Below are 57431 nucleotides of genomic sequence, written 5' to 3'. Positions count from 1 at the left end.
GGCCGTGGTGGCCGATACATGGTGGCGGGCCAAGACCGCGCTCGATGCGTTGCCGATCGAATGGGACAAGGGGCCGAACGCGAACCTGTCCAGCAAGGACGTGGCGGCCACGCTGAAGGCCGGACTGGATGCGCCCGAGGCAGCCGTGGGCAATGAGAACGGCGATGCGAAGGCCGCGCTGGCCGGCGCGGCGCGGCGCATCGAGGCCGTCTATTCGTACCCGCACCAGAACCACGCAACGATGGAGACGATGAACGCAACCGCGCGGTGGACGCCGGAGCGCTGCGAGGTGTGGACGCCCACGCAGAACGGCGAAGCGGCGCTGGCCGCCGCATCCGAAGCAGCCGGCCTGCCGCAGGAGCGCTGCGACGTCTACAAGATCCACCTGGGCGGCGGCTTCGGCCGGCGCGGCGCCGTGCATGACTGGGTGCGCCAGACGGTGCAGATCGCCAAGGAAATGCCGGGCACGCCGATCAAGCTGATCTGGACCCGCGAGGAAGACATGCTGCATGGCCGCTACCACCCGGTCACGCAGTGCAAGCTGACGGCCGGGCTGGACAAGGCCGGCAACCTGACGGCGCTGCACATGCGCATTTCCGGCCAGTCGATCGTGGCGGCGCTGTTCCCCGGCAATGTCAAGAACGGCAAGGATGGCGCCGTGTTCCAGGGCCTGAATGCGCCGGGCACGGATGCCTCGATCGGCTACACGGTGCCGAACCTGCTGGTCGACCATGCGATGCGCAACCCGCCCGTGCCGCCGGGCTTCTGGCGCGGCGTGAACCTGAACCAGAACGCCATCTACCTGGAATGCTTCATCGACGAAATCGCCCATGCGACGAAGCAGGATCCGCTGGCGCTGCGCCGCAAGCTGATGAAGGACAGCCCGAAGCACCTGGCCGTGCTGAACGCGGTGGCCGAGCGGATCGGCTGGCAGAAGAAACCGAAGAAAGGCATCTATCGCGGTCTCGCGCAGACGATGGGCTTCGGCAGCTACGTGGCGGCGTGCGCCGAAGTCTCGGTGGACAAGGAAGGCAAGCTGAAGATCCACCGCATCGTCGCCGCCACCGATCCGGGCCACGCCGTGAACCCGCAGCAGATCGAGGCGCAGGTGGAAGGCTCGTTCGTCTACGGCCTGTCCGCCGCGCTGTACGGCGAGTGCACGGTGAAGGACGGGCAGATGGAACAGGCCAATTTCGACTCTTACCCGGTGATGAAGATGGACGAGATGCCGGCGGTGGAGACGATCATCGTTCCGTCCGGCGGCTTCTGGGGCGGCGTGGGCGAGCCGACGATCGCCGTGGCGGCACCGGCCGTGCTGAACGCGATCTTCGCCGCCACCGGCAAGCGCATCCGCGACCTGCCGCTGAAGAACCACAGTCTCAAGAAAGCTTGAGCAGTCATGACCGGCCGCGAGGGATCCGGCATGGCGGCGGTGGCCGAGCGGGCTGACCCCGCCACCATTGCCGCATCCCCGTGGCTGGTAACGCTGGCCAGGGGGCTGTCCCCGGTAGTGCTGGCCTGTGCCTCGTCTGTTGCCACTGCCGATGGCATCCCGTCGCCGCTGCCCGGCGCCACGGAAGGCAACCCGCAGCGCGGCCGCGCCATCGTGGCCGACCGCCATGTGGGTCTCTGCCTGCTGTGCCACTCGGCGCCGATCCCCGAGGAACGCTTCCAGGGCGACCTGGCGCCGAACCTGGCCGGCGCCGGCGCGCGCTGGACCGTCCCGCAACTGCGCCTGCGCATCGCCGACTCCGCCCGGCTGAACCCGGCCACCATCATGCCCTCGTACTTTCGCACCGAAGGTCTGGTGCGCGTGGCACCCGCCCATGCCGGCAGGACGATCCTGAGCGCCCAGCAAATCGAGGATGTCGTAGCCTACCTGGCCACGCTGAAGGATGCACCCGGCATCAAAACCGGTGACATCAAAACCGGTGACATCAAAACCGGTGACAGACACCAGTTTTTTTGGAACATTTCCCAAAAACCGGTGACAGACACCAATTATTTTACAGACACCAATTATTTTGAAACATTTCCTGGGAATGCGCCATGACCGACCGCCGCCGCCGCCAACTGCTTGCCGCCGGCACGCTGCTGGCGCTGGTGCGCCCGGCTGCCGCCACGCCGCAGCAGATGGCATCCGCGATCTCGGCTTATACCGGCAACAAATTGCCACAGGCCGGCCGCGTGACCTTCGAGATCGCCCAGCTGATCGACAACGGTAATGCGGTGCCGGTGACGATCCGCGTCGACAGCCCGGTGACTGCCCAGGATCACGTGACCGGCATCGCCATCTTCAACGAAAAGAATCCGGAAACCGACGTGGTGAAATTCTCGCTGGGCCCGCGCGCCGGCAAGGCGCAGGTCTCGACCCGCATCCGCCTGGCCACGTCGCAAAAGCTGGTGGCGGTGGCGAAGATGAGCGACGGCAGCTGCTGGCAGCAGACGGTGGATGTGATCGTCACGCTGGCCGCCTGCATCGAAGGGGAGGCGATGTAATGGCGCGCGCCCTGATCCACATGCCGAAGACCGCGAAGGCCGGCGAGGCGATCGAGATCCGCGCGCTGGTCGCGCATCCGATGGAATCGGGCTATCGGCCGGGCGCCGATGGCAAGGCGGTAGCGCAGGACATCATCCGCCGGTTCACCTGCACGTACGACGGCGAGCAGGTGTTCGCCGCCGAGCTGCATCCGGCGATTGCCGCCAATCCGTACATCGCGTTTTTTACGGTGGCGACGGTGAGCGGCACGCTGGAATTCACGTGGAGCGGCGACAACGGGTTTTCGCAGGTGGAGCGCATGGCGCTCACCGTCACGCCATGAGGGAATCGCCTGCATCGCTTGCGTGCCTGGCGCTGGCATTCGTTGCGCTGGCCGCGTCGGCGCAGGATGCGCGCAAGTCCGGTTCCCAATTCATGGGCGAATCCACCCGTGCGATGCAGCGCGACGACACGCAGAATCCCGGGATGCTATGGGTAGCGAACGGGGAGGCTGCCTGGAACGCGGGTGCGAAAAACAGCTGTGCCTCGTGCCATGGCGATGCGAAGACAAGCATGCGCGGCGTGGCGGCCCGCTTCCCGGCATTCGACAAGGGTGCCGGCCGCGTGATCACGCTGGGCCAGCGCATCGAGCAATGCCGCGTCGGCAAGCAGGGCAGGCCGGCATCGAAGCCGGACACGGACGAACTGCTGGCGCTGCAGTCGTACATCGCGCTGCAGTCGCGCGGCATGCCCGTTGCGCCGCCGCGCGATGCCGGTACCCGCGCGGCGGCGGAACGGGGCAGGCAGTTGTTCGGCCAGCGCATCGGCCAGTTGAACATGTCCTGTGCCCAGTGCCACGACGCCAACTGGGGCCGCAAGCTGGCCGGTGCCACGATCCCGCAGGGCCACGCCAACGCGTACCCGATCTACCGCCTCGAATGGCAGGGCATGGGCAGCCTGCAGCGGCGGCTGCGCAATTGCATGACCGGCGTGCGCGCCGCCGTGCCGCCGCCCGATGCGCGAGAGCTGGTCGACCTGGAAGCGTGGCTGGCCCTGCGCGCGGAAGGCATGCCGATGGAATCCCCGGGAGTACGTCCATGAAGATGATGACGCTGTTGATGCCGGTACTGCTGTCCGCGCCGGCGCTTGCCGCAGAACCCGTGAGCGCCGGCGAGCGGCTGGCCGCCACATGCACCGCCTGCCATGGCACGCGCAGTAACATCGCGGGCTCGGCGCTGCCGCCACTGGCCGGCCAGCCGAAGGAAACGCTGCTGGGCAGCCTGAAGGCATTCAAGGATGGCAGCCGCCCCGCCACGATCATGACGCAGCTTGCCAAAGGGTATACGGACGAACAGCTGGCGCAGATCGCCGACTGGTTCGCGGCGCAGAAGGGAGACCGGCCATGAAGCGCCGCGACCTGTTGCAGGCGGCCGGCGCGGCAGCGATGCTGGCCGGCTGCGCCGCAGTGGGCTCGCGCGCCAAGCCGCACGTGGTCGTCATCGGCGGCGGCTATGGCGGCGCGGCCGCGGCGCGCTACGTGCGGCTGTGGAGCGGCGGAGAAGTAAATGTGACGCTGGTGGAGCCGAATCCGGGATTCATCTCATGCCCGCTGTCGAACCTGGTGCTGGGCGGCTCGCGCACCATCGGCGACCTGACCCACGGCTACGATGCGCTGGCTTCCCGCCACGGAATCCGCATCGTGCGGGACAGCGCGGCCGGCATCGATACCGGAAAACGCACGGTGGCGCTGGCCAGCGGCAACCGGCTGGCCTACGACCGGCTGATCCTTTCTCCCGGCATCGAATTCCTGTTCGGCGAACTGCCTGGCATGACGGCCGACGGCCCGATCCTGCATGCGTGGAAGGCCGGTCCGCAGACCGTCGCGCTGCGCGCCCAACTGGAAGCGATGCCGGACGGCGGCGTGTATGCGCTGACGGTGCCGCCCGCGCCATACCGCTGCCCGCCCGGTCCCTACGAGCGGGCCTGCCAGGTGGCGCACTACTTCAGCCGTCACAAGCCGCGTGCCAAGGTGCTGCTTCTCGACGCGAACGACGACGTGGTCTCCAAGAGCGCCCTGTTCAAGAGGATATGGAAAGAGCGTTATGGCGGCATCGTCGACTACCGGCCCGGCTTCCGCACGGTGGAAATCGATGCCGCCGGCCGCACCGCCATCTCCGAACTGGGCGAGAAAGTGAAGGCCGATGTGCTGAACGTGATTCCGCCGCACCGGGCCGGCGCGATCGCTTCCTCTGCCGGCCTGGCCAATGTCAACGGGCGCTGGTGCGAAGTCGATTTCCTCACGTTCGAATCGGCGCGGGCGCCGCACGTGCACGTGATCGGAGACGCGATCCAGACCGCGCCGCTGATGCCCAAGTCCGCCCACATGGCGAACCAGCACGCCAAGGTGTGCGCCGCGGCGGTGGTCGACCTGCTGGCCGGCCGCGCGCCGAATCCCGCGCCGGTGCTGACCAACACCTGCTACAGCTTCGTGTCGGACCGCGACGTCATCCACGTCGCTTCCGTGCACGCGTATGACGCCGCGAAGAAGACGCTGCTGGTGGTGCCGGGATCCGGCGGCCTGTCGAAAGAGCCGAATGCGCTGGAAGGGGCGTACGCCGAGAACTGGGCAGCCAATATCTGGGCCGACACGCTAGGGTAACGGGCCGGCCCAGGGCGGAACCTTACATCAAGCAGCCTTCTGCTGGCGCGCCAGCGCCGCCTGGTATGGGCCGGCGTCGATCCAGCCGCGCACGTCGACCGCGGCGGGCAGGAAATTCCAGCGGAGCAGGAAATCCGCGAAGTCCTGCAGGCCGGCAATGTTCTGTTCCGACAGCGTGGTATCGAGCCGCAGATGGGCATCTTCTCCATACGCGACCGTGACCCAGTATTCGCTGGTGTTCGACTCACGCGCCAGGAAGCGGCGCGTGTCGTCGGGGTTGGCCCGGGCCCAGGCTTCCGCCCGCAACACCTGCTCGACGATATCCGCCGCCACTTCCGGGTGTTCGTCGGCCAGGTGCGCGTCCACCGTCAGCGTGCGCGGCGTGCCGTTGTTGGCGCGCACCAGCGGGTCCGGATGGACGCCCGTATCGATCACCGTGTGCAGGCCGAACAGCTGGGCGATGTGCGCGGCGCTGGCACCCTTCAGGAAGATCGCATCCACTTCGCCGCGCAGCAGCGCCGTCAGTTCGGCCGACTGGCCGCCGCGGCGCTGGCCGCCGAACACGTTGGTGCCCGCCACCCGCTCGGCCGGCGCGTCGCTCTGGCCCTGCTCGATCACGTAGTCGACCAGTTCCACGTCGGCCACTTCCAGCCCTTCCAGCCGCAGCGCGTTTTCCAGCCCGCGCAGCGCCTGCGCCCGGGCGAAGTCGATCTGCGCGTTGACCCACTTCGGCAGGCCGAAGCGGCGGCCCTTCAGGTCGCGCACCGTGCGGATGCCGCTGCCGGGCAATGACAGGATGCGCTGCGTCTCGTCGGACCAGGAAAGGCCCAGCAGCCGGGTCTCGCGCCCCGCCGCGCGTGCCCACACGGCGGGGATGTTGCCGCCATGGCGCACCGAGTCGCGCAGCGTATGGTCGAAATGCGATTCCCGCACCGCGCGGTCTTCCGATTCGCGCAGCGAGCGGAAGGTGGTGCCGCGCGCGGCCACGGCCGTTTCCAGCCAGCCCTTCTGGACGGCGATGCCCAGGCCTGTCGGCACCGGGCAGCGGGTGTACCACAGCGTGTCGAGTTGCTGGTTCGTCTTGTCGGTCATGATGCTTTTCCTTGTCGTTTGGTAGGGAATAAATGAGATACATGGAACACCAGCCAGGCCGCCGCCCACGGCAGCAGCCAGGCCAGGAAGACATTGCGCAGGCCGATGCCGTCAGCCAGCCGGCCCGCGGCCAGCGCGCCGATGCTGCCGCCGCCCATGGCGAACAGCGTCAGGTGCGCCGACACGCGGGCCTTGTCGACCGGCGCGCGGGCGATCCGGTCGGTATTGACCAAATTGTTGACGCCCAGCCCCGCCCCCAGCAGCACTGCCGCCGCGAGATAGGCCGCGCTGGTCGGCACGGTGCCCAGCAGCAGCAGCGCCAGCATCACGGCCAGGTGGGCGGCACCGTAGATGCGGTCGCGGGCCGGGCTGCGCAGCACGGCACCGCCCAGCAACAGCAGCACCACCACGAATGACAGGCCCTGCACGGCCATCAGCCACACGGCGTGCTCGCGTGGCCAGTGCAGCTCGCGGATCGCCAGCAGCAGCGAGAACACGGCCACGCTCGAAGCGGTGAAGCTGGCCAGGATCTCGAAGCAGTACGTGGTGCGCACCGCCGGGATCCGCCACAGTGCCCGCCAGGACTGCGCTTCGCCGGCAGCCGCCCGGCGGCGCACCGGTTCGGCCGGCAGCACCTGCCAGCCCAGCACCGCCAGCAGCGCGAACGCGGCGGCCGATACCAGGAAACCGGCGTGCAGGCCCAGGTGGGCGATCAGGTAATTACCCGCCAGCGGCCCGAGGAACTGGATGCCCAAGGTCAGCGTGCCCTTGTACCAGCCGGCCTTGCCCTGGCCCAGTTCCGGCAGGCGCTTCAGGAACACGGTGCTCATCGCCACGATGCGCAGCGAGATGCAGAGGCCCACGGCGAACATCGCCACGGCCACCCATTGCCAGCCGGGCAGCCAGGGCAGCACGCAGAACAGCCCGGCCAGCGCCAGGCTCACGCCGCCATACCAGAAGCGCGGATCGCCGCGGCCCAGGAGGCGGCCGGCCGGCAGCGTGCCGAGCGCCATGGCGATCGTTTCCGCGCTGCTGATCATGGCCAGCTCCAGGTTGCTCACATGCAGGTGCAAGCCGAGCAGCGTGCCCAGTACCTTGTTCATGCCGATCGTCAGGCCGGACAGCAGCGTCAGGCCCACGAAGCCCAGCAGGAAGCGGCGCAGTTCGTGCGCGTCCGTCCCGGCAGTTGGCAGCGGCGCGGTATCCCGCGTCCGCGCTGCCGCGCTGTCCGTCGTCACTTATCGATCGCTGGCCGGCAACAGCGACAGCTGGCGCGCCGTGTCGATCAGCTTGCTCATCTTCCATTGCTGCAGCAGCACGCCCGGACCGAAATCGCGCGAACCGCCGATCGCCTCGGCGGCGATCTGGATCTTCGCGCCTTCTTCCAGGATCAGGATGAATTCGGCCAGTTGCTGCAGGCCCTGGCGGCCCCACACGGTGGAACCGCCGTTCGCTTCCAGGATCGCGCTGGCGTGCGGGTTGCGGGCGATCTCGCCGAGGATGAAATCGACTTCCGGCTGGCGGCGGTCGATGTACACGGGGATCTCGCGCACCAGCTGGTAACGCTGCGTGGGCACGTAGCGGATCGGCAGCGTGCGGTGGGTCTGCGCCCAGGCACCCAGCGACGGCGAATGCACGTGCGAGATCGACGTCACGTCCGCATGCTCGCGGAACAGCTTCAGGTAGCGGCTCCCGCCGCCTTCCTTGCCGTGGTACGTGGTGCCGTCCAGGCCCACCACCGCGAATGCCGGGACTTCGCCCTTGCGGAACGGTCCCGGGTCGTTGACCACCACCACCTTGTCCTCGCCGGGCACGCGCTCGACGAAGCCCACGGTGCCCTGCGCCGTCAGGCTGCCCGTTTCGCGCAGCACCGCGAAGGCCTTCTGCGCCAGGTCGCGCACCTGCTGCGCGAACGCCAGTACTTCCGGGCTCAATGCCGCTTGTTCCACCACTTCAGCTTCCGCCATGTCCTTCTCCATTCGTTGTCACTGCTGTTGTCACGATTGATTGCCACGCCGGCGGCGCGGTTCCCTGCAGTTCCGCAAGAGGCGTGCCATGGTTTGAAGGACCTGGACTGCTGTGGCGCTAGCAGCGCATGCTGTTCCGGCAGCAGTGGCGTGGCGTCCGCTGCGGGCTGGCCAGCATTCCTGCGCCGCGAGGGCCGGAACGGTTCCTGCAACCGGTAAGGCAACCGGGAAGTCCCGGCCCATCCCTGAAGGAGAGCATTCGCATGAGTATCGACACGATCTGGTTTACCCGCTGCCCGGTGCCCACCGCCACCGGCCTGGCCTACAAGCTGGGCTGGCTGGAAGAGGAATTCGCCCGCGACGGCATTGCCCTGAAAACGCTGCAGGAAGTGGGCGGCGAGCTGGCGCGCCACCACTACGAGCATGGCCTGCAGTCGCTGATCCGCGAAGGCGGCAACCTGTTCGCGCTGCCGGCGAAGGCCCAGGGCGCCGACACGCGGCTGGTCGGCCTGACATGGATCGACGAAGCGCAGTCGATCCTGGTAAGGCCGGATGCACAGATCCGCCAGCCGGCGGACCTGAAAGGCAAGCGGCTGGCGCTACCGGCCTTGCGCCGCATCGACATCGACGAGAACAAGCGCGGCCGCAGCATCGCCCGCGGCATGAGCCTGGTCGGCTACCACGGTGCGCTGGCGTCGGCCGGCCTGGGCCTGCAGGATGTCTCGCTGGTGGAAGTCGGCGACGGCGTCGCGCAGCCGCCCAATGCCGTGCCGGGTGCCGGCCTGTGGCAGGGGATCGATGCGCTGGTCCGTGGCAGCGTGGACGCCGTGTATGTCAAAGGCGCGGCGGCGGTGGAAGCGGCGCGCGCCGCCGGCGTGGTGGTGGGCATCGACCTGGACGCCCTGCCGGAACGGCGCTTCCGCGTCAACAACGGCACGCCACGGCCGATCACCGTGCACCAGTCCTTCCTCGACAGCCACTTCGACCTGGTGGTGCGCTTCCTGGCGCAGACGCTGCGCGCGGCCGAGTGGGCCGTCACGCACCGCGACGACGTGCTGGCGATCCTGCAGGGCGAAACCCGCGCCGGCGGCGATGCGGTGGCCACCGCCTACAAGGATGGGTTCCATGCCGCGCTGGCGCCGGACCTGTCGGAAGAGCGCCTGGCCCTGTTCGAGCAGCAGAAGAACTTCCAGCTCGCCCATGGCTTCCTTGACCGCGACGTCGACGTGCGCGCCTGGGCCGATCACCGGCCGCTGGCGGCGGCGCATGCGCTGCTTGCCGAAGCCCGCGGCGCGGCGGCATGATGAGGTAGGATCGCTCGGCGATACCGGGCCAGGTGTAGCCCGGTATCGTCAGGTGAGGACGCCGGCTTTCTTCAGGTAGGTGCGCACCACGTTGCGGCTGATATTCAGGTAGCGTGCAGTGCGCAGCTGGTTGCGGCCGCTGCTTTCCCATGCCGTCATCACCAGTTGCAGCTGCAGGGCTTCGAACGTGATCTGCTCGCCCGAATCGAGCAGCGCCTGCCATGCGGCATGGAAGCGTTCCGATTCGCGCACCGGCGTGGCATCGGGCAAGGGCGCCGGTTCGGCGGTCGCAAGGGATGCCTGCACTGAGGATGCATGCATTGACGATGCATGCGTCGCCGGTGGCGGCAGGTACGGCGGCGTACCCGTGTCGCTGGCGGGCAGCGCCGCCGCGGCCGGCTGCGGCAACGGTGCGGCGAGCGGCGACAGGCTGAGGTCAGCCGCCGTCACCACGCCGTCGCGGCAGACCAGCAGTGCCCTGTGGATCACGTTCTCCAGCTCGCGGATATTGCCGGGCCATGGGTAATGGCGCAGCGCCAGCTCGGCGTCCGGCGCCAGCGTCACATGGTCCAGGTGCAGGCGCTCGGAGTAGGTTTGCAGGAAATGGCGCGTCAGCGGCATCACGTCGCCAGGGCGTTCGCGCAGTGGCAGCAGCGGCAGCGACACCACCTGCAGCCGGTAATACAGGTCTTCCCGGAAGCGGCCCGCCCGCACCGCGCTGGCCAGGTCCACGTTGGTGGCGGCCATCAGCCGCACGTCGATGGGTATCGGCCGGCGTGCCCCCAGGCGCACCACCTCGCGTTCCTGCAGCACGCGCAGCAGCTTGACCTGCATCGGCATCGGCAGGTCGCCGATCTCGTCGAGGAACAGCGTGCCGCCGTTGGCCGATTCGAACCAGCCCGGCTTGGTCTGCGACGCGCCGGTGAAGGCGCCCCGCTCGTAGCCGAACAGTTCGCTCTCGATCAGGGTTTCGGAAAACGCGCCGCAGTTGATGGCCACGAACTTGCCTTCGCGGCGCCGGCTCAGCGAGTGCACGTGCCGGGCGATCAGTTCCTTGCCGGTGCCGGTCTCGCCGGTGATCAGTACCGTTGCCTCGCTGGGCGCAATGCGTTCGATCAGCTCATGCAGGGTGCGCGAACGCGGGTCGGCGAAGACAAAGGCCGTGGCGCGCACCAGCAGGCTGGTTTTCGGCGCGTGGGCAAAGGCCACCAGCGGTTCGGCATCGGGATCGCCACCTCTGGCCAGATGCGCACTGCGGGCAAATTCGGCGGGAAAATGTTGGGCAGTCAGGTTCATGAATCGAATATAGACCCCTGCCGCTTCAAGGTGAACGAATAGTCCGACGCATGCTTATCCGCTGAACGTATAAGGGCCGTTCGCATCGCCGGCGCCGGAGCGGCGCTGCGCATTAGCCAGCAGCAGCTGCGCATTAGCCAGCAAAAATGCCCGCCAGGGGCTGGCGCGGGGCTTGCTATCGATAGGTATCTTCCACCCGCGGCATCTTCGGCCCAACCAACCCCACATGACTCCACCCACTCACTCTCCCGTCGAACTCTGGTACAGCCACCGTGGTGGCGCCACCGCAACAGGCCTCGCTGTCCAGAAGGGCTGGCTGCAGGAAGCGTTCGCCGACGGCGGCACGGACCTGCGCGCGCTCGAGGATGCGGCCAGCCGCGACATCCGGCTGGCGCATTATCACCACGGGCAAACGGGCCTGATCCGCGAGGGGGGCAACATCGCGGCGATCTGGGCCCGCTCGGAAGGCCAGAGCGCCGTCGTCATCGGCATTACCTGGGTCGACGAGTACCAGGGCATCCTGGTGCGGCGCGACAGCGGCATCCGCACGCCGGCCGACCTGCGCGGCCGCCGCCTCGGCCTGCCGCTGCGCCGGCGCGCACTGATCGACCTGCAGCGCGCCAGTGCCCAGCGCGGCTTCGTCACGGCGCTGGAGCTGGGCGGCCTCGATCCGCGCATGGCGAAGTGGGTCCACATCGAGCGGCCCGATTTCGAATTTCCGCAGCGCCTGACCGCGCGCGACGTGGAGCTCGACGCGTTGCGCGCCGGCCACGTCGATGCCATCTTCCTGCGCGGTGCGCAGGGCTACGCGGCGGTGCAGGATCCGGCATTGCATGAAGTGATCGACCTGAATTGCCAGGACGATCCGCTCAAGCGCGTCAATCACGGCACGCCGCGCCCGATCACCGTGGACCGCGCCTTCCTCGACCGCCATCCGGAGATCGTGCGGCGCTACCTGGCCGTGCTGGTCAAGGGCGCACGCTGGGCCGCCACGCACGGCGACGAGGTACCCACCCTGGTCGCCGCCGATGTGCCCGGACATACCGCGGCCGAGGTGCTGGGCGCCCATGGCCCGCTACTGCACCGCAGCCTGCTGCCGTCGCTGCGGCCGTCGTACGTGGCCGGCCTGGCCGAGCAGAAGCGCTTCCTGCTGGAGTGGCGCTATATCGACCACGATTTCGATATCGACCAGTGGATCGATCCGGCGCCGCTGGCCGACGTGCTGCGCATCCACCATCCTGATGCCCACGCCGGCACGCCCCACGCGGCGCGCTGGAACATCGCGAAGGAGCAGATTCATGCCCGTTGAATTCGTTGGCGGCCTGTTTCCCCGCAACCAGCTGGCGCCGCGTTCGGCCTACCGTGCACCGATCGACCTGGCTTACCTGCGCGATCTCGCGCGCGCCCACGAGCACGCGGGATTCGACCGGGTGCTGATCGCCAGCGGCGGCGGCGATCCGGCGGTGCTGGCCGGCTTTGCCGCCGCGCAGACGGAACGCCTGGGCTTCATGATCGCGCACCGACCCGGCGTGGCGCCCCCGGTGCAGGCCGCCCGCGCGTTTGCCACGCTGGACCAGGTGACGGGCGGGCGCATCCGCCTGCACACCATCACCGGCTTCGCACCGGAGGCGGAATACGGCGACACGCTGGCCGACAAGGCCGAGCGCTATGCACGGGCCGACGAGTACCTGCAGATCGTGCGCCGGACCTGGACCGAAGACGCGCCGTTCGATTTCGACGGCAAGTACTATTCGCTGCGCAATGCGTTCTCGCCCGTCAAGCCCATCCAGAAGCCCCATATTCCCGTGTCGCTGGGCGGTTCGTCGGACGCCGCCTACCGCGTCGCGGTCCGCCATACCGACCTGTACGCGCTGTGGGCGGAACCGCTGGCCGATACGGCCGAGCGCATCGCCAAGCTGCGCGGCATCGCCGCCGCGGAAAGCAAGCCGGTACCGCGCGTCAGCCTGTCGGTGCGGCTGATCATCGGCCCCACCGAGGATATTGCCTGGGAACGGGCCCGCGCGATCGTGGCGGCACTGGAACGCAACACGGCGCAGGCCGGCGGACTGCCCGGCGGCGACCGTGGCCAGAGCGGCGGCGGCCAGCGGCAACTGGCCCTTGCCGCGCGCGGCGAAGTGTTCGACAAGGCCCTGTTCGTGGGAACTTCCGCAGCGATCGGCGGCGGCACCGACTCCACGTCGCTGGTGGGCACCCCGGAAACCATCGTCGAGGCGCTGCTGGCCTATCACGACATCGGCGTGACCACCTTCCTGACCCGCGGCTACGACCCGCTGCACGATGCGATCGACTACGGGCGCTACATCATCGGTGCGGTGCGCGAGGAGATTGCGCGGCGCGAACTGGCCGCCGCGTAGCAGCAAGAACGGTGACGCCGCGAGCGTCACCGTTCTTGCCTGAAGGCCTACCCGTTCGCCGCCAGCGGCAGCGTGTCTTGGCGTGCGCTGCCAGGTTCGGCCACCGCGGCGGCGGCGCGCTGGGCGCGGAAATGCGGCAGGATGTGTTCACCGATGCGATAGGCTTCCTCCAGGTGGGGGTAGCCGGCCAGGAAGAACAGGTCGATGCCCACGCCGTGGTATTCGCGGATGCGTTCGACCACGTTGGCGTAGCTGCCCACCAGCGCGCAGCCGGGAGGAATGCCGATGTAGCCGAAGCCGGCCCACACGTTCGGGTGGATGAAGAACTCGTCGTAGCTGCGGTCTTTTTCTTCAGTGGCCTCGCCGCGCCGGAATTCGGTCTCGTAACCCAGCTTGCGCGCCGAGCGCAGCCCCGCATGGGCGGCGGCCGCCTTGGCCGCGCCACGCTGTTTCGCCTCGTCGAAGAAGCGGCGCGCCTCGGCATGGGCCGCCTCCTCGGTTTCGCGTGCGATCACGTCGATGGACAGGCCGAAGCGGATCGCATCCTCGCGGCCCCACTGGCGCGCGCGGCGCCGCACGTCGGCGATCAGCTCGGCCACCTCGTGCGGGCGCTCGGCGCGCATCAGGTAGTAATCGGCATGCTTGGCACCGAACTCGCGCGCCGCTTCGGAGGAGCCGGCGGTGCAGATCAGCGGCAGCGCGGCCTTGGCCAGCGGCCCTTTCAGGCCGCCGCCGCTGGCGCGATAGTACTTGCCTTCGTAGTGGAAATCGGCACTGTTCCAGTAGCCGCGCACCACGTCCATGAACTCGGTGGCGCGCGCATAGCGTTCGTCGTGCGGCACGAAGTCGCCGACCTGCTGCTGCACCACTTCCGAACCGCCATTGATGATGTTCCATACCAGGCGGTTGCCGCTGGCGCGCTGGTACGTGGCGGCCATCTGCACGGCCGCCCACGGCGAGAAGTGGAAAGGCTGGAAGGCGGTCACGAAGCGCAGCCGGCGCGTTTCCCTGGCCAGCAGCGAGCACACCGTCCACGGCTCTTCGCCGGTCGGCGCGTTCACCATCAGCACGCCGCCGAAGCCGGCCAGTTCGGCGCCTTTCGCTACCTGCGACAGGTAGTCGATGTAGCCGAAGTCGTCGCCGACCGCGAAGTCGGACACGGCTCCGGTGGTGGCGCCACGGCCCAGGCCATGCCAGTCACCCCGGTTGCGGCTGTCGCCGGGCAGGTATTGCGTTTCGCCGTGCAGCGGCAGGCGCGAGAAGAAGTCGATGCTCATATGCGGTCCGTCGGAAAAGTCAGGGGGAAGGGAATGCATGGATGCTGGGCGAGTCGCCCACCAGCGTGCGGGTGTATTCGTGGCGCGGCTGTTCCAGCACCTGGCCGGTGTCGCCCGCTTCGACCACGCGGCCATGGCGCAGCACGACGATGCGGTCCGCCAGCGAGCGCACTACGCCCAGGTTGTGGGTGACGAACAGGATCGCCAGGCCGCCGGCCTGCAACTGCTGCAGCAGCTCGATGATCGCGGCCTGCACGGAAACGTCCAGCGCGGAGGTGATCTCGTCGCAGATCAGCAGTTTCGGCTTGCACAGCAGCGCGCGTGCGATCGCCACGCGCTGCCGCTCGCCGCCGGACAGGGCGGACGGATAGCTGTGCAGCACCCGCGGCGGCAGTGCGACCTGCCGCAATACTTCCTCGATGCGCGCGTCCGGCTTGCTCTCGCCGGGATAAAGGTGGCGCACGACGTGGCGCAGTATCGTGCCCACGCTTTGGCGCGGGTTCAGCGCCCGGTAGGGGTTCTGGAAAACGTACTGGATGTCGCGCCGCTGCGCCATGCTGCGGTTTTCGACCGTCATCGCCAGCAGCGCGTCGCCGTAGCGCACGTCCGCCTCGGCATGCTCGCCAAGGCCGGCCAGCAGCCGTGCCAATGTGGTCTTGCCGGACCCGGATTCGCCCACCAGTGCCACGCATTCGCCCGGCGCCACGGCCAGCGCGGCGTCGAACAGCACCTGCCGCGCGCCGTACCAGGCGCGCGCATGGCGTACGTCCAGCAGCGGCGCCGTCGCGGGCGCCGGAGGCGGCAGGTCGACGAAGCGGATCGGCGCCACGGCGGCCAGTGCCTCGGGCCGCGCGCATGCCGCGGCGTGCCCCGGGCCTACGCTGGCCAGTGCCGGCACGCTGTCGCACCCGGCGCCGCGCCAGGCGCAACGGGGCGCGAAGGCGCAGCCGCCGCCGTGCTGGCCGGGCGTTGGTGCCTGGCCGGGAATCGGCCGTGGCGAGCTGGCCTTGCGGATGTCGGGAATCGCCGCCAGCAGGCCTTTTGTGTAGGGATGCGCTGGACGGCCGAACAGCCCGGCGGCCGGCGCGCTTTCGACGATGCGGCCCGCATACAGCACCAGCACCCGGTCGGCCAGCTGGCTGACCACGGCCAGGTCGTGCGACACGTAGATCGCCGCCGTGCCGTAGCTGGTGCACAGCTGGCGGATCGTGTCGAGAATGCGTGCCTGGGTGGTCACGTCGAGCGCGGTGGTCGGTTCGTCCAGAACGATCAGCGCGGGGCGGGGCAGGAACGCCAGCGCCAGCAGCACGCGCTGCTGCTGGCCGCCGGAGAGCTGGTGCGGGAAGCGGCGCAGGAACGCGTCGTCGTCCGGCAGGCCCACGTCGTGCAGGGTTTCGCCGATGCGTGCGCGCCGCGCCTGTGCGTCGAGCCCCGCTTCGTGCAGCGCCAGCACTTCATCCAGCGCGCGGCCCAGCCGGTGCAGCGGGTTGAGCGCCGTCGCCGGATCCTGCGCCACGTGGGCCAGCAGCTTGCCGCGCAGGCGGCGCAGCGTGCGCTCGTCCGCACCCAGGATGTCGTGGCCATTTACGGTCACGGTTCCCGAAACGATGCGCGCACCCTTGCGCACGTGTCCCAGCAATGCGGTGGCCAGCGTGGTCTTGCCGGAGCCCGATTCGCCGACCAGGCCCAGCACCTGGCCCGGCGCCAGGTCGAAGGCAATGTCCGCCACGATGGGAGTTCCGCCGTCGAGCGCGACGCGCAGGCTGGCCACGCGGAGCGCAGCGGTGGCAGGCGATACGGTGGCCGGAGCGGCCGATGCCAGTGTGGCAAGGCGTGCCGGTGCGTTCATCGTTCGGTCCTCGCATGGATGCGTGCCAGGCCTTCGGCCAGCAGGTTGGCGCCCAGCGCGAACAGCACGATCATCAGTACCGGCGCCAGCACCGCCAGCGGCTGCGCCTGCAGGCCGGCCCGGTTTTCATTGATCATCAGCCCCCAGTCGGCCGCCGGCGGCGCCACGCCATAGCCCAGGAAGCTCAGGCCGGACAGGATCGTGACGGCCCACGACAGCATGGTGCCGAAGTGCACCAGCAGCGGCGTGAGCAGGTTCGGCAGGATTTCGCGCAGCAGGATCTGCCGGCGCCGGTAGCCCAGCAGCCGCGCCGCTTCCACGAATTCCTGCGCGGCCACGCCCAGCGCCAGGCTGCGCACCAGCCGCAGCACGCCGGGGACGAATGCCAGCGCGGCCGTCAGCACGATCAGCCACGGCTCGCGGCCCAGCAGCGAGACCACCAGCAGCACCAGGATCAGGTTCGGGAAAGCCAGCAGCACATCGGCGCTCCAGCCCAGCGCACGGTCGGTGCGCCCGCCCGCGTAGGCCGCCACCAGGCCCAGCGCGGTGCCGGCCGCCAGCGCGGCAAGGGCGGCGGCACTGGCCATCCACACGACCGACCAGCCGCCCAGCAGAAGGCGCGACAGCACATCGCGGCCCAGGTAGTCGAAGCCCAGCGGGGCGCCCGGCGCGCGGGCGCCATACACGGCGCCGACGAAATCGGCGGCGCCGTGCGGCGCCAGCAAGGGACCGGCGACGGCAGCCAGCAGTGCCAGCAACGTCAGGATCGCCCCGGCACGCAGCTGAGGCTGGCGCAGCCAGCGGGAGGTGGAAGACTGGTCCATCGAAAAAGGTGAGTTCATGCGCCTCCCGCTACCGCGGTACGCAGGCGCGGCGTCAGCAGCACGGTCAGCAGGTCGGCCGCAAGATTGATCAGCACCACGCCGCCCGCGACCAGCAGCACGATGGCCTGGATCACCGGCAGGTCGCGCATCTCGATGGCCGCGTTCAGCGCGCTGCCCAGGCCCGGATAGGTGAACACTACTTCGACCACCAGGGTGCCGCCCAGCAGCACGCTGAGCGTCAGCGCCAGGCCCTGGATCGCCGGGATCAGCGCGTTCGGCAGGGCGTGGGTCCAGATCACCGCGCGTTCCGGCACGCCGCGCAGGCGGGCTGCCTGCACGTAGTCGGCATCCAGCGCCTCGATCATCGCCGAGCGCACCAGCCTTGCCAGGTGCGGCAGGCCGGCCAGCACGAGCGTGACGGCCGGCAGGACGAGGAATTGCGGCTGCAGCCATGGGGAGCGCCCCGGTTCCAGCAGCGACACGGCGGGCAGCACGCGCCACACGGTGGTGGCGAACAGCATCACCAGACCGATGCCCAGCGCGAAATTGGGGATCGCCTTCAGGGCGATCAGCAGCGCCACGGCATGGCGGTCCAGCGCACTGTCGCGCCGCAATGCCAGCGCGACGCCGATGGCGACGGCGGCCGGTGCCAGCACGGCCAGCACGCAGCCCAGCAGCACCAGCGAATTGGCGGCACGGGCCTGCACCAGCGCCGCCACCGGTACGTGCGAATCGAGCGATCGTCCCAGGTCGCCCTGCAGCAGCTGCCCGGCCCATGCCAGGTACTGTACTGGCACCGGGCGGTCCAGCCCCAGCTGGCGCTGCAGCGTGCGCACCGAGGCTTCCGTCGCCTCAGGCCCCAGCACCATGCGCGCCGGATCCGAGGGCAATGCCTGGGTGGCGCCGAATACGATGACGCTGATCGCCAGCACGGCGCCGAGGCCGGCCAGCAGCCGGGTGCCGAGCCAGCGCAGCCACGGCCAGGCCTGGCGTGCGGTTGCGGGTGGCGATGCGGGTGCCGATGTCTCTGCCGGACCTGCGATCGCCGGTGACGAGGCATGTGCCATGGTCAGCTCCTCAGCCACAGGTCGTCGAAGCGCCAGGTGGGGAAGTGCGAGCGCTCGGCCCGCGCGCCGCCCACGTTGGCGGCGATGCCATCGACCACGTCGGTAAAGCCCCAGATCAGCAGGCCGCCCCGGTCGTGCTGGATCTGCTGCGCCTCGTGGACCAGCGCCTGTCGCTTGAGCACATCCGTTTCACCCAGCGCCTGTTCGAACAATTCGGCGAAGCGCGCATCCTTGAAGTGGGTCTTGTTGACGGCCGCCAGTGGCGCATCCGTGATCGACGCCGTATGCAGGAATTCGCCGCCGAGCCGGTAGGTAGTGCTCATCGCCCAGCTGTCGCGCAGCGGGCCGTTGTAGGTGGCGGCATCGACCTGGCGCACGCGCACGTCGACGCCGGCCAGCTTCGCCTGGTTGGCGAACACCTGGGCCGCCGGGGCGCCGCCCGGGCCGGCGGCCAGTTCCAGGCGCAGGTCCGCTTTGCCGGCCGCGCGCAGCAGCGCCCTGGCCTGTTCCACGTCGTGCGGACGCTGGGCAATCGCCTTGTTGAACGTGGGGTCGAGCGGCGAGTACAGGTCGTTGGCGATGCGGCCATGGCCGCCCAGCGCGCGCGCCACCAGTTCCGGGCGGTTGGCCAGCAGCCGGAAGGCCTGCCGCACGCGCACGTCGCGGAACGGTTCGGCGTCGAGGTTCATTTCGAAGCCGTGCCAGCCGTGCGTGCGGCTGACCAGCACCGACGCGCCGCCGTTGGCCCGCAACGGCACCACCTGCTCCGGGCTCAACGCATAGGCGGTATCGATCTGGCCGGCCAGCAGGGCGGCCACGCGCGAGGTCTGGTCCTTGAATTCGATGATTTCCAGCTCGTCCGCATACGGCTGGCCGGGCTTGAAGTAATTGTCGAAGCGGGTGAACAGCGAACGCTGGCCGGGGTTGAACGATTTTAGTTTGTAGGGCCCGGCGCCGACCGGATTGGTGACCGGGTGGTAATCGGTGGGGACGATGCCGCCGAAATTGACCCAGCCGTCCGGCAGCGGCAGGAAGCCGGCGCCATGCTTGATCGGTACGCGGATCGTGCGCTCGTCCAGCTTGACGATGTTGTCGCGGTCGATGCGGCTGACCAGCGCCGCGTACGGCGATGCCAATTCCGGATCGGACAGGCGGCGCGCGGAGAAGATCAGGTCGTCCGCCGTGATGGTTTTACCATGGTGGAATTCGAGGCCTTTGCGCAGCCGGATCGTCCACGCGCTGGCGTTGGCGTTGATGCTCACCTCCTCGGCCAGCGCCAGTTCCGGCGTCATGTGCTCGCTCCACTCCCACAGCTTGCTGTACAGCGCGAAGCCGCGGATGATGCCGCTGCCGACGGGCTTGTGGACATCCAGGTTGCCGCTCTGGCTGCCGTCGACGATGCCGAGCCGCAGCCTGCCGCCGCGGCGCGGCGTGTCGTCCACCGGTGCGGCGGGCGTGGCCGCCTGCTCCCTGCCGCAGCCGGCCAGCAGGGCACTGCCGCCCAGTGCCGCGGCGCCCAGCAGCAGGCCGCCCTGCAGGAAGTGCCTGCGCGAAGTCGGTTCCGTCATGGCCGGCCCCTCAGGCGGCTGCCGGCAGCGCCGGTGCCGCCGCGGGAACACTCCGGCGTTTATGCGGCGACAGCAGCGGCACGTCGAAGCCATGGTCCAGGTCCAGCAGCGGGAACAGCAGGTCCGCCACCCGGTACGCTTCCTCGATCAGCGGCCAGCCCGACAGGATGAAGGTGCCCACGCCCTGTTCCTGGAATTCGCGGATGCGCGCCGCCACGTTCTCGGCGCTGCCGACCAGCGTGGTGCCCTGCGCCGGGCCAAGCACGTTGAAGCCGTGCAGGGCGGGGCCGGTCCAGATGTTCGGATAGATCTCGTAGTCGCGCGCCTTCGGCAGGCGGCCGGCGCGGATCTGCTCGAGGTTGCGGTTCACCTGCGGGTCCGGGCTGACGTACGTGTCGAAGCTCTCGCCGGGCGGAAGCTGCCGCTCGATCGACTGGCGCGCATACTCCACGGAGGTGCGGCTGACCAGGTACTCGGCATACTCCCACGCCTCTTCTTCCGTTTCGCGCACGATGATCTGCAGGCGCGTGCCGTATTCCAGCTGGCGGCCGATCTTCGCCGCCTCGGCGCCGACATTGCGGAACTTGTCGCCCAGTTTTTGCGGCGTGTTGGCGAAGCTCAGGTACACGTCCAGCGACCGCACCGAGTGCGCCACGCCGGCACTCGACGTGCCCGCGCCCCACAATTCGAACGGCTCGTAGCGCGGCGGCGGCGCACCGCGCTGGCTGCCGCCGCCGAAATTGGCGGGCCGCGGCGCGATCTGGATGTACTTGCCGTCGTAGCCTTCGGTACTGCCGGCATACAGGCGCTGGAACGCTTCCCAGTATTCCAGGCTGTATGCGTAGCGTTCGTCGTGCGCCAGGTGGATGCCCTGGGCAGGCAGCATCGCATCGCTGCCGTTGACGGCGTTGTACACCAGCCGGTTGCCGGAAAAGCGGTTGATCGTCTGCGCGATCTGCGCCAGCTTGGCCGGCGCGATCAGGCCGGGGTAGACGGCGGCGACGAATTTCATCCGCGACGTGACCGACAGCACCGATGCCGCCAGCACGTTGACCTCGTCCGCGCCGGTGGCCAGCAGCGCGCCGTAGTAACCCAGCTTGTCGATCGTGCCCGCCAGCTGCTGCAGGTGGCCGAAACCGGTCTGCCAGCGGCCGTCCGCTTCCCACGGCACCTGGCCGTCCGGCGCGGTGAGGTACCACAGGATCCTGACACCGTTGTTCTTGTTGCTCATGCTTGACTCCGTGTTTGCTGTATCCAGATATTTGCAAGAGCCGTGCCATTCGCGGCGGGGCAAAAGGCGGCATGGATGCTGCGCGCGCAACGCGGCACTGCTGATTTTTCAACAGTGCCGTGCTGTCCAGCCAACCGCGCCCCGTCCGCGGGGCCTGGCCGCAGCCTAGAAGCGGTAGGCGAACGTGGCCTGCAGCGCACGTGGAATGCCCGGCTGCAGGAACTCGGTGGTGGGGCCGGTGAGGCCGTTGACGAAGTTGCGCTCGTCCGTCAGGTTCAGCACGCGCAGTGCCACGTCCCACGTCGGCTTGCGGTAGTACAGCGTCAGGTTCACGTTATGCCCGCTCGGCACCCATGCCGTCTGTGTCAGGCTGGTGGCCCACTTGCTGGTCCACCATGCCGATACCTCGGAACCGAAGCCGCCGCCGAACTTCACGTCCACGTAGCCGGTCAGCGAGTGTTTCGGAATGCCGGGTGCCGCCGCGGAGCCGGGGGCGGCACGCTGGTTCAGCGCATTCCCGTCCGCGAACACGGTGGCGTTGTCGGCCACGAAGCCCCACGGCGAGAAGAAACCGGCCGGGTAGCTGACATACGTGTACTTCGCATTGAGCAGCGTGTAGTTCAGGCCGGCCGCCACGTCGCGCGAGGCCTGCCAGCGCAGCGACGCATCCACGCCATGCACTTCCAGCTTTGGGATCGAACCGTCCGTCAGCGGTGCCGTATCGCGTTTCTGGCGATAGGCGGCGATGGTGGCGTGCAGGCGATCCGGGATCAGTTCCGCCTTCGCGCCCACTTCGAGCAGGCGGCTCAAACTGCGGAAGTTCAGCGGGTTGAGCTGGTTGTTCGCGCCCCACGTGAGGACGTCCGCGAAACCGCCCGTGTTGATCGCATACGAGCGGTCGTGCGTGATGTACAGCGTGCTCGATGGCGTGGGCTTGAACAGCAGGCTGACCTGGGCGGCCGGCAGGTAGAAGCGCTTGCCGTCGCGCACTTCCTGCGCCGGCGTGACGAAGACCGGGTTGTGGATGTCCGCATCGACCCGGGTGCCGGACAGGCCGATGTTGATGCCGTAGCGTTCCGCGACCAGGAAATTCTGCTGCGTGAACAGCGCCAGGTTGGTCCAGCGGCCATCCGACGTGTAGACGGCGCCACCGGCGGCCGGCGAGCCGCCGCGCTCTGAATAGAAGTCGCCGCCGGCCGGATACATTGCCGGCAGATTCAGGTAGCCGAACGCGCCGGACAACTGGGGTACGCCGACGGTGCCGATCCACGAGCCGGGACCGGCCGGCGTGGGCAGGCCAAGCAGCGTGGCGGGCGTTTTCAGCTCCAGCGGTGCCGTCAGGTCATAAGGATTGATGGTGAAGCTGTTGTTGGCGGCACGCGTGATGTAGCGCTCGCGCCGGTAGCTGGCGCCGGTATTGCTGTCGTGGCGGACCGGCACGCCGAACAGCGTGGTGCCGGCCTTGCCGCGCAGTTCCAGGCGGTTGTCGAAGATGCGGTCTTCGAACTGGGTGAAGAAGCTGCCGACCGAGTTGCCGGTATCCTTCGAGCGCTGGTACAGCGTGCTGTTGACGATCGACCAGTCGCGGTTCAATTCGTAGGCTACCTTCAGCTGCGAGGTATCGCGCCGCGCCGTGTTCTGGTCCTGCGGCCGCGAATACGCGGAGTCCGACAGTTCGACCAGGCCATTGCCCTGCACCGTGGGATCGTAGACCCAGCCGCGCACCGTGCCCGGCGTGGCGGGATTGGCGAGGAAGCCCGGCCACTGGCTGGCCGGCAGCAGGGACCCGGCCACGAACTGGCGCACCCCGGCGGCATTGGTGACCAGTGTGCGCTGTTGCCAGCCGGTGACGGCGGAGTTGTAGGCGCCCGACGCATACACCGGCGAGTAATAGCGGGTGGCCGCGCCGCTGCCCACGCTGATGATCGGCGTGGCGCGGCCGCCGTAGTACTGGCCGCCGTCCACCAGTTGCTGCGTGACGCGGTTCCAGCCGTGGGTGACGTTGAAGTCGTAGTAATCGTCGACGCTGGCATTCCAGTCGATGCGCAGCCCAGGCAGCGGTTTCCACGCCAGCGCGCCATAGAAGGCGTTGTAGTTGTTGCTGACGCCTTCCGCATAATCCTTGGCGCGCTGCGGCGTGACGCTGACGCGGTAGGCCAGCGTGTCGCTCAGCGGGCCGGTGAGATCGAATGTCAGCGAATGGGCGCCATACGAGCCGCCGCCCGGTACCCAGGTACCGACCTGGCCCGTTACCTGGCCGCGCGTGCGCTCGAAGTCCGGTTTCTTCGACAGGTAGTTGGCATAGCCGCCGCTGCGCGACGAAATGCCGAACACCTGCGGCGCCGGGCCGGCGACGATGTCCACGCCTTCGAAGGCGTTGGTATTGAACGGGTGGCGCACGTTGTAGGTCCGCTGGCCATCCTGGTACAGCTCCGAAGCCTGGCCGCGGATCAGCGGCGCCACCGACACGTTCTGGCCGCCGTTGCGGGTGACGCCCGGTGCATATTTCACCAAGTCGTCCGCGGTGCGGATGCCGTCGCGTGCCAGCTGGTCCGCCGAGATCTGCGACACGGCCCGCGGCGTATCGAGCAGGCTCGTATCGGTTCCATACACCGAGCTGACCGGCCGCGTGGCGATAGCATGGTTGACCTGCGCGCCAACGATCACCACCGACGCCACCGGCAGCGTGGCATCCTGCGCCTCGGCGGCATCGGGACCGCCCCCGGTACCGGCGACGGCGTGCATGGCGGCCAGCGCCAGGTGGACGGCAAGCGTCAGCCGCTGGACGCGGATCGGGTGGCGTGGGAACTGCGTCATCGATAAATCTCCTGCAAGTCGTGAAAAGGGTTACCCCTTGTTTTGCAGGTTTCATGCCACGCGGCTGGACGCATACAGGCCGGTTTTTTGCTGCCGGAAGCGTAACGGTTGCTGCTTTTGCATCAGCCGCACGGATCGTGCAGCGCCGGGCGCTGTTACTTAAGCGACAGCGGCGGGGTGGCCGGTATAATCGCGCTCCGCACTGGTTTCCTCCTTACTCATGTCCATCGACTGGTTCTCGCCGGCGCAATGCGTCGGCTACGTTGCGTTCGTCCTCGGTGTCGGCTCCTTCCTGCAGACCGACGACCGCCGCTTCAAACTGTTCATGGCCGGCGAATGCCTGGCCTACGTGGTGCACTTCGCGCTGCTCGGGAATCCGACGGCGGTGGCCAGTTCGACGATGTCGCTATTGCGGTCCCTGCTGGCGCTGCGCACCCGCTCCGTGTGGGTGGCGCTGGCCGTCGTGGCAATCAACATCTGCCTCGGGCTGTATTTCGCGAAGCAGCCCAGCGACTGGCTGCCACTGGGCGCATCCTGCCTGGGTACGCTGGCGCTGTTCCTGTTGCAGGGCATTCCGATGCGGCTTGTGATGCTGGTCGGGACCTGCTTCTGGATCGCCAATAACGTGATTTCCGGTTCGATCGGGGGAACGGCGCTGGAAGTGGTGATTGCTGTCGTCAACCTGGTGACGATTGCGCGGATGGTACGGCAGAGGGCTGCGAGTCCGGCGTGATGGCGGCCCGGCTGTTGTATTTTGCTCGGCAGCGTGCCGACTAGACTTTCGGGGGACAGCCAAACTGTCCAGCTGATGTTATTTTTTTTGCACCAGTTGAAGTACCCAACCTCGAAAGGGCAGTGCGTGAAAAACCTGAAACCGGTACGTAGTGTGATGTTCGCCGCCATCGCGGCATGCGCCATCGGAGGGGCCGCCAACGCGGCGGACCTGACGAAGACCGTCACCTTGTCAGACGTGGCAAGCAACACCTACCTCAGTTGGGAAGGCAATACGGTGGTGGAAGTGGACCTTGGCGCGCAGTCGCATTTGAACACGTTCGCATGGGACGTGACGCTGACCGCGAACGAGGGCAGCTTCCTGAACGAAGCCTTCGTGCAGCTCAGCGACAGCCAGCAGTGGAACCAGCTTTACTTCCTGCCCAGCTTCCTGGCCGATCCGGACGGCGGCTATCACGCCGGAACGGCGCAGTATTCGGGCAGCGTGGATTTCCGCCACCTCGACACGGGGGCGGAACAGGGAGATTACAGCTTCAGCGTCGGCCAGGATGGCATCCTGCGCCTGGAATTCGCGGAGAACATCGACGGCGTGGCGGGGGCTGACGCCATCTGGAATTCGGCCACGTTCACGTTCGGCTATACCGTTGCGGCGGTGCCGGAACCGGCTAGTTACGGGATGCTGCTGTTGGGGCTGGGTGCGGTAGGGGCTGTGGCGCGGCGGGGAAAGAGCCTGGTTGTAAACGCCTGATCATGAAGGGGCCGTGCGCCCCTTCATGATTTGCAGCGCGAGAAAAACAAACTTCAATATCGGACCGGCAGAGCCTTTGTCTCGATGACATGCCTGCGCGGCTCAACATCATCCCATCAGTATCCTGAAGTCATGATCCCCGCGACCGCATCTTGCGATTGTTGTGATCAATCAGATTTACCTCGTGCGGGTATAGCACAAGTGATATGCCGCTTGCCCGCATCTGCCGGCAAGCGGCAGGGAATTGCCTAGCGTCAATATGCGTCGGATCTTGCTATGCGATATTGCTTTTCGTTATCAACGGAAAGCAATGATGGGGCGAGCTCCCATCGTCGGCCTTCCCATCTGAGAGGTCGATCGATGGACAAACTTCTTCCGTACTTCGAGCGCGAGATGGGTATCTTGCGCCGCAATTTTAAAGAGCTGATATCGCGAAATCCTGCGTTGGCTTCCACGCTTGGGGTATCGGCCGGGCAGGGTGTCGATCCGGTGACCGAGCGAGTAATGCAGGGAACCGCCTTGCTGTGCGCGAAAAATGCGTGGAATCTCGACTATTACCACACGCGGCTCACCAACGACCTGCTGGCCATCCTCAGCCCGTTTTACCTGAACCCTGTGCCTTCCTGCTCGGTGGCGCACTTTGACGCGGGCACGCAACGGGTGAGCGCCACGATCCCGCGCGGCACCGAGTTCCATTTCAAGTCAGAACCGGCATGCCGGTTCCGCACCGTCTACGACGTGACCATTCCGGCGCTTGCGCTGACCGCCAGCTATACGGCCCGTGTGGATGCGCCACTATCCCTTGGCCTGCCACCGAGCGCGGGCGGTGCGATCAGGATCGTCATCGAAAGCACGGATCCGGCCATCTCGCTCGACAAGGCCATCGCCGAGCCGGTACGGGTCTTCATCGATACCGATGCCGCCACGCGCACGGCCCTCTATGAAGGCCTGTTCGCGCGCACGCTGTGTACCTGCGTCGAGTCGGAACAGCAATGGTGGAAGCTGAAAATATCGCCATTGACACCAGTAGGCCTTTCGCGCAGCGAAGCCCTGCTGCCGACGCCGCGGCGACAGGAGGACAGCCTGCGCCTGCTCGCCGAGTATTTTGCGTTCCCGGAGAAGTTCGACTTCTTCGATATCGACCTGAAGTCCGTACTCGCCGAATCCCCGAAGGGCGCGCAGCGTGTGGTGCTGCACATGATCGTGCCGGACCTGCATCAGACATCCACGCCGCAGCTGCTTCGCGCCTTGCCGGCGACGGCATTGCGGCTCGGCTGCACGCCTGTCGTGAACATGTTTTCCAATGCATCGGAAGCGATCCGGATAACGGAGGGGCAGGACGTCTATCCGCTCATCGCGCGGCGCTCGAACGATGCGGAGATCGCGATCTACAGCATCGATTCGATAAAGCTGTTATGCGCGGTGGACGGCGGCAATGCGGCGGTCGACCTGGAATGGGCTGGTGAGCAATGCGTGGCGCCAACGAAACGGTGGACCTTCAAGCGGGCGAACCCTACGCTCGGCACCGAAGACACGGTGTCGTTTCTGGACGACCGGCGCAAACCGCTCCTCCTGGCTGAAGGAACGGCGACAGCGCAGCTTACCTGCACCAATGGGAGCCTGCCTGCGACGCTGCCGGTGGGCCGCGCCGGCGGCGACCTGGTCGGCGATGAGGTGGCAGCAGCATGCACCATCCGCCTGCTATGCACACCGACTGCGCCGCTCGTCCTGGCGGACAAGCCGGACGATCACTTCGAGGTGCTCGGCGCCGGCAGCGCCGGCGGCCGAGCCTTAACCCAGTTCGACCTGCCAAGCCTACTCGAGCTGCTGCGCCTGCACGCGAGGCCCGATTGTGCGGTAACGGAACGTCAATTGGCTGGCATCGTCGCGGTGGATCGCAGCGAAATCAAGGGAGCGCTGCGCCACGAATATGGCTCGTCGCTGGCCTATGGCTACCAGATACGGCTGACGGTCGATGAAGCAGCCTTCACCCATCGCAGCATTTACTCGCTTGCCCAGGTGATGGATTACGTCTTCGGTTACTACATCGCCTGGGGAAATTTCAGCAGGCTCATCGTGCAAACGGTCGACGGCCGCGAGCTGGTGCGCTGCGCCCAGCGGCCGGGTTCCCAGTCGCCGGCTTAGGAGGCCTTGATGGAACTTCTCAATGCATTCGTCAATTTCCTGGTCTCGCATCGCGACTTGGTCACCAGCGACCGCCCAGTGCGGTTGCGTCTCGATCACCCGAAGTTGATGATGGAAGACGTACTGCTGCCACAGCGCGTGGAGGGGCATGAATCGCTGTGTGGCGGCTTCGAGTACCGCGTGCTGTGCGTGGCGCTGGACGCTCGTCTGCCGCTGAAGGAATTCATCGCGCTGCCTGCCGCGATCGACATCGTCAACGACCGCGGCAGGCTGCGCACCGTGTGCGGCGTGGTCACCGAAGCGCGCGCCGGTGACACCGACGGCGGTCTGGCCAGCTACCAGCTCGTGATCCGCGACATGCTGGCGGTGATGGAAAAGCGCACCAACACGCGCGTGTTCCGCAATCTGAATGAGGTGGAGATCCTGTACCGGCTGCGCGACGAGTGGCATCACAGTAATCCTGTTGTGGGGCCAAGCTTCGATGTCATCACGGATAACATCTTCGACGACATGAAGTACCCGAAGCGCGAATTCACAATGCAGCACAACGAATCGGATGCCGCATTCATCCGGCGGATCCTGCGGCGACGTGGCATCTCATGGATTTTCGAACCGGACGTGGGCAACCAATATCCGTCCCACCGCATGCGCCTGTTGAACCGCTTCGAAAGCGTGCGCGCGAACGCCGCCGGCACCGTGCGCTATCACCGCGATGCGGCCACGGAAGAACGCGACAGCATCACCGCTTGGACCGCCGTACGCACGCTGCAGCCGATGTCCGCGACGCGGCACAGCTGGAACTACAAGACGCCGTTGTCGCTGGACGCCATGCGCGTGGGGATGCTTGGCCAACTTGAGCAGGGGTCCGTCGAACGCACCCTCGCCGCCACGCTGGACGACTACCAGGTCTGGTCGCCGCACGCGGGCGATGACCGCAAGGATCTTACTGCGCTCGGAGAGCTGGCGATGGACCGGCATGACTTCGAGACCAAGTGCTTCATGGGCGAAGGCGCCGTGCGTGATTTCCGCGCCGGCGAGCATTTCACGCTGACAGGCCATCCCGAGATCGACCGCCACCAGGCAATCGACCGGGAGTTCGTCATCACCGAATTGCAATTGGCCGTGCAGAACAACCTGCCACGCGACCTTGCCGATCGTGTTGCCAGGCTGTTCGCGCGCAGCGGCTGGGCTGGCGACGACCTGGGCAAACGCCCGGTCAAGATGCGCTTTACCGCCGTGCGCCGTGGCGTGCCCATCGTGCCTGCCTATGACCCGCGCACGGATCTGCCTCCCGTGCACATGCAGAGCGCGCTGGTGGTAGGACCTGCCAAGGAGGAGGTGCACTGCGATGCAATGGGCCGCGTGAGGATCCGCTTCCCCGCCACCCGGGAGCAGGATCATGCGCATGCATCGGGAACCGGCGCCACCCAGACAGATCGCGATTCTGCCTGGGTGCGCGTGGCAAGCAGTTGGGCAGGCAATGGACCGGGATACGACCAGTGCGGTGCGGTGATGCTGCCGCGGGTTGGCAGCGAGGTACTCGTGGCGTTCCTGGGTGGCGACCCCGACAAGCCCGTGATTGTGGGGCAGATGTTCAACCAGGTGACCACGCCGCCTGAACTGAGCAGTGGTGGGGGGCTGCCGGGGAACCGGTATTTATCGGGGATTCGCAGCCGGGAGGTGCTGGGCGGGAGGAAGGGGAATCAGTTGCGGTTCGACGATACCAAGGGTCAGATCAGTGCGCAGTTGAGTAGCGATCATGGGGAATCGCAGTTGAATCTGGGGTTTTTGACTCAGCCCAAGAAGAATGGGTATGCGGAGAAGCGGGGGGAGGGGGCGGAGCTTTTCAGTGAGCTTGCTGTGGCTGTCAGAGGCGTCGAGGGTGTTCTTATCACCGCAGAGAATGGCGGCGGATCGGAAGGCAAGCAACTGGAACGCGCAGGCTTGACCAAAGTCGCGGCTGGGATAGGGAAATTGGCCGGGCAACTGTCAAAGCTTGCTGAAAGGTTTGCCGAGGATGAGCCGATAGGTACGGAGCTGAGCGCCTTGGTTGAGAAAGTGGAAAAAATCGATCAAGTCAAAGGCCGGGTTATCGCGATTAACGGACCGGATGGCGTTATTGCGACAAGCGGTCAGTCGCTGGCGATTGGTGCCGCCTTGGACACCGACCTCGTCTGCAGCGAGCAAATGAGGTTGTCGGCGGGAGGCAGCACATGGATTCGCGCGGCCCGAGGCGTCAGCCTGTTCACCAACCAAGGCGGGGCCAAGCTTATTGCTGCGGGGGGAAAGGTCCAGATCCAGGCGCAGAACGATGAGCTGGAAGTGCTTGCGAAAAAAGTCATCGAAATCATCAGCGCGACCGACTGGATAAACCTGAAGGCAAAAAAGGGCGTTCGCATCAACGGCGGTGGTAGCGAACTGGTGCTAAGCGCGGACGGGATAAAAGGCTACACCAGCGGCGACAGCGAAATGTATGCAGCCGGTCATCAGACGATGAAAGGCCAGGATAGAAAAGCGACTTTTCCCGGTTCGGATACCTGTGCAATGCAGGCCAAGGGCGCCGCAGGGACCGGGGCCGCGACCGTTCCGGTGAAAGGAGAGTGATGATGCTGATCACACCGACCCAGTCGCCTTCGCCTGTGCCCAACAATGGCTATCTATTGATCGAGCCGGCAAATTTACCCGCTGAGCTGAACGAGCTGTTACCTGAAATGTACCCCTGCGTGCCGCCGTTCCTATGGGCAGCGGAAGATTCGATGCCTCGTCTATTAAGACTAGAAAATTTAACGCACTCGGAACAGGAGGTCGTGTCTCAACTCATGGAACCGGAAAAGTCGGAGCAATACCCGCCAGTGGTGTGCGCATGGCTGCAAACCGATAGTAGTACGGAAGAATTGGCAAACTGCTTAGCTAGGTTTTTAACTGGTCGAGTATCAGAAGGGGCGGTCATTTGGCGGTATTACGATCCACGTGTATTTATCCTCACGGCGCATCTTTTTACAGATGAGCAAGGGAATGCGCTCCTTGGTGCGGTTGCACGCTGGTCGTTTCCATGGCGTCGACAATGGTGGTACGTTCAGCCAACGCAGCGTTTTATTCCGTCCACTGCTGACTTACAACTTGGATGGCCAACTAACTCACAGTGGGAATTGCTGAGCAAGAGCAGAGTCTTCGATCGCCTACATGCGCGATTAAATGAAAAAAACTCATCGCCGTATCAATGTTTCGACGATCTCAAGCATTCAGTTAGCGCATTTATGGAAACGAATAATTATCTTCATACAGGTAATGATGATGAACGCGCTGAGTTTGCATACTTTTCGACGCTTTACCGAAAGTTATTCCGTGGCCATCACGAACTAATGCCAAAATGGGCGCAATTACGGAGAAAAGAGATCTCATTGCAGCAATTGATGGCTTGTATCACCCCTGCGGATGTTGAGCTCATGGAATGTAAGATTAATGAAAAATGGAGATATATATGACAGATTCAGCCTGCAGCTATTGCGGACGGAAAGGACTTCTTGTATATCCAGTACGATATGCGGTGGCCTGCCCAAACGGAAAAGACGATGTGCCTGGACTATCTGGTAACTTTAAGATTGCTGGAGGTCCGGATGATATTTCGCCAGCGAAATACACGCTAAGGGCTTTGAGAACAGGCTATTTTTATGTCTATGAGGAAAAGAGAAAACGGCTTAAAGCTTACATTGTTCTGCCTAATGGGGCTCTTTGGGAGTTCCCCGTCGAATATATCCCAGCAATCGATACCGATCGTATGGATTTCTGCTGCCTGAATCGGGTGAGTGTTTCTCTTTCTTATTGTATCGATATAGAGCCATTTCCTTGTGAGGTAATGGGTAATATATGGATGGGATGGTCTAACGTCCTATGGACAAAGTCAACTATATCAAAAGTGCCAGACGTAAAATGGCGACTGAAACACTTGCAATGCATTGACGCACAAGCGATGCTGCATGGATCGGCCGCCCATTCTGCCAAATTCAAAGATTATTCGTCAAAAGTCCCGCATTTTTCCAGCAGTGAAGAGGTGTTAAAAAAAGCATTTGACTTCAGCAACACGCTATCGCAGCGTGAAAAGCATCTACGTGATGCACGAGGGAACATAGAAAGCGTTATGCAGGAAAAGTGTCCATATGGAGGATTTATAGTCGCTGTTAATGATCCGGTGGGTATAACGAACGACTTAAGCGAGTTGACATGCCCTACTCATCACTCTGGCTTCGACGAGACGATTTACCGGGGAGAGATATGTAGGCAATTGCTAGATAATATTGAGAAATCTGTCCGACATGATGCACGAACGAATGCTGAGATGGACATTATGTTGGAAAAAGCTACCGAAAAAGATCTCAGAGTCGCTGAGGCGGATTGGGGAAGGCAACTTTGGAAGGTTATTAAAGCCGGTGGCCCTGAAAAATACGAAAAGAGAAAACAAGCAGAGCGAAGGAGATATGGTGATTCTATCGAAGGAAGGATTGCTGCCGCTGAAGACAGAGCATGGAAGGATTTCACAAGTGATACAGATGGCAAAACCTTGTTCGATAGCGAACTTCTTAAAAATTTCCCGATACATCATGAAATCGCAACAAAGAAATATGAATCCATTGGTGCTCGATTAGCCATTGCACATTCAGCTTGGCTGAAATGCACGCAACTCCGTGATTGGATGCATGCTGTTCATGATACATGTGATATCCGGAGTGGGTTTTCGTATCGCGAATCGTTGGCTCAATGCATAGGAAAAGGTGTTGCGACTAGTCAATGTGAAGCTATCTTATACCAATGGCTTTCTTCCGAAAATCTATCTGATTCTGATAATTTATATGTTCGGGCTTTGTTGTTCAATCAGGATGAGCTTATTGATGCCGCAGGGGTAGATATTCGCGGAGCAGATTATAAGCCCAAATATTTGCTAAGCGTATACAAAGGTGCGTTAAGCAGATTTAATAAGAAAGATAATGCGCATCTGGTGGATCGTCTTGTGCTTACAACCGCAAATATATTGGCTCGTGCCTTGGGGCAGGCGGGTAGTATAGTAATGCGTAATTTAACTCTAGCGGGATTGACTCTGCTAGGAAAGACACTAATAAACAGAAGTAATTTGACTGAAAAAGCATTGGTAGATTGGGTAATTCACCAATCCAACGAACAATTTGGGCAATTCGATAAAAAATTTATCGGTCACCTTTCTAATGCGCGAAAAGAGGCCAAGCGTGTAATAAGGCGAAATCCTTCACATGACGTTGTATTTGCCTTTGAGCTTGATGTAAAAAGTTTAGAGAAGGAAGGCCGTATTCGCGCGGGAACAATGCGTGGGGTAGGTATTCCTGGCCGAGACTTAATCAAAGAATGGTTCGACTCTAGTGATGTTAATACTGGCAGTGTTGGTGTAGTATTGCAACTCTGTGCTCTATATTACGCGAATGAAGATTTTAGAAGGGCTGATGAGTTTGATCGAACGAAATTAGGCTTAAAGGTAGCAGTTGCTGTTCTTGCCGTAGCAGCCTCGACATTAGAAGCAGTAGCCACTACGCTTGATAAAGTTCCAGACTATCCATTGTCGCGTTTTGTAATGAAGCATTGGAACTTCGGGAGTGGTGCGATTAAGAATGGTGTCACGATCGGAAAATTCTTTGGTGCTATGGCAGGTGCAGCTAATGCGGTTTTTGATTTCGTTAACTCATATCAAGCATTTAAAGACGGTGATAAATGGCTAGGACGCGCCTATTTTTTGAACGGTGTATTATCGTTGGGTCTAGCAATAGTAGGGTATTTTATCGGTGCGGCGATATTCTGGCCAATTTTTGTTTTGGCGTTCGCATTCAGTTTGATCGTTGCAGCCATTCGAACTCCGCCTTTAAAGCGATGGGTATCACGTTGTTATTTTTCTATTCAAAGCGGTAACGATGCAAAGGCTTACTCATCGCTTGAAGAAGAGCTGATTGCATTTAACGGAGCGGTAGGATCCTAACATGGATGATCGAATTTTTGGGGCCAAGCTTGGAAAACCGATACCTGCGTGGGATCTTGCGCACCGATTGCCCGTATCAGGGTGGGTTGGTCCGCATATCAAGGAGGATGGTACAACTTTCAGAATTAATTCTGTCTATTTAGACGCTACCGATCAGTCTCATATGATTCGACAATGGTATGCGGGTGGTGTATTGATGGCGATATTTGCAGTGTGTATTCATGCCTGGCTGTTGGTTGCTATGCTTCTAGTCAGTTCAGATAGGCTGTGGCCAAATGATGACATTTTATCCATATCTATGGTTGTCGTTTCGATGTTAGGGTTCGGTATATTCGCTATTTGGTTTGGTAAGGGCGAGTTCTTTGCTCGAAATCGCTATCCAATTCGGTTCAATCGAAAAACTAGGAAGATATATGCCTTAATTCGTCCGAGCAGGGGCGAAAGTGTGCATCGGAATGAGGACTGTATCGAGGAGATTGAGTGGAGTGAACGGACGATCTTCTGCATTCATCGCGCCTCTCAGGATGGATATCATTATTGGATACGCTACTATCGAGTAGACATAAATGGAAATGTTGAGAAGGCTGTTACGCTAGGGCGGGATTGGGAAGGAATTGAAGGTTTGGAGGGGTTGCTTGGCCAGTGGAATTACTGGTGCTGGTACATGAACAAAGGTCCAGTAGACCTTCCGAAGCCAGGTCTATTTCTCGCCGAACAGGAATCCATGTATGAGTCCTTTTTGTACTGTGTATATGAAATGGGATTCAGGGCGAGCCCTTCTTTTAGACTATTGCTTTTGCCAGTTTTTCTGTTGCTTGCATCGCATCGCGTTCTTTCGCTATGGACGTGCAGCTCCCCTCGGTGGCCTTCAGAAATCATTACGCTATGTAGTATCGATCCAGACGATCCTTTCGATGAGCCTACAGGTCTAACTCCGATTGGATGGCACCCAACGGATTTGGCAGTACAGAAAGGGAAATTCCCTGATTTGCTAGCAAAAGATATCGAAGACTGGAACGGAGAGCCTGACGCAAAAAAGAATGCGCTCAGGTGGGCTGAGGGTAAATTCGCCATGTCAGACACGAAACAACTTGCATCATCGGGAAACCAACGGAGATCAAAATGAAAGACAGCAAAGGCCGCGGCATCATCCGCCTGGGAGATTCCACTACCCATGGTGGCAAAGTCCTCACCGCCAGCACCGATTTCAAAGTCTACGGCAAGCCAGTCGCAGTCGAGGGCGACACCGTAAGCTGCCCTCAGTGCAAAGGAGTCTTCCCGATTCAACCTCAAAAGGGCGACCGCACCCACAACGGAAAGCTTGTCGCCTACGACGGCGACAAAGCCGCCTGTGGCGCAAAGCTGATCTCTTCGGTGTAGCGAAAATCCGGGCAATAAAAAAGGGGCCGCAAGGCCCCTTTCCCATTACCAGCGCAACAACATCAAACGTCGATATTCCCCGCCCGCAGCGCATTCGTCTCGATAAAGTTACGGCGCGGTTCGACATCGTCACCCATCAGCGTCGTAAAGATCTGGTCCGCCGCGATGGCATCTTCGATCTGCACCTTCAGCAAACGCCGCACGGTCGGATCCATCGTGGTTTCCCACAGCTGCTCGGGATTCATCTCGCCCAGACCCTTGTAGCGCTGTTTCGACACGGTACGTTCCGCTTCATCCCGCAGCCACTGCATCGCTTCGTGGAAGTCCTTCACGGCGAATTCCTTGGTCCGCTCGCCTTCACCGCGCCGAATAATGGCACCCTCACCGATCAAACCGGTGAAGGTCGCAGCGGCGGTGGACAGCACACCGTAGTCGGCGCCGCTGACGAAGTCCGCGTCGATCGTGGATACGCGCACATTGCCGTGATGCAGGCGTTCGATCCACAGCAGGTGCTTGTCCGACAGGTCGTCCGAACGTACCGAGACGGTGACGGCCGGATCGTTGATGTTGTCGGCCAGCGCCTGCGCGGAGGCGCGCGCGGCGTCGGTGGTCGACAGGTCCAGCTGCACGCCGGTCATGATGGCGGTCAGCGCGGCGCGGTCGATCACGCGGGTCAGACGCAGCATCACGGCGTTCGCCAGGTTGTACTGGCGGGCCAGTTCGGTCAGCGGTTCGCCGGTGATCGGGTCGGCGCCGTCGCGCGGGGTCAGCACGGCGGTGTTCAGTGCCACCGTCATCATGTAGCTGGCTTCTTCCGTGTCGTCCTTCAGGTAGCGCTCGTCGCGGCCGGCCTTCACCTTGTACAGCGGCGGCTGGGCGATGTAGATGTGGCCGCGTTCCACCAACTGCGGCATCTGGCGGTAGAACAGCGTCAGCAGCAGGGTGCGGATGTGGGCGCCGTCGACGTCCGCGTCGGTCATGATGATGATGCGGTGGTAGCGCAGCTTGTCGGCATTGAATTCGTCCGGGCCGATCGAGGTGCCCAGCGTGGCGATCAGCGTAGTGATCTGCTCGGAGGACAGCATCTTCTCGAAGCGCGCCTTTTCCACGTTCAGCACCTTGCCGCGCAGCGGCAGGATGGCCTGGAATTTACGGTCGCGGCCCTGCTTGGCGGAGCCGCCTGCCGAGTCACCCTCGACGATGTACAGTTCGGCCAGCGCCGGGTCGCGTTCCTGGCAGTCGGCCAGTTTCGACGACAGGCCCAGGCCATCCATCACACCCTTGCGGCGCGTCAGGTCGCGGGCCTTGCGGGCCGCTTCGCGGGCGCGCGCGGCTTCCACGATCTTGCCGCAGATGATCTTCGCGTCGTGCGGTTTCTCCTGCAGGAAGTCCGTCAGCGTCTTTGCCACGATCTCCTCGACCGGGCCACGCACTTCGGACGACACCAGCTTGTCCTTGGTCTGCGACGAGAACTTCGGTTCCGGCACTTTCACCGACAGCACACAGGTCAGGCCTTCGCGCATGTCGTCGCCGGAGATCTCGACTTTCGCCTTCTTGGCGAAATCGTGTTCGTCGATGTACTTGTTGATCACGCGCGTCATCGCGGCACGCAGGCCGGTCAGGTGGGTGCCGCCGTCGCGTTGCGGAATGTTGTTCGTGAAGCAGAGTACCTGTTCATTGAAGGCATCGTTCCACTGCATCGACACGTCCACCGAGATATTCGTGTTCTGGTCCGACATGCGGTCGCCGGTGGCCTGGAACACGGTCGGGTGCAAGACCGTTTTCGCCTTGTTGATGTACTCGACGAAGCCGCGCGTGCCGCCTTCGAACGCGAAGATCTCGTCCTTGCCGGTGCGCTGGTCGGACAGCTTGATGTTCACGCCATTGTTCAGGAACGACAGTTCGCGGATGCGCTTGGCCAGGATCTCGTAGTGGAACTCCACGTGGCTGAAGATCTCTTCGTCGGCCCAGAAGTGCACGTCGGTACCGCGCTTGTCGGTTTCGCCGATAACCTTGATCGGCGAGACGGCGATGCCGTCGCGGATTTCGATTTCGCGGTTCTGCGGCACGCCGCGCACGAATTCCATCTGGTGCACCTTGCCGTCGCGGCGTACCGTCACGCGCAGCAGTTTCGACAGCGCGTTGACGCAAGAAACGCCCACGCCGTGCAGGCCGCCGGAGACTTTGTACGAGTTCTGGTCGAACTTGCCGCCGGCGTGCAGTTCGGTCAGCACGATCTCGGCGGCGGAGCGCTTCGGCTCGTGCTTGTCGTCCATCTTCAGGCCGACGGGAATGCCGCGGCCATTGTCGGTGATCGAGATCGAGTTGTCCGAATGGATCGTCACGTGGATCTCGGTGCAGTAGCCGGCCAGCGATTCGTCGATCGAGTTGTCCAGCACTTCGAAGACCAGGTGGTGCAGACCGGTGCCGTCCGAGGTGTCACCGATATACATGCCGGGGCGCTTGCGGACTGCTTCCAGGCCTTCCAGGATCTGGATCGAGGAGGCGCCGTAATCCTCGGAGTTGACCTGCACTGGTACTAGGTTTTGGCGTTCGGACATGGACTACTTTCTCAAAAAACGATTACTGGAACCTCGATGGGCCTGCCGCGCGGTGCCGCCTGGCGGCGCCGCGCATGCGGTTCATCGGGGCCCTCTGCAGTTAAAACGCGGGTCGATCAGATCCGCATCGGCATCACGACATACTTGAAGTCGGGATTGTCCGGAATCGAGATCAGTGCGGACGAATTCGAGTCGCCCAATGCAACGTTGACCTGGTCGCACTTCAGGTTGTTCAGCACGTCCAGCAGGTAGGTGACATTGAAGCCGATGTCGAGGCTGTCGCCGCCGTAGTCGATCTCCAGTTCCTCGACCGCTTCTTCCTGGTCCGCGTTGGTGGACGAGATCTTCAGCGAACCCGGGCTGATGATGCAGCGCACGCCCTTGAATTTATCGCTGGTCATGATGGCGGCGCGCTGCAGGGAGCGCAGCAGCTCGTCGCGGCTGATCGTGAAGTCGTTCTTGTAGCCCTTCGGGATCACGCGCGTGTAGTCGGGGAACTTGCCCTCGACCAGCTTGGAGATCAGCTCGATGTCCGTGAAGCCCAGTTTCACCTGGTTGGCGGCGATGTCCAGCTGCACGGCTTCATCGTTTTCTTCCAGCAGGCGCTGCAGCTCGATGATGGTCTTGCGCGGGATGATCACTTCCTGGCGTTCGAAGGCCTGCTCGGTCTTCACCTGGCAGAAGGCGAGGCGGTGGCCGTCGGTGGCCACGGCGATCACGTTCTCGCCGTCGAGCACCAGCAGCAGGCCGTTCAGGTAGTAGCGGATGTCCTGCTGGGCCATCGCGAAGTGCACCATGTTGAACAGGTGCTTCAGCGTTTTTTGCGGCAGCGTGAACGAGGCGTTGAAGTTTTCCGCTTCCTGCACGGTGGGGAATTCCTCGGCGGCCAGCGTTTGCAGCGCGAAGCGCGATTTGCCGCTTTGGACCGTCAGGCGCTTGTTCACCAGCGTCAGCGACACGTCGCCCGATTCGGGCAGCGCGCGCAGGATGTCCAGCAGCTTGCGCGCGGCCACCGTGGTGCCGGTCACTTCGGCGCCGGAGCCGATGTTGGCGTTCGTGGTGATCTGCACTTCCGTATCGGTGGACAGGAACGAGACTGCTTCGCCTTCCTTGCGGATGAGGATATTGGCCAGAATCGGCATCGTATGCCGACGCTCGACAATACCGCTCACGATCTGCAGTGGCCGAAGTAGCGTATCTCGGGTGGTTTTGACCAGTTGCATGGATATCCTCGATAAAAAATTAATGACTAGTTTGTAATGCTAAAGGTTGCCGGGCTGGAAGGCAAAGCGGCGCTGCAAGCCCCTGGCAAAGGCGCGCGCCGCATGCGATTGCCCGCCCATCAGCCTTTCAGCGTCTGCTCCAGCACGTGCAGCTCGTGGTTGCACTCCGGGTTCTTGGTGCGGTCCTGGGCGATCTTGCGCACGGCGTGCAGCACCGTGGTGTGGTCGCGGCCGCCGAACAGCTCGCCGATCTCCGGCAGGCTCTTCTGCGTCAGTTCCTTCGCCAGGTACATCGCGATCTGGCGCGGCCGCGCGATATTGGCGGGCCGGCGCTTCGAGTACATGTCCGCGACCTTGATGTTGAAGAAGTCCGCGACCGTCTTCTGGATGTTTTCCACGCTGATCTGGCGGTTCTGCACGGAGAGCAGGTCCTTCAGCGCTTCCTTCACGATGTCGATCGAGATGTCCTTGCCGTGGAAGCGGGAGTACGCCAGGATCTTGCGCAGCGCGCCTTCCAGCTCGCGCACGTTCGAGCGCAGGTGCTTGGCCACGAAGAAAGCCACGTCGTCCGACAGGGTCACGCCTTCCGACTTGGCCTTTTTCAGCAGGATCGCCACGCGCATTTCCAGCTCGGGCGGCTCGATCGCCACCGTCAGGCCGGAATCGAAACGCGAGATCAGGCGATCGTCCATACCGGTGATCTCTTTCGGATAGGTGTCCGACGTGATGATGATCTGCTTCTTCGCGGCGATCAGTGCTTCGAACGCATAGAAGAATTCTTCCTGCGTGCGGCTCTTGCCGCCGAAGAATTGAATATCGTCGATCAGCAGCATGTCCAGCGAGTGGTAGTAATGCTTGAAGTCGTCGAAGCCCTTGCGCTGATAGGCGGTCACCACGTCGCGCACGTACTGCTCGGCGTGGATGTAGCGGATGCGCGCACCCGGCTGGTCGGCCATCACCTGGTTGCCGATCGCGTGGATCAGGTGGGTTTTACCGAGGCCCACGCCGCCATAGAAGAACAGCGGGTTATACGACACGCCCGGATTGTTGGCGACCTGGATCGCGGCGGCGCGCGCCAGCTGGTTGGCCTTACCGGTCACGAAGCTTTCGAACGTGAGATCGGTATTGATGCGGCTTTGCTCGCGGCCACGCTGGTTCGCGTATTCGTTGCCGGCCGGCGGCGTGACCGGGTCGCCGGTGCGCACGTCCGCCGGATGCATGGCGGGCGCGCCGGCGCCGTTCGGCACGCTGGCGGCCGTGCTGGTGCTCTCGGTCGGCCGGGCGCGCGGCGGGTTCAGGCTCGGGTTCAGCACGAACTGCACCTCGATCGGCGCTTCCCAGTATTGCGATGCAAGGGCAGTGATGCGGCTGGCGAACTGGGACTTCACCCAGTCGAGCTTGAAGCGGTTGGGCGCCGCGATGCGCAGCTTGCCGTTCTCGTAATCGAGCGGCACCAGTGGTTTGATCCACGCGCTGAATTGTTGCGGCGTCAGCTCCAGTTCCAGTTGGGCGGAACAGGTCTGCCAGAAATTTTCCATGAATCGTCTATCTGCAAAAGCTGTGGGAGGGCAGCATGTGTCGGCCGCGAGCTACCGTGAGGTATACGGCAAGGTATACGCAAACGAAGACGGTAACCAAGCGGCAACTGACGCATATGCGCCACACGTAACACGCTATTCTAACTCCGAATCCCACAAGTTATCCACAGGGTTGCGCCCGAAATCGCGGAAAAAACGGCCGGGAAGCGCCTCGGCAACCCGGTTCCGCTGTTGACAAGGCATGCCTGAATGCTGATAATTCAGGGTTCCCCGCCCGTACTCCGTGTTTTTTCAGTTTACGATCAGCGCGGATCCTTGCGGGCGATGAGATTGGCCAGCTTGTGCCGGACGTGTGGGCATAAGTGCGCGAAATGTCATTGGCACCAATAACTGAAGGGACCACCTGGCGTCCGGCCTGATTCGTCAGCGGTGCGGCAGCCCGATTTTGCATTTTTTTGCTTCTTTAGCGAGACCAACATGAAACGTACTTACCAACCTTCCGTCGTGCGTCGCAAGCGTACCCACGGTTTCCGTGCACGTATGGCTACCCGTGGTGGCCGTCAGGTCCTGAACGCACGCCGTGCCAAGGGCCGCAAGCGCCTGGCTGTATAAGCCATCGCTTGTTCGCTGAGCGTGGACAGCAGTTCCAACGGCTCGACAGGCGAAGGTTCCCACGACTTCGCGCGCGCTCGGCGCATCGTTAAAACGGATGAATTTTCATCCGTTTTTCGTTTGCGCCCGGCCCAGAAAAGCGCGCACTTCGTGCTCTATACCCGCCAGAATCAGCTGCCTCATGCGCGGCTGGGCGTTGTCGTTGCCAAACGCCTGGCACCTCGCGCGGTCACGCGCAACACCATCAAGCGCCTGACGCGCGAACTGTTCCGCACCACGGGCTTGCCGGCCATCGACTGCGTCGTACGGCTGTCCAAGGCGGTCAACACGAAAGCCGATCCAGCCACCAATGCCAAGCTGAAGGCCCTGCTGCGCATCGAGCTGGCGCGCCTGTTCGCGACGCAGGCGAAAGCACGGCGATGAAACTGGTGCTTCTCAAGTTCGCCACGCTGCTTTTGCGTGGCTACCAGATCGCCATCAGCCCGCTGATGCCGCCCTCCTGCCGTTTCTACCCAAGCTGCTCGAATTACGCGCTCGAAGCGCTGCGCGAGCATGGCGTGGCGAAGGGCGGCTGGCTGGCGGTGCGCCGTGTCTGCCGCTGCCACCCGTGGAACGCGGGCGGAGTCGATCCCGTTCCGCCAAAGCATTCCTCTACGACCGCTTGCGGTTGCAACCACTCCTGATTTGACCCAATGGATCTCAATAAACGCACAATCCTGTGGATCGTCTTCGCTGTTTCACTGGTCGCCCTGTGGAACGAGTGGATGATCTCCACCGGCCGGCAGTCCATGTTCTCGGCCCCGCCGAAGACCGCGCAGGCCGATGCCAAGACCACTCCGGCCGGCGTTCCTGCCGCTGTCGGCACCCCTACCGCCGGCGCCGCCGCGGTACCCGGTACCGCGGCACCATTCCAGAGCCAGATCGTGACCATCACGACCGACGTGTTCAAGGTGGACATCGACACGCTGGGCGGCCAGATCAAGCGCCTCGAACTGCTGAAGTTCAAGGATGGCTACGACCCGACCAGGAACCAGCAGCTGTTCCAGCAAGTGGGCGACCGCGTGTACCTGGCTCAGACGGGCCTGGTGGGCGCGGCCAACCTGCCGAACCATAACACCGGCTTTACCGTTCGCCCGGGCGCGCGCGCGCTCGACAACGGCAACCAGGTGCAACTGGTGATGGATGCCGAGCAGGGCGGCGTGCGCCTGACGAAGACGTTCACGTTCAAGCGCGGCGACTACGTGATCGACGTGCGTCACGATGTGACCAACACCGGCGCGGCGCCCGTGAATCCGGAGCTGTACCTGCAGCTGGTCCACGATGGCAACAAGCCGGAAGGTTCTTCGTGGTTCAACCCGAGCTTCACCGGCCCCACGCTGTACACCGACGCCGACAAGTACGTGAAACTCACGTTCGAGAAGGTGGAGAAGGAAGACGCTTCGAAGCGCACCAACCCGAACTTCGTGCCGGATCACCCGGTCAAGGCCGACAACGGCTGGGTCGCGATCTCGCAGCACTTCTTTGTCTCCGCACTGGTGCCGCAGGCGAAGCAGATGCACGACATCTTCACGCGCAAGGTCGGCCCGAACACGTACTCGATCGGCGTGGTGCAGCCGCTTGGCGCGCTGGCACCTGGCGCCACGGTGTCGAACACCGCCAAGCTGTATTCCGGCCCGCAGGCAGAACAGGCGCTGGAACGCGTGTCGCCGGGCCTGGAGCTGGTGAAGGACTACGGCATGCTGACCATCATCGCCAAGCCGATGTGGTGGGTGATGGAGCATATCAACAGCGCCCTGCATAACTGGGGCTGGACGATCATCGCCTTCACGATCCTGATCAAGCTGATCTTCTTCCCGCTGTCCGCCGCCAGCTATCGCAGCATGGCGAAGATGAAGGTGGTAACGCCGAAGATGACGTCGATCCGCGAGCGCTACAAAGGCGATCCGCAGAAGATGAACCAGGCGATGATGGAGCTGTACAAGACCGAGAAGATCAACCCGCTGGGCGGCTGCCTGCCGATCGTGGTGCAGATGCCGGTGTTCATCGCGCTGTACTGGGTGCTGAACTCGTCGGTCGAGATGCGCGGCGCGCCGTGGCTGGGCTGGATCACCGACCTGACCAAGCCGGATCCGTTCTTCATCCTGCCGGTGCTGTATGCGATCTCGATGTACGTGACGATGAAGCTGAACCCGCAGCCGGCCGACCCGATGCAGGCGAAGATGATGCTGTTCATGCCGCTGGCGTTCTCGGTGATGTTCCTGTTCTTCCCGTCGGGCCTGGTGCTGTACTGGGTCGTCAACAACCTGTTCTCGATCGCCCAGCAGTGGGTGATCACGAAGAAGATGATGCCGGACGCGAAGTAAGCGCTAACCGGTCCGTGTCCAGCCTGCTGGGCGCGGACCCGGCAGTAAAAAATCGAAACCCGTGCGCGACACGGGTTTTTTTTCGTTCCATTAAAATTTGTCCATGAATCTCGATACCCTCCCCATTGCCGCGATCGCCACCGCCCCGGGCCGCGGCGGCATCGGCGTCGTGCGCGCGTCCGGCAAGAACCTGCGGCCGCTGGCGCAGGCGCTGTTCGGTGGCGCGGAACTGAAGCCGCGCCACGCTACCTATATTCCGTTCACCCAGGCGGACGGCACGCTGATCGACCAGGGCATCGCGATCTATTTCAAGGGACCGCACTCGTACACGGGCGAGGACGTGCTGGAACTACAGGGCCATGGCGGCCCCGTGGTGCTGCAGATGCTGCTGCAGCGCGTGCTCGAGGCAGGCCGCGATGTCGGCCTGCGGCTTGCCGAGCCGGGCGAGTTCACGCGCCGCGCCTACATGAACGACAAGCTCGATCTGGCACAGGCCGAGGCGGTGGCCGACCTGATCGACGCGTCCACCGAAGCGGCGGCGAAGTCCGCCTCGCAATCGCTGTCCGGCGCATTTTCGCAGGCCATCCACGCGCTGGTCGACCGCGTCACGCACTTGCGCATGCTGGTCGAAGCCACGCTTGATTTCCCGGAAGAGGAAATCGACTTCCTGGAAAAGTCCGACGCGCGCGGCCAGCTGCGCGGCATCGTCGAAGCGCTGGATCACGTCTTCCGCCAGGCTTCCCAGGGGGCGCTGCTGCGCGAAGGCCTGAACGTGGTACTGGTGGGGCAACCCAACGTAGGTAAGTCCTCACTTCTCAACGCGCTGGCCGGGGCGGACGTGGCCATCGTCACGCCGATCGCCGGCACCACGCGCGACAAGGTCACCGAAACGATCCAGATCGAAGGCATCCCGCTGAACATCATCGACACGGCCGGTATCCGCGGCCACGACGAAGCGGTGGATGTCGTCGAACGTATCGGCATCGAGCGCACCTGGGGCGAAGTGGGCAAGGCGGACGTGATCCTGCACATGCTCGACGCGAACCATGGTCCGACCCGCGCCGACGAATCCATCCTGGCCGGCTTCCCGGCAGGCGTGCCGGTTCTGCGCATCTGGAACAAGATCGATCTTTCCGGCCACAAGGCGTCGATCGACGCGAGCAACGATGCCACGCATATCTACCTGTCGGCGCACGATCATGCCGGCATCGACCTGCTGCGCAAGGAACTGCTGCGCATCGCCGGCTGGCAGCAGACCGGCGAATCGCTCTATCTGGCCCGCGAGCGGCACCTGGTCGCGTTGAAATCGGCCGCGCGGCACCTGGACCATGCCGAAGGCCATGCCGCGCAGACCGACCAGTCGCTCGACCTGTTCGCCGAGGAACTGCGCCTGGCGCAGGTGCAGCTGGCCACGATCACCGGGGCGTTTTCGTCGGACGACCTGCTGGGCGTGATTTTCAGCCGGTTCTGTATCGGCAAATAAGGGATCGAGCCACCAGCGTCAGGGGAGTCGATGCCTGCCATCGATTTCCCGGCATGGCGCGGGAGCGCGAGCTATCGCCCGCTTCGTTTCCATAGAAAAATTTTCGATCGCTCCTCTCTTTGTAGCAACCTCGCTGCAATTGCCCCAGTTACGTGTGCTGGCGCACGTAACCCTGCCTGTTGGCCTGTTTTAATGCTGCTATGATTGATTTGAGCAACAGAGTCTGATGCGGCGGGCGACAATTTTTATAGTGTTGATATTGGTCACTTCCGCAAACTTCCGCTGACGTAATCTTGCTGGCAGTTGATGTGTCTGGAGAGGGGAAGATCATGGAAACGACCGAACAGGCAGTGCCGGACAGCGCAGTGTCGATGATGCCATCGATGATGCCGGCAATGGCTGCCACGCCGCGACAGAAGTTGCCGCCGAAGGGCTCGTGCTGGTATTGCGAGAAGCCGCTCGACAGCGTGAAACGCTTCTGCGGCCGCGACTGCGCATCGTCCTTCGACGAAGAAGCCCTGTACACAGGCTGACGCGCCGGTCTCCGCGGCCAGGACCTGACCGCGGGCAGTCATCCATCCCGTCAGCGCTCCCGGCTGCCGCTAAATGCGCGGCTTGCGGTGCGACGACACCCGCCTGGTTGTCATCCTGCGCCGCCATGATGGTTCCCCAGGCGGCAGTATCCAGCGCCTGTTCTGCACCGTTCCCTATCTGTCCCGACTGCCCGGGCGCCGTATTGTTGCGCCGGTCCAGGACGGCCCGGTCATCCAGCCGGGGCCGCCGTCATCGGGTAGTGAATGACCAGTCACGGGTCACGTTGACATTGTCGACGGTACCTCTGAAGGCGACGTCGTACGTGGTGCCGGCGGCGAGCCGGGCAAGGGGAACGACGGCCGCCGCCGACTTTGGCGTGTGCGTGTCGGCCGCGCTGGCCAGCAGGCGTACAGCCAGGTCCGAACCGCCACGTGGCCTGATCGTGAAGCTGGTGACGCTCAGCGCCGACGAAATGTTCGCATGCACGCTGACCGGATAGCCTACCTCGTTCAGGTTCGGCACCGGGTCCGGCGATTCGCTGTCGCTCATGAAGTTGACCGGGACCGCGGTTTGTCCGCTGGCTGGATAAGTCGCCACGCTGCCGCGCGCGACGCCTGCGCCGTAGCCGCCGCTGGTGGCGAAATCGGCCGTGAAGTAGGTGTAGTTGTTCGCCGTGGCGGCACCCACCCCCATCTCGCGAAATACCGGCTCGAACACCAGGAAGCGGTGATAGATCGCAGTGATCAGCTCCTCCGCATGGAAGAATCCGGCTCGGTCGCCCGCGGCGGAAATCACTTCGCCGTACGCATAATTCCCGGCCGGCGCGTAACCCGCTGCCGCCAGCCGGTTGCCCAGCGCGGCACCGGTGAAGCCGGGATTGCCGGCCGCCTGGTCGTGCGAAACAGTGTTATTGAGGCGCAGGTAGTTCGAATGGCCCGCCGCCGCGGCGTCGATCAGCGCATTGCGCGCCAGCGGTGCCAGGCCGATCTGGGTGCGACGATAGTTGAACCACGCGAAGCCATCCGTCGCGGTGTCCCCGGTGGCGGCCGGCGCGCCGGGCTGCACCTCGGGTGCGACAGGGGTATTCGGCGGGACATTCGTGGTCGAAGAATCGCCACCGCCGCCGCCACCTCCGCAGGCAACGAGCACCGCGGCCACCGGCAGGAACGACAGCCAGGCCGCTAACCGGACTGGCAGACCGTCCGACGACCGGGCCGGCAACACGGCCGGCAACTTCGCTTCACATCGCATGTGCCGGCGCACCTGCCACCGCATTTGCCACCGCACCTGCCACCGCGCCTGCCACCGCACTTGCCACCGCATTTGCCACTGCATTTGCAACCTGCACGTCGAGCGCATGATCAGCTCCCGTCTCGCCCCGGTCAGCGCGGCCATTGGGCGATTCTATGCCTATTTTGCCCCGGCGGGTCCAGTGCCGGCCGTATCGTCACGCTGGTTATCGTTGGACGATGCGGCGCGGCATGCCCGATGCCGGCGTTACAATAAGGTCCACTCAACACAGGCCAGCCCAATTGAACAACACGCGCACCCGGCGCATGCAGCGCGCCAAATTCGCCTTGCCCAGCTTCGTCACGCTGCTGTCGATCGCCTGCGGTTTCGGCAGCATCGTGATTTCCGTGGACAACGCGCACTTCGGATTTCCCCAGGACTACCGGCTGGCGGCCGCGCTCCTGGTCCTGGCCGGCATCTTCGATGCGCTCGATGGCTTCGTTGCGCGCGCCACCGGTACCAGTTCGGAGTTCGGCGTGCAGCTCGATTCGATCGCGGACGTGATGAACTTCGGCGTCGGCCCGGCGATACTGCTGTATTGCTATGCCTTCGTCCAGATCGGCCCTGCCGACCCCGTTCTGCTGCGGGCCGGCGGCCTGGCGGCATTCTTCTTCGTGGCCTGCGGCGCGTTGCGGCTGGCGCGCTTCAACGTGAGCGTGGGGCGCACCGATCCGAAGTATTTCGTGGGCATGCCGATCACGGCAGGTGCCGCCTGCGTGGCATCGGTGGTGGTGGCCTGGCCGTTCCCGCCGGAGACCAGCCTGCACGGCTGGCTGGTGGTGGTACTGCTGTTCGCGGTGGGCAGCCTGATGGTTTCCACGATCCGTTTCCCCAGTTCGAAGCAGAAGAAAAGCATGGCCGCACTGGTACTGTTGCTGGTGAACGTGGGCCTGCTGGTCTGGCTGCGCTTCTATTACTTCGTGCTGTTCTTCGTGATCTACATCGCCGGCACCCTGGTGCTCAACCTCGCCTGGAAGCGCGGCTGGAAAGGCGTTCCGCCGCCGCTTGTCTACGAAGAAGAGTGAGCCGGCGCCGCCGGTCAGGGAACTTCGTGGCCCTGCGCGGCGCGCAGGATCTCGAACCACTGGCTACGCGACAGCCTGATCTGCGTGGCCCGCACGGCTTCCTCGATCGCCTGGATGCGGCCGCTGCCGGTCAGCGGGATCGGCCTGGAAGGCAATTGCATGATCCACGCGAACACGACGCTGCCGAAGGGCTGCCCGGTTTCGTTGGCGATGCGGCCAATGGTGCTGCGCAGCGCTTCGGTGGCGGGATCGTCGCGGAACAGGCGGCCGCCGGCCAATGGCGACCAGATCATCGGCGCCACCCGTAAATCCTGCAGGCCGTCGAATGTTTCGTCGTACATCGGTGTCGTGTGCAGCGGCGAGAACTCCACCTGGTTGGTGACCAGCGGGATCCGGCGGTGCAGGCATTCGAACTGGTGCCGGCTGAAATTGGACACGCCGAAATGCTTCACCTTGCCTGCCGCGCGCAGCTGTTCGAACGTTTCGGCGATCTCGTCGAAGTCCATCAGTGGATCGGGGCGATGGATCAGCAGCAGGTCGAGGAAATCGGTGCGCAGTGCTTTCAGCGAGTTGTCCACCGAGGCGGTGATGTGCGCCGCCGACGTATCGTACTGCTTGATCGTGTGCGCCGGGCGTGCCGGCGACACCAGCTGGATGCCGCACTTGCTGATCAGCTGGATCCGCTCGCGCAGGGCCGGCCGCAATGCGAGTGCCTCGCCAAACAGTTCCTCCACGCCGTAGTTCCCATAGATGTCGGCATGATCGAAGCTCGTCACGCCCAGTTCGATGCACTGCTCGACCAGCGCCAGCCGCTCCTGCGGCGACATTTTCCACTCCCCCATGCGCCACATGCCGGCAACGATGCGCGACAGCGCGGGTCCAGATTCGGAAGTGCGGACGGTGGGGCAGGAAGTCATGACGGCCTTCTTTCAAATTGAATGGAACGACGATTATAGAGCGGTGCGAATGCAAAAAGCCCGCCGGACGGCGGGCTTTTTGCAGCGCTTACAACGGCTTGTAAAGGCTTACTTCATCCACAGGCGCATCGAATCCCATGCGCGGCCGAAGATCGAAGCCTGTTCCACCGTTTCCAGTGCAACCACCGGCAGTTCCAGCATCGGTTTGCCGTCCACCACCATTTTCAGCTTGCCCACGTTGGCGCCTTCAGGGATCGGTGCCACCAGCGGATCCTTCCGCTCCAGCACCGGCTTCATCTTGGCGGCCACGCCTTTCGGCACGGTGACCATCACATCCTGGCGGAAGCCGATCTTCATCGTGTTCTTCGAGCCCTTCCAGATCTGCGGCGTATCGACGGCCTGGCCCTTCGCATACAGTTTCACGGTATCGAAGTTCTGGAAGCCCCAGTTCAGCAGCTTCTGGCTTTCCGCCGTACGGGTGGCATCCGAGTTCGTGCCCATCACCACCGAGATCAGGCGGCGTTCCACGTTGCCGCTCGGGCGCTTGGCCGAGGCCACCATGCAGTAGCCGGCCGATTCGGTATGGCCGGTTTTCATGCCGTCCACGGTCGGGTCGAGCCACAGCAGGCGGTTGCGGTTCTGCTGGGTGATCTTGTTGTAGGTGAAGCTCTTGACGGAGTCGATCTTGTAGTACTGCGGGAATTCCAGTATCACGTGCTTGGCCAGGATCGACAGGTCGCGTGCCGTGGTGAAGTTGTCCGGGCTGGGCAGGCCATGGGGGTTGGCGAAGCGGGTGTTGGTCATGCCGAGGCGCTTGGCCTCGCGGTTCATCAGCGTGACGAAGGTGGCTTCGTCGCCGGCCACCGCTTCGGCCAGCGCCACGGCGGCGTCGTTGCCGGACTGGACCATCAGGCCATGCAGCAGGTCGTCGATCGACACCGGCACGGCCGGATCGATGAACATCTTCGAGCTGGAGGAATCGACTTTCCAGGCACGCACGGAGACATTGACCTTCTGGTTGATGTCCAGCTTCTTGTCGCGCAGTGCCTCGAAGGTGAGGTACGCGGTCATGATCTTGGTCAGCGATGCGGGTTCGACGCGCAGGTTCGGGTCCTGAGCGGCGATCAGCTGGCCGCTGGTGGCATCGAGCAGCAGCCACGATTTGGCGGCGATGGTCGGGGCAGGGATGGTTTGCGCAACGGCGGAAGTCAGTAACAGGACACTGGAAGCCAGTGCCGCGAGCAGTTTTTTCATGGATCTGGAATCTCTATGTGAGGCATAACCGGGAACCATTTTGTTCAGGAGAAAAAAATGGCCCGGTCATTATAGGCGCTCAGGCGTCCTCGGGGTCGTCCCGTTGTTGCGCCCGGCCGAGCCACAATGCGATCACCCAGCTCTTGATGTGATTGAGCTTGCGGTGGAAGAAGTGGTCCGCGCCGGGAATCACCAGCACCGGCACATCCTGCGGACGCGCCCAGTCGAGCACGGCCTGCAGGGGAATCGTGTCGTCGTTCTCGCCGTGGACCAGGATCGTGTTCGGCGCGATGTCCGCCATCTGCCACTTGCCGGCCGCGGCGCCCACCAGCACCAGGCCCTCGACCGGCGTACCGGCTGCGGCCAGGCGCTGTGCAAGCTGCGACTGCACGTAGGTGCCGAACGAGAACCCGGCCAGTGCCACCGGCAGCCCGGGGAATTTCTCGACCATGTGGCGGTACAGCAGTTCCATGTCGTCGGTTTCGCCATGGCCGCGGTCATGCTCGCCTTCTGACTGGCCCACGCCGCGGAAATTGATGCGCGCCACAGCGTAATCGAGCGCCACGAAGGCGCGCGCCAGCGTTTGCGTGACCTTGTTTTCCATCGTGCCGCCATACAGCGGGTGCGGGTGCGCCACCAGGGCGATGCCGCGCGGCTTCCTGCCGTCCAGTGGCAGGTCGATCAGGCCTTCCATCAGGCCGGCATTGCCCTGCATCGTGAAATGCTTGGTGTTCTTGTTCATCATTACTTGATCTTCAGCCTTTCCACCGGTTGACCACCGACCAGGTGGCTGTCGATGATTTCATCGATGTCGGAAGTGTCCACGTAGGTGTACCACGTGCCTTCGGGGTAGACGACGAGCACGGGGCCGTGTTCGCAGCGGTCCAGGCAGCCGGCCTGGTTGATGCGCACACCGCCCGCGCCATTGATGTCCAGCTGCTTGCAACGCTTCTTCGCGTGCTTCTGCGCCTGCTCCGCGCCACGCGGGCCGCAGCTCTCGCGGCCATCTTCCCGCGTATTCATGCAGAAGAACACGTGGTGCTTGAAATAGGGAGTCTCGCTCATGCTTGCCTCATATTTGCTTCGATCGAAGCCAGGCCATAATGATACCCGCGATCAGGATTTATTGAGTTTATGGGACGGCAGCCACAGGAACCACAGCGCGCAGAACGGCCACAGCAGGGAAAGGAACTGCGCCGCGCCGTTGAAGTTCAGGAATTTGCCCTGTACCCATGCCTGCATGGTGGCGCTGAAGTACGGGTTCACGGGCGTGCTGTTGACGACCACGATGCCGAGCAGGATGGTGGCGATCGCCAGCCGCCGCTGCGCCGCCGGCGGCGCGAACGCCAGGCCGGCCACCATGATGCCGCCGATCAGGAAGCCGCCCTGCGCACCGGGCGTGATCCAGGCAAACGCGTTTTCGGGCGTGAACAGCAGCGCCGACGCCAGCGTTTTCGTCAGCACGGCCGTTGCCAGCAGCGCCGCCGCCAGCAGGAGGCGTGGCGCGGGGCGGCGCATCAGGCACAGCAGCGTAAGCGCGCCGCCGACCATGCCGCATGCCGTGATCATCGTTTCGGACAGCCAGTACTGCTCCACGGTCAGCTCCGGATCGGGGCGCACGAAGGCCAGCAGGTCGATGTCCATGTCCAGCAGGTCGCTCAGCCAGCCGGACAGCGTCGGCAGCACCTGGCCCTGGCCGAACAGGAACGAGGTCGGGTAGATCTGCGCCAGCGGCCACAGGGCCACCAGCACCAGGCCCTGGCTGGCATGCAGCGCGAACCAGCGCTGCCGCAAGCGGTACAAATGGCTGGTATCGAGCAGCTTGCGCGCGGTCAGCACACCGATCAGGCCGCCGATCGCGCAGCCTGCCGCGTTGGTATAGAAGTCGAGGTTCGACGACACGCGGCTGGGCAGGAAGGTCTGCACCGCCTCCATCAGCCCCGATATGAATGCGCCGAGAATGGCCGCGGCAATGAATGCCAGGATGCCGCGCAGGGCGGGGTGCAGCGCATAGGCGATCAGCATGCCGAACGGGATGTAGCCGATCACGTTGACGGTGGCATCGAACTTCGTCCAGTAGCGCGGCATCGACGTATGCTCGAGGAAGATGAGCGGCGACAGCCCCTGGTTATGCCAGCCGGAGAATGGATACCAGCTGGCGTAGATGATCAGCAGAAGGTAGGCGAGCAGGCTGGCGCGGGCCACCGGCGAGCCGCGTTGTGGCCGCGTTTCCGCTGCCGCGCCGCCCTGGGCCGGCGCGGGCGCCCGTTCCGGTGCGGGTGGTGGAACGGGTGGCGTGCCCGCTGCCGTACCGGCGCTTTCGTCCCCGCTCATGCTCAGCGCGGCGGCAGCGTGGCCAGCCAGGCGAGAAGATCGGCCGCGATCGCGTCCGAGGTGGCGGCGAGCGCGCTGGCGCCGCCGGCAGCGTCGGCACTGGGTGCGGCGGCCGAACGGGTGAATGTGCGCTGGTCCACCAGCTGGTGGCCACGGAACAGCGAGGCGCGCAGCGAGATATTGGCGGTGCTTTGCGTGGCGCTGGCGAAGTTCTGCGAAAACTCGTCCATCTCCAGGCGCAGCAGCGGCAATCCACCCGTGGCATCGGTGGTGGACAGCACCTTCACGCCGCCCTGCGCAATGCGCGCCTTCAGCCGCTGCGACATCAGCTGCAGCGGCGTGGCGGCCCAGCGGTTGTAGGCATAGGGCAGGGCCTGCTGAGCATTGGCATAGGTGAGGCGATAGAACATGCGGTCCGTATCGAGCGTGGCCGGGCCGCTCACGTCCGCCACGACCATGGCCGGGAAGCTGGCTGCGGCCGGCGTCGGCGTGGCAGGGCCGGCGACCGGGCCGAAGTCGTAGCTGCTGGGGACCGGGCTCTTGGTCGAGGCGCAGCCGGCCAGCAAGGCCATGGCTGCCACCACGATGGCGGCGTTCTTGCACAGCTTGGGCCGGAAGCGGAATTGTTTCATGGTGTGATCGTTCATCGCGGGATTGTCAGTTCATCGTCACTTGGCCGGCGCTGTGAAGCCGGGCTCGCCGGGGCCTGGCGCCACTTCCGGTGCGCCGAACAGGATGCTTTGCGGGCGGTCGTTCAAGGTATTCATCGTGCGGCGCACAGAGCGCATCGACGAGCGGGTTTCGTCGGTCAGTGCCGTGATGCTCGGCAGCGTTTCCAGCTGCGCGCCGGTGGTCACCGCTTCCACGCCGACGACGGCGCGGTCGACCGAATCGCCGATGCGCGTCAGCGTGCCCTCCGGGCCGTGCAGGCTTTGCGACAGTGCCGTCACGTCCTGCGCCAGCGTATTGACGGAGTCGATCGCCGTTTCGGCCTTGGCGGCCAGCGCCGGCAGCTTCTCGATCGTGGGGCCCAGTTGACCGGGCAGTTCCTTGTAGCGGTTGACGGTTTCGCTCACGTCGGAAAATGCCGCCAGGATGGTCTTGCGGTTGTCATCGCTGAGCAGGTCGTTCAGTTTGACGGTGACCTGTTCCGCCTGCGCCAGGATGGCCGTACCGCGCTTCTCCAGCTGGTCCAGCAGGCCCGGTTGCAGCGGGATGCGCGCCGGGTTCTCTTCCGTGGTGGCCAGGCGCTGCGAGCCTACCGACCGGTCGTCCAGCTGGATGTAGGCGATGCCGGTCACGCCCTGGTAGCCCAGCGTGGCGTAAGTGGTTTGCGTGATCGGCGTGGCCGGGTCGATCGCCAGGTGGATCAGGATCTGGCCGGCCATCTTCGGATCGAAGTCGATCGCATCCACCTTGCCCACCTCGAGACCGCGATAGCGCACGGCAGCCTGCGGATTCAGGCCCGGGACCGCCAGCGTGGTGGCCAGCAGGTAGGGATCGTATTCCACGCGGTCGCGGTTGAACCAGATGCCGAACAGGACGGCTGCAGTAAGCAGGGCCAGTGTAAAGATGCCGGTCATGAAGGCATGCGATCGGTTTTCCATGTGTGCTCCTTGTCTGCTTAGTGTCTTCTCTGGGGCGCTATTGCAGCGCTTCGAGTGCCCGCTTGCCGCGGTCGCCCAGGAAGAATTCCTTGATGAACGGATGATCCACGTTGATCACATCCCGCGTCGGCCCCACGGCGATCACGTGTTTTTCGGCCAGCACGGCGATGCGGGTCGACAGCGCGAACAGCGTATCGAGGTCGTGCGTCACCATGACCACGGTCAGCCCCAGCTCGCGGTGCAGCGACTTGATCAGCGAAACGAAGCTTTCCGAGCGGTCCGGATCCAGGCCGGCCGTGGGCTCGTCCAGGAACAGCAGCTTCGGCTCGAGTGCCAGTGCGCGGGCCAGGGCCACGCGCTTGACCATGCCGCCGGAAAGGTCGGAGGGCATCTTGTTCGCATGCTCTGGACCCAGGCCCACCATGTTCATCTTCAAAAGCACCGCATCGCGCACCAGCGCATCGGGCAGCACGCGCAGCTCGCGCATCGGCTGCGCAATGTTCTCGAACACGGTAAGCGCCGAGTACAGTGCGCCTTCCTGGAACAGCATGCCCCAGTGGTTGCGCAGCAGTTGCAGCTGGGCCGGTTTGGCTTGGGTGATGTCCTCGCCGAATATACGCACGCAGCCTTGCGTCGGATGCTCCAGGCCCAGCATCTGCCGCAGCAGCACGGTCTTGCCGGTGCCGGAGCCGCCGACGATCGACATGATCTCGCCGTCCTCGATCGTCAGGTTCAGGTCATTGTGGATGACCGTCTTGCCGAACCTGGTCTGCAGGTTCGTGATTTCGACGACGGGTACGCTGCCGTCCAGCGTCAGTTCGCTCGGCCCCGCCGGACAGCTGCGGTCGATCTCTTCTTCCGTTGCCATCAGAACCCCACCCCGTTGAAGACGATCGCGAATACGGCGTCGGCCAGGATCACGACGGTGATCGCGGTAACGACCGAGGTGGTGGTGCCGCGGCCCAGGCTCTCGGTGTTCGGCTGGATGCGCAGGCCGAAGTGGCACGACACCAGCGCGATCAGCATGCCGAACACGGCGCCCTTGCCCAGGCCGATCATATAGTTCGCCAGCGGCACCGCATCCGGCAGTTTCTGGATAAAGTAGCGGGCCGAGAGGTTCAGTTCCACCTTGGCCGACACCATGCCGCCGATCAGTGCCATCGTATCGGTCCAGATCACCAGCAGCGGCATCGAAATCGCAAGCGCCACCACCTTCGGCATCACCAGGCGGAAGCCGTGCGAGATGCCCATCACGAGCATCGCATCGAGTTCCTCGGTGACCCGCATCACGCCCAGTTGCGCGGTGATCGACGAGCCGGAGCGGCCGGCGACCAGGATCGCGGCCAGCAACGGGCCGAGTTCCCGGATGATGCTCATGCCGAGCAGGTTGACGAGGTAGATGTCGCCACCGAAGTTGCGCAACTGCTGGGCGGAGAGGAAAGACAGCACCACGCCGATCAGGAAGCCCACCAGTGCGGTGATGCCGAGGGCCTGGAAGCCGGCATGGAAGATGTTGGCGGAAATTTCCTTCCACGGTCCGCGCTGCGGCGCGGCGGCGAAGCGCCACAGGTCCTGCACCACCTGGCCGATCAGCTGCACGAAGCCTTGCATGTGGTCGACGAAGTGCAGCACGCCGGCGCCCAGCGTGGTGACCCAGTTCATGTGCAGGCCGCGCTGGCGGGGCAGCTCCAGCTTGCCGGTGGCCTCCAGGCGCTTGAAGAATTCCTCCTGGCCGGGCGCCAGCTTCAGGGTGACGGGGCGCTTGTAGCCCCAGGCCTGCCAGAACAGCTGTGCGCCGATGTGATCCATGCTGTCGATCGCGGAGAGATCCCATTGCGCCTCGGGACTTGCCCGGTTCAGCTGCGTGGAGATGGACTTCATGGTCTTGCGGTGAGCCAGTGCGTGAACCTGCCATGTGCCATCGGCGGTCACCGTCGTTCCCGACGTGCCGCCGGGGGCAAAAGTTAAGGTTGGCTCTTGTGCAATGGGCATGTCGCCAGTGTAAGTGAGATTCGTTTCGTTCGCTACAGCCCCCGCCTCTACCGTGTGTCGGAGCTCGCTTACGCTGCCAGGTGCCGTGCCTGGCGCTGTGGCGCCGCCACCGATGGTACCGGTGCCGTTTTCTGTTTGACGCCGTGGCCATCGCTCGCGAGCAGTCCATCCACGTCTTCGACACCCTGCAGCCGCAGGTACTTGCCTGTGAGGGCCGCAAGGCGGTCCAGCGCGATGCGGTGGGTGGCATCCGTGTTCGCATACAACCAGTCCGCGAAGGCCATGAAGTTGGCGAACGGGCTGGTGCCCAGCAGTACGGGCGTCACATGCGTGAAGCGGCCCGAGTTCGCCACCAGGTCCCAATAGCGGGCAAAGCGCACCAGGCGCTGCATGGTGAGGAAGTCGATGTCCCTGTTTGCCAGGATCGTGTACGGCGGGTGCGGGTCGAACACCAGGCCGAAGGCTTCGGTATGGCGGATGATCGGGGTGCCACGCAGCCGCTTCAGGATGCCGAACTGGATCTCGTGCGGACCGAGGGCCCACAATTTATCGAAACCTTCGGCGAAGCTTTCCACCGTTTCGCCAGGCAGGCCGGCGATCAGGTCGACGTGCATGTGCACATGCGAATGTTCGCACAGCCAGCGGATGTTGGCCGCGGCCTTGTCGTTGTCCTGCTTGCGCGAGATGTTGGCCTGTACCGTTGGATTGAAACTCTGGATGCCGATCTCGAACTGCAGCGCGCCGGGCGGGAACTTGGCAATACCTTCCTTCAGCGCGTCCGGCAGGTGATCCGGCACCAGTTCGAAGTGGACATACACCGGGTCTTCCGGATCCGCAGCCAGCTTGTCGAGGAAGAACTGCATGATCTTCAGGCTGGTCTTGATGTTCAGGTTGAACGTGCGGTCGACGAATTTGAATACACGCGCGCCGCGCGCGTGCAGCGCTTCCATCTCGGCCAGGAAGGTATCGATATTGAACGGCCAGGCAGTCTTGTCCAGCGCGGACAGGCAGAACTCGCATTTGAACGGGCAGCCGCGCGAGGCTTCCACATACAGCGTGCGGTGGGCGATATCGTCGTCGCTGTAGATGGAGTAGGGCAGGGCGATATCGGCCATCGGCGGTTGCACCCCGGCGTGGATCTTCATCAGCGGCTTCGGGCCGCGCAGGATTTCGCCGCACAGTTTCGGGAAGGTGACATCGCCCCAGCCGGTAACTACGTAATCGGCCAGCTGCACGATCTGCTGTTCGTTCGTTTCATGGGAGACCTCGGGGCCGCCCAGCATGATCACGATGTGCGGGGCCACGCGCTTGAGCGTGGCGACCAGTTTCGTGGTTTCTTCGACATTCCATATATAGACGCCGAAGCCGACGATCTTCGGAGCGTACGCGAGAATGCGCTCGACCATTTCCGTCGTCTTCGCACCGATGACGAATTCCTGGATACGCGTTTCATTCTTGAGTTCGCCCATATTGGCGAGCAGATAACGCAGGCCCAGCGATGCGTGGGTATAGCGGGCGTTGAGGGTGGACAGCAGGATCGTCATGGAGCTTTTGGGGCAAATTCGGGGGATCGCGCATTTTACCTCTTGCGCGGCAAGCGGCCTTTCGTTATAGTTCTGTCCCTCGCAGCAACGTGCCTACACGAAAGTGACTACGGCAAGTTGATGTGGGAAGAAAAGAGGGGTTGACGAAGCGCACGAAACACTGCATACTCTCGCCTCTCTGCTGCTGACAAACACAACGATTTGTCGCCGGGTCGAACGAAAGTTCAGCGGATCCACAGCAAGCCTTCAAGGGCAGAATTCTTTAACAATCAACAGTCGATAAGTGTGGGCGTTTGATGTGATGTGCCTCCGGACTTCGGTCCGGAATGCTCAAAACATATAGCATCAA

At 63.9% G+C, this 57431-nt stretch carries 50 protein-coding genes (1 of these 50 running past the window's edge); 25 read left to right on the top strand and 25 right to left on the bottom strand.

Annotated elements, in window-relative coordinates; all coding sequences use genetic code 11:
* The 7 genes in view from FHS02_RS30395 to FHS02_RS30365 are tightly spaced (at most 6 nt apart) and all read left to right on the top strand, a layout consistent with a single transcriptional unit that may run on beyond the window.
* On the top strand, nt 1–1393 hold the 3' portion of the coding sequence (locus FHS02_RS30395; protein ID WP_137315113.1) for a xanthine dehydrogenase family protein molybdopterin-binding subunit. It extends 770 nt beyond the left edge of the window; only the last 1393 of its 2163 coding nucleotides appear in the window; its start codon lies beyond the left edge, outside the window; the stop codon is at nt 1391–1393.
* Between the two features lie 6 nt (nt 1394–1399).
* Nucleotides 1400–2053: a sulfur oxidation c-type cytochrome SoxX gene (gene soxX / locus FHS02_RS30390; RefSeq protein WP_229422265.1), complete on the top strand. Its 654-nt coding sequence runs from the start codon at nt 1400–1402 to the stop codon at nt 2051–2053.
* Complete coding sequence (locus FHS02_RS30385; protein WP_137315112.1) at nt 2050–2499, top strand: SoxY-related AACIE arm protein; 450 nt, start codon at nt 2050–2052, stop codon at nt 2497–2499. Before soxX ends, FHS02_RS30385 begins: the two co-directional genes overlap by 4 nt.
* Complete coding sequence (gene soxZ, locus FHS02_RS30380) at nt 2499–2822, top strand: thiosulfate oxidation carrier complex protein SoxZ (protein ID WP_137315111.1); 324 nt, start codon at nt 2499–2501, stop codon at nt 2820–2822. The genes FHS02_RS30385 and soxZ overlap by 1 nt, the downstream gene beginning before the upstream one ends.
* A complete protein-coding gene (gene soxA / locus FHS02_RS30375; RefSeq protein ID WP_137315110.1) occupies nt 2819–3580 on the top strand; it encodes a sulfur oxidation c-type cytochrome SoxA in 762 nt (253 codons plus the stop codon). The genes soxZ and soxA overlap by 4 nt, the downstream gene beginning before the upstream one ends.
* Complete coding sequence (locus FHS02_RS30370; RefSeq protein WP_137315109.1) at nt 3577–3885, top strand: c-type cytochrome; 309 nt, start codon at nt 3577–3579, stop codon at nt 3883–3885. The genes soxA and FHS02_RS30370 overlap by 4 nt, the downstream gene beginning before the upstream one ends.
* The gene (locus FHS02_RS30365; RefSeq protein WP_137315108.1) at nt 3882–5138 is read left to right on the top strand and encodes an NAD(P)/FAD-dependent oxidoreductase; all 1257 of its coding nucleotides are present in this window, start codon (nt 3882–3884) and stop codon (nt 5136–5138) included. Before FHS02_RS30370 ends, FHS02_RS30365 begins: the two co-directional genes overlap by 4 nt.
* Before the next feature lie 27 nt (nt 5139–5165).
* Here FHS02_RS30365 and FHS02_RS30360 read toward each other — a convergent pair whose 3' ends face one another.
* The 3 genes from FHS02_RS30360 to FHS02_RS30350 are packed head-to-tail and all read right to left on the bottom strand — an operon-like array spanning nt 5166 to nt 8197.
* Entirely contained in the window at nt 5166–6230 is a 1065-nt protein-coding gene (locus FHS02_RS30360; protein WP_137315107.1) for an ABC transporter substrate-binding protein, read from the bottom strand.
* On the bottom strand, nt 6227–7468 hold the full coding sequence (locus FHS02_RS30355) for an MFS transporter (protein WP_137315106.1): 1242 nt from the start codon (nt 7466–7468) through the stop codon (nt 6227–6229). Before FHS02_RS30355 ends, FHS02_RS30360 begins: the two co-directional genes overlap by 4 nt.
* The gene (locus FHS02_RS30350; RefSeq protein ID WP_137315105.1) at nt 7469–8197 is read right to left on the bottom strand and encodes a class II aldolase/adducin family protein; all 729 of its coding nucleotides are present in this window, start codon (nt 8195–8197) and stop codon (nt 7469–7471) included. It lies immediately after the preceding gene.
* 263 nt (nt 8198–8460) lie between these two features.
* On the opposite strand from FHS02_RS30350, the gene FHS02_RS30345 reads away from it, so the two are divergent.
* A complete protein-coding gene (locus tag FHS02_RS30345; protein ID WP_137315104.1) occupies nt 8461–9501 on the top strand; it encodes an ABC transporter substrate-binding protein in 1041 nt (346 codons plus the stop codon).
* 48 nt (nt 9502–9549) lie between these two features.
* On the opposite strand, the gene FHS02_RS30340 is transcribed toward FHS02_RS30345, so the two are convergent.
* Complete coding sequence (locus FHS02_RS30340; RefSeq protein ID WP_137315103.1) at nt 9550–10797, bottom strand: sigma-54 interaction domain-containing protein; 1248 nt, start codon at nt 10795–10797, stop codon at nt 9550–9552.
* Between the two features lie 226 nt (nt 10798–11023).
* Here FHS02_RS30340 and FHS02_RS30335 point away from each other — a divergent pair, with 226 nt between their 5' ends.
* Complete coding sequence (locus FHS02_RS30335) at nt 11024–12106, top strand: ABC transporter substrate-binding protein (RefSeq protein WP_137315102.1); 1083 nt, start codon at nt 11024–11026, stop codon at nt 12104–12106.
* Nucleotides 12096–13172 carry an LLM class flavin-dependent oxidoreductase gene (locus FHS02_RS30330; RefSeq protein WP_137315101.1) on the top strand — a complete coding sequence of 359 codons (1077 nt, stop codon included), beginning with the start codon at nt 12096–12098 and terminating at the stop codon, nt 13170–13172. The genes FHS02_RS30335 and FHS02_RS30330 overlap by 11 nt, the downstream gene beginning before the upstream one ends.
* A 47-nt stretch (nt 13173–13219) precedes the next feature.
* On the opposite strand, the gene FHS02_RS30325 is transcribed toward FHS02_RS30330, so the two are convergent.
* From FHS02_RS30325 to FHS02_RS30295, 7 genes are all read right to left on the bottom strand, one after another.
* Nucleotides 13220–14449 carry an LLM class flavin-dependent oxidoreductase gene (locus FHS02_RS30325; protein WP_137315100.1) on the bottom strand — a complete coding sequence of 410 codons (1230 nt, stop codon included), beginning with the start codon at nt 14447–14449 and terminating at the stop codon, nt 13220–13222.
* Between the two features lie 19 nt (nt 14450–14468).
* A complete protein-coding gene (locus FHS02_RS30320) occupies nt 14469–16298 on the bottom strand; it encodes a dipeptide ABC transporter ATP-binding protein (protein WP_137315099.1) in 1830 nt (609 codons plus the stop codon).
* Nucleotides 16295–17140, bottom strand: a complete 846-nt coding sequence (locus FHS02_RS30315; protein ID WP_217496840.1) for an ABC transporter permease — start codon at nt 17138–17140, stop codon at nt 16295–16297. The genes FHS02_RS30320 and FHS02_RS30315 overlap by 4 nt, the downstream gene beginning before the upstream one ends.
* Complete coding sequence (locus FHS02_RS30310) at nt 17137–18189, bottom strand: ABC transporter permease (RefSeq protein WP_137315098.1); 1053 nt, start codon at nt 18187–18189, stop codon at nt 17137–17139. Before FHS02_RS30310 ends, FHS02_RS30315 begins: the two co-directional genes overlap by 4 nt.
* 2 nt (nt 18190–18191) lie before the next feature.
* Nucleotides 18192–19757, bottom strand: coding sequence for an ABC transporter substrate-binding protein (locus FHS02_RS30305; RefSeq protein WP_137315097.1), 1566 nt, complete (start codon nt 19755–19757; stop codon nt 18192–18194).
* A 10-nt stretch (nt 19758–19767) separates the two neighbouring features.
* Nucleotides 19768–20988 (bottom strand): LLM class flavin-dependent oxidoreductase, encoded by a 1221-nt coding sequence (locus tag FHS02_RS30300; RefSeq protein ID WP_137315096.1) that lies wholly within the window; start codon nt 20986–20988, stop codon nt 19768–19770.
* Nucleotides 20989–21153: 165 nt separating this feature from the next.
* Nucleotides 21154–23805: a TonB-dependent receptor gene (locus tag FHS02_RS30295; RefSeq protein ID WP_137315095.1), complete on the bottom strand. Its 2652-nt coding sequence runs from the start codon at nt 23803–23805 to the stop codon at nt 21154–21156.
* Between the two features lie 220 nt (nt 23806–24025).
* Between FHS02_RS30295 and FHS02_RS30290 the strand changes: the two genes are divergently transcribed.
* From FHS02_RS30290 to FHS02_RS30255, 8 genes are all read left to right on the top strand, one after another.
* Nucleotides 24026–24538 (top strand): YgjV family protein, encoded by a 513-nt coding sequence (locus tag FHS02_RS30290; RefSeq protein ID WP_217496839.1) that lies wholly within the window; start codon nt 24026–24028, stop codon nt 24536–24538.
* 126 nt (nt 24539–24664) lie between these two features.
* Entirely contained in the window at nt 24665–25285 is a 621-nt protein-coding gene (locus tag FHS02_RS30285) for an FxDxF family PEP-CTERM protein (RefSeq protein WP_175424859.1), read from the top strand.
* A 360-nt stretch (nt 25286–25645) separates the two neighbouring features.
* Nucleotides 25646–27430: a type VI secretion system baseplate subunit TssF gene (gene tssF, locus FHS02_RS30280; RefSeq protein WP_175424858.1), complete on the top strand. Its 1785-nt coding sequence runs from the start codon at nt 25646–25648 to the stop codon at nt 27428–27430.
* 9 nt (nt 27431–27439) lie between these two features.
* Nucleotides 27440–30034, top strand: coding sequence for a type VI secretion system Vgr family protein (locus FHS02_RS30275; RefSeq protein ID WP_137315092.1), 2595 nt, complete (start codon nt 27440–27442; stop codon nt 30032–30034).
* Complete coding sequence (locus FHS02_RS30270; protein ID WP_137315091.1) at nt 30034–30915, top strand: DUF4123 domain-containing protein; 882 nt, start codon at nt 30034–30036, stop codon at nt 30913–30915. The genes FHS02_RS30275 and FHS02_RS30270 overlap by 1 nt, the downstream gene beginning before the upstream one ends.
* Complete coding sequence (locus tag FHS02_RS30265; RefSeq protein ID WP_137315090.1) at nt 30912–33425, top strand: T6SS effector BTH_I2691 family protein; 2514 nt, start codon at nt 30912–30914, stop codon at nt 33423–33425. The genes FHS02_RS30270 and FHS02_RS30265 overlap by 4 nt, the downstream gene beginning before the upstream one ends.
* A gap of 1 nt (nt 33426) precedes the next feature.
* Nucleotides 33427–34551 (top strand): DUF6708 domain-containing protein, encoded by a 1125-nt coding sequence (locus FHS02_RS30260; RefSeq protein ID WP_137315089.1) that lies wholly within the window; start codon nt 33427–33429, stop codon nt 34549–34551.
* Nucleotides 34548–34805, top strand: a complete 258-nt coding sequence (locus FHS02_RS30255) for a PAAR domain-containing protein (RefSeq protein WP_137315088.1) — start codon at nt 34548–34550, stop codon at nt 34803–34805. The genes FHS02_RS30260 and FHS02_RS30255 overlap by 4 nt, the downstream gene beginning before the upstream one ends.
* A 62-nt stretch (nt 34806–34867) precedes the next feature.
* On the opposite strand, the gene gyrB is transcribed toward FHS02_RS30255, so the two are convergent.
* The 3 genes from gyrB to dnaA all read right to left on the bottom strand — a co-directional run bounded on the left by gyrB (nt 34868) and on the right by dnaA (nt 40127).
* Entirely contained in the window at nt 34868–37366 is a 2499-nt protein-coding gene (gene gyrB, locus FHS02_RS30250; RefSeq protein WP_137315087.1) for a DNA topoisomerase (ATP-hydrolyzing) subunit B, read from the bottom strand.
* 116 nt (nt 37367–37482) lie between these two features.
* Nucleotides 37483–38589 (bottom strand): DNA polymerase III subunit beta, encoded by a 1107-nt coding sequence (dnaN, locus tag FHS02_RS30245; RefSeq protein ID WP_137315086.1) that lies wholly within the window; start codon nt 38587–38589, stop codon nt 37483–37485.
* A 119-nt stretch (nt 38590–38708) separates the two neighbouring features.
* Nucleotides 38709–40127: a chromosomal replication initiator protein DnaA gene (dnaA, locus tag FHS02_RS30240; RefSeq protein ID WP_137315085.1), complete on the bottom strand. Its 1419-nt coding sequence runs from the start codon at nt 40125–40127 to the stop codon at nt 38709–38711.
* A gap of 477 nt (nt 40128–40604) precedes the next feature.
* On the opposite strand from dnaA, the gene rpmH reads away from it, so the two are divergent.
* The 6 genes from rpmH to FHS02_RS30210 all read left to right on the top strand — a co-directional run bounded on the left by rpmH (nt 40605) and on the right by FHS02_RS30210 (nt 45118).
* A complete protein-coding gene (gene rpmH, locus FHS02_RS30235) occupies nt 40605–40739 on the top strand; it encodes a 50S ribosomal protein L34 (protein WP_040378179.1) in 135 nt (44 codons plus the stop codon).
* Nucleotides 40740–40823: 84 nt separating this feature from the next.
* Nucleotides 40824–41162, top strand: a complete 339-nt coding sequence (gene rnpA / locus FHS02_RS30230) for a ribonuclease P protein component (RefSeq protein WP_229422850.1) — start codon at nt 40824–40826, stop codon at nt 41160–41162.
* On the top strand, nt 41159–41422 hold the full coding sequence (yidD, locus tag FHS02_RS30225; protein ID WP_137315083.1) for a membrane protein insertion efficiency factor YidD: 264 nt from the start codon (nt 41159–41161) through the stop codon (nt 41420–41422). The genes rnpA and yidD overlap by 4 nt, the downstream gene beginning before the upstream one ends.
* 9 nt (nt 41423–41431) lie before the next feature.
* Nucleotides 41432–43102, top strand: coding sequence for a membrane protein insertase YidC (yidC, locus tag FHS02_RS30220; RefSeq protein ID WP_137315082.1), 1671 nt, complete (start codon nt 41432–41434; stop codon nt 43100–43102).
* 103 nt (nt 43103–43205) lie between these two features.
* Nucleotides 43206–44585, top strand: coding sequence for a tRNA uridine-5-carboxymethylaminomethyl(34) synthesis GTPase MnmE (gene mnmE, locus FHS02_RS30215; RefSeq protein WP_137315081.1), 1380 nt, complete (start codon nt 43206–43208; stop codon nt 44583–44585).
* A 329-nt stretch (nt 44586–44914) separates the two neighbouring features.
* A complete protein-coding gene (locus FHS02_RS30210) occupies nt 44915–45118 on the top strand; it encodes a hypothetical protein (RefSeq protein ID WP_137315080.1) in 204 nt (67 codons plus the stop codon).
* Nucleotides 45119–45368: 250 nt separating this feature from the next.
* Here the strand turns inward: FHS02_RS30210 and FHS02_RS30205 are convergent, their stop codons facing one another.
* The gene (locus FHS02_RS30205; RefSeq protein ID WP_137315079.1) at nt 45369–46370 is read right to left on the bottom strand and encodes a CAP domain-containing protein; all 1002 of its coding nucleotides are present in this window, start codon (nt 46368–46370) and stop codon (nt 45369–45371) included.
* Nucleotides 46371–46675: 305 nt separating this feature from the next.
* Between FHS02_RS30205 and pssA the strand changes: the two genes are divergently transcribed.
* Nucleotides 46676–47434: a CDP-diacylglycerol--serine O-phosphatidyltransferase gene (gene pssA / locus FHS02_RS30200; protein WP_137317558.1), complete on the top strand. Its 759-nt coding sequence runs from the start codon at nt 46676–46678 to the stop codon at nt 47432–47434.
* A 14-nt stretch (nt 47435–47448) separates the two neighbouring features.
* On the opposite strand, the gene FHS02_RS30195 is transcribed toward pssA, so the two are convergent.
* The 10 genes from FHS02_RS30195 to FHS02_RS30150 all read right to left on the bottom strand — a co-directional run bounded on the left by FHS02_RS30195 (nt 47449) and on the right by FHS02_RS30150 (nt 57082).
* Nucleotides 47449–48351, bottom strand: a complete 903-nt coding sequence (locus FHS02_RS30195; protein WP_229422264.1) for an aldo/keto reductase — start codon at nt 48349–48351, stop codon at nt 47449–47451.
* A 108-nt stretch (nt 48352–48459) separates the two neighbouring features.
* Nucleotides 48460–49605: a D-alanyl-D-alanine carboxypeptidase family protein gene (locus FHS02_RS30190; protein ID WP_137315078.1), complete on the bottom strand. Its 1146-nt coding sequence runs from the start codon at nt 49603–49605 to the stop codon at nt 48460–48462.
* A 79-nt stretch (nt 49606–49684) separates the two neighbouring features.
* A complete protein-coding gene (locus tag FHS02_RS30185; protein ID WP_137317556.1) occupies nt 49685–50347 on the bottom strand; it encodes an alpha/beta hydrolase in 663 nt (220 codons plus the stop codon).
* Between the two features lie 2 nt (nt 50348–50349).
* On the bottom strand, nt 50350–50670 hold the full coding sequence (locus FHS02_RS30180) for a (2Fe-2S) ferredoxin domain-containing protein (protein WP_131148749.1): 321 nt from the start codon (nt 50668–50670) through the stop codon (nt 50350–50352).
* 51 nt (nt 50671–50721) lie between these two features.
* Nucleotides 50722–51939, bottom strand: a complete 1218-nt coding sequence (locus FHS02_RS30175; RefSeq protein ID WP_137315077.1) for a VanZ family protein — start codon at nt 51937–51939, stop codon at nt 50722–50724.
* Nucleotides 51940–51941: 2 nt separating this feature from the next.
* Nucleotides 51942–52571, bottom strand: a complete 630-nt coding sequence (locus tag FHS02_RS30170; RefSeq protein WP_137315076.1) for an ABC-type transport auxiliary lipoprotein family protein — start codon at nt 52569–52571, stop codon at nt 51942–51944.
* A gap of 36 nt (nt 52572–52607) precedes the next feature.
* Nucleotides 52608–53546: an MlaD family protein gene (locus tag FHS02_RS30165; RefSeq protein ID WP_137315075.1), complete on the bottom strand. Its 939-nt coding sequence runs from the start codon at nt 53544–53546 to the stop codon at nt 52608–52610.
* Between the two features lie 37 nt (nt 53547–53583).
* A complete protein-coding gene (locus tag FHS02_RS30160; RefSeq protein ID WP_137315074.1) occupies nt 53584–54414 on the bottom strand; it encodes an ABC transporter ATP-binding protein in 831 nt (276 codons plus the stop codon).
* Entirely contained in the window at nt 54414–55538 is a 1125-nt protein-coding gene (locus FHS02_RS30155; RefSeq protein ID WP_137315073.1) for an MlaE family ABC transporter permease, read from the bottom strand. The genes FHS02_RS30160 and FHS02_RS30155 overlap by 1 nt, the downstream gene beginning before the upstream one ends.
* A 68-nt stretch (nt 55539–55606) precedes the next feature.
* The gene (locus tag FHS02_RS30150) at nt 55607–57082 is read right to left on the bottom strand and encodes a B12-binding domain-containing radical SAM protein (RefSeq protein WP_137315072.1); all 1476 of its coding nucleotides are present in this window, start codon (nt 57080–57082) and stop codon (nt 55607–55609) included.
* Nucleotides 57083–57431 lie beyond the last annotated feature (349 nt).

The sequence above is a fragment of the Pseudoduganella umbonata genome (assembly GCF_014192225.1).
GTDB classification, from domain to species: Bacteria; Pseudomonadota; Gammaproteobacteria; order Burkholderiales; family Burkholderiaceae_D; genus Rugamonas; species Rugamonas umbonata.
This window is presented reverse-complemented; position numbering and strand designations above follow the sequence as displayed.

Coding starts and splice junctions, on each gene's coding strand:
- soxX (WP_229422265.1), top strand. CDS start 1,400: ATGACCGGCCGCGAGGGATCCGGCATGGCGGCGGTGGCCGAGCGGGCT.
- FHS02_RS30385 (WP_137315112.1), top strand. CDS start 2,050: ATGACCGACCGCCGCCGCCGCCAACTGCTTGCCGCCGGCACGCTGCTG.
- soxZ (WP_137315111.1), top strand. CDS start 2,499: ATGGCGCGCGCCCTGATCCACATGCCGAAGACCGCGAAGGCCGGCGAG.
- soxA (WP_137315110.1), top strand. CDS start 2,819: ATGAGGGAATCGCCTGCATCGCTTGCGTGCCTGGCGCTGGCATTCGTT.
- FHS02_RS30370 (WP_137315109.1), top strand. CDS start 3,577: ATGAAGATGATGACGCTGTTGATGCCGGTACTGCTGTCCGCGCCGGCG.
- FHS02_RS30365 (WP_137315108.1), top strand. CDS start 3,882: ATGAAGCGCCGCGACCTGTTGCAGGCGGCCGGCGCGGCAGCGATGCTG.
- FHS02_RS30360 (WP_137315107.1), bottom strand. CDS start 6,230: ATGACCGACAAGACGAACCAGCAACTCGACACGCTGTGGTACACCCGC.
- FHS02_RS30350 (WP_137315105.1), bottom strand. CDS start 8,197: ATGGCGGAAGCTGAAGTGGTGGAACAAGCGGCATTGAGCCCGGAAGTA.
- FHS02_RS30345 (WP_137315104.1), top strand. CDS start 8,461: ATGAGTATCGACACGATCTGGTTTACCCGCTGCCCGGTGCCCACCGCC.
- FHS02_RS30340 (WP_137315103.1), bottom strand. CDS start 10,797: ATGAACCTGACTGCCCAACATTTTCCCGCCGAATTTGCCCGCAGTGCG.
- FHS02_RS30335 (WP_137315102.1), top strand. CDS start 11,024: ATGACTCCACCCACTCACTCTCCCGTCGAACTCTGGTACAGCCACCGT.
- FHS02_RS30330 (WP_137315101.1), top strand. CDS start 12,096: ATGCCCGTTGAATTCGTTGGCGGCCTGTTTCCCCGCAACCAGCTGGCG.
- FHS02_RS30325 (WP_137315100.1), bottom strand. CDS start 14,449: ATGAGCATCGACTTCTTCTCGCGCCTGCCGCTGCACGGCGAAACGCAA.
- FHS02_RS30320 (WP_137315099.1), bottom strand. CDS start 16,298: ATGAACGCACCGGCACGCCTTGCCACACTGGCATCGGCCGCTCCGGCC.
- FHS02_RS30315 (WP_217496840.1), bottom strand. CDS start 17,140: ATGAACTCACCTTTTTCGATGGACCAGTCTTCCACCTCCCGCTGGCTG.
- FHS02_RS30310 (WP_137315098.1), bottom strand. CDS start 18,189: ATGGCACATGCCTCGTCACCGGCGATCGCAGGTCCGGCAGAGACATCG.
- FHS02_RS30305 (WP_137315097.1), bottom strand. CDS start 19,757: ATGACGGAACCGACTTCGCGCAGGCACTTCCTGCAGGGCGGCCTGCTG.
- FHS02_RS30300 (WP_137315096.1), bottom strand. CDS start 20,988: ATGAGCAACAAGAACAACGGTGTCAGGATCCTGTGGTACCTCACCGCG.
- FHS02_RS30295 (WP_137315095.1), bottom strand. CDS start 23,805: ATGACGCAGTTCCCACGCCACCCGATCCGCGTCCAGCGGCTGACGCTT.
- FHS02_RS30290 (WP_217496839.1), top strand. CDS start 24,026: ATGTCCATCGACTGGTTCTCGCCGGCGCAATGCGTCGGCTACGTTGCG.
- tssF (WP_175424858.1), top strand. CDS start 25,646: ATGGACAAACTTCTTCCGTACTTCGAGCGCGAGATGGGTATCTTGCGC.
- FHS02_RS30275 (WP_137315092.1), top strand. CDS start 27,440: ATGGAACTTCTCAATGCATTCGTCAATTTCCTGGTCTCGCATCGCGAC.
- FHS02_RS30270 (WP_137315091.1), top strand. CDS start 30,034: ATGATGCTGATCACACCGACCCAGTCGCCTTCGCCTGTGCCCAACAAT.
- FHS02_RS30265 (WP_137315090.1), top strand. CDS start 30,912: ATGACAGATTCAGCCTGCAGCTATTGCGGACGGAAAGGACTTCTTGTA.
- FHS02_RS30260 (WP_137315089.1), top strand. CDS start 33,427: ATGGATGATCGAATTTTTGGGGCCAAGCTTGGAAAACCGATACCTGCG.
- FHS02_RS30255 (WP_137315088.1), top strand. CDS start 34,548: ATGAAAGACAGCAAAGGCCGCGGCATCATCCGCCTGGGAGATTCCACT.
- gyrB (WP_137315087.1), bottom strand. CDS start 37,366: ATGTCCGAACGCCAAAACCTAGTACCAGTGCAGGTCAACTCCGAGGAT.
- dnaN (WP_137315086.1), bottom strand. CDS start 38,589: ATGCAACTGGTCAAAACCACCCGAGATACGCTACTTCGGCCACTGCAG.
- dnaA (WP_137315085.1), bottom strand. CDS start 40,127: ATGGAAAATTTCTGGCAGACCTGTTCCGCCCAACTGGAACTGGAGCTG.
- rpmH (WP_040378179.1), top strand. CDS start 40,605: ATGAAACGTACTTACCAACCTTCCGTCGTGCGTCGCAAGCGTACCCAC.
- yidD (WP_137315083.1), top strand. CDS start 41,159: ATGAAACTGGTGCTTCTCAAGTTCGCCACGCTGCTTTTGCGTGGCTAC.
- yidC (WP_137315082.1), top strand. CDS start 41,432: ATGGATCTCAATAAACGCACAATCCTGTGGATCGTCTTCGCTGTTTCA.
- mnmE (WP_137315081.1), top strand. CDS start 43,206: ATGAATCTCGATACCCTCCCCATTGCCGCGATCGCCACCGCCCCGGGC.
- FHS02_RS30210 (WP_137315080.1), top strand. CDS start 44,915: ATGGAAACGACCGAACAGGCAGTGCCGGACAGCGCAGTGTCGATGATG.
- FHS02_RS30205 (WP_137315079.1), bottom strand. CDS start 46,370: ATGCGATGTGAAGCGAAGTTGCCGGCCGTGTTGCCGGCCCGGTCGTCG.
- pssA (WP_137317558.1), top strand. CDS start 46,676: ATGCAGCGCGCCAAATTCGCCTTGCCCAGCTTCGTCACGCTGCTGTCG.
- FHS02_RS30195 (WP_229422264.1), bottom strand. CDS start 48,351: ATGACTTCCTGCCCCACCGTCCGCACTTCCGAATCTGGACCCGCGCTG.
- FHS02_RS30190 (WP_137315078.1), bottom strand. CDS start 49,605: ATGAAAAAACTGCTCGCGGCACTGGCTTCCAGTGTCCTGTTACTGACT.
- FHS02_RS30185 (WP_137317556.1), bottom strand. CDS start 50,347: ATGAACAAGAACACCAAGCATTTCACGATGCAGGGCAATGCCGGCCTG.
- FHS02_RS30180 (WP_131148749.1), bottom strand. CDS start 50,670: ATGAGCGAGACTCCCTATTTCAAGCACCACGTGTTCTTCTGCATGAAT.
- FHS02_RS30175 (WP_137315077.1), bottom strand. CDS start 51,939: ATGAGCGGGGACGAAAGCGCCGGTACGGCAGCGGGCACGCCACCCGTT.
- FHS02_RS30170 (WP_137315076.1), bottom strand. CDS start 52,571: ATGAAACAATTCCGCTTCCGGCCCAAGCTGTGCAAGAACGCCGCCATC.
- FHS02_RS30165 (WP_137315075.1), bottom strand. CDS start 53,546: ATGGAAAACCGATCGCATGCCTTCATGACCGGCATCTTTACACTGGCC.
- FHS02_RS30160 (WP_137315074.1), bottom strand. CDS start 54,414: ATGGCAACGGAAGAAGAGATCGACCGCAGCTGTCCGGCGGGGCCGAGC.
- FHS02_RS30155 (WP_137315073.1), bottom strand. CDS start 55,538: ATGCCCATTGCACAAGAGCCAACCTTAACTTTTGCCCCCGGCGGCACG.
- FHS02_RS30150 (WP_137315072.1), bottom strand. CDS start 57,082: ATGACGATCCTGCTGTCCACCCTCAACGCCCGCTATACCCACGCATCG.